Raw genomic sequence first — 57,671 nt, 5'->3', positions numbered from 1 at the left:
TGCAACATCCAAGCAAATCATTGATATTCTAGAGGAATATGTTAAACCTGCAGTGGCCAGTGATGGCGGAAACATCCTTTTCCAGTCCTACGAAGAGGAAAGTAAAACGGTGAACGTAATCCTTCAAGGAGCATGCAGTGGTTGTCCATCTTCAACATATACGTTAAAAAATGGCATTGAAACCATGCTCAAAAATATGATGGGTGACAAAGTGAATGAGGTAGTGGCCATCAATGGTTGATTTTTCATACATCTAGCATCCTGTTCTCCTCAATTTTTGTTACATTGAGTAAATTTAAAAATCAACATCATGGCAGTATTAAAAGTGATAGAAGTATTGGCAAATTCTGATGAAAGCTGGGAGCAAGCAGCTAAAAACGCATTGGACCAAGCCTCTAAATCGGTAAAGAATATCCGCTCCGTTTATATTAATGAGCAGAGTGCATCAGTAAAAGATGGAAAAATAGACAGCTACAGGGTTAATGTAAAAATTACCTTTGAGGTCAAATAACAAAAGGACAAAAACGAAAGTGCGTCCTTTTAGGGCGCTTTTTTTATGTTCAAAATGTTGAAAATGATCAGAAATATTGTTCAGATTTTGCTGCTTATCTTTCTTTTGCAGAGCTGCAATCAAAACAACAACAAAGTGACCCATAAGCACACTAACGACCTAATCCACGAAACCAGTCCTTACCTATTACAGCATGCGCACAATCCGGTAAATTGGCAAGCGTGGAAACCCGAAGTTCTTGAGCGTGCCCAAAAAGAGGACAAACCACTTCTTATAAGTATCGGTTACGCGGCGTGCCATTGGTGCCATGTGATGGAAAGGGAATGCTTTGAGGATGAAGAAGTGGCCCAAATGATGAACGAGAATTTCATCAACATTAAGATTGACAGGGAAGAAAGACCTGATGTGGACCAAATTTATATGGATGCCATACAACTGATGTCAGGCAACGGCGGATGGCCACTGAACATTGTAGCCCTACCAGATGGCAGGCCTTTTTGGGGAGCCACCTACGTTCCCAAGGATAATTGGATTAAATCACTGGAACAATTGACCAAATTATACAAAGAGGACAAAAACAGGGTTGTACAGTATGCCAATGACCTCTCCAATGGTATAAATGCGATCAACTTGGTGGAAAACAATACCGATTCAGGGGTTTACTCCCTGGACCAACTAGAGGCTGCAGTTACTAAATGGTCCCAATATTTCGACAACTTCTTGGGAGGTTACAAGCGTGCCCCAAAGTTCATGATGCCCAATAATTGGGATTTTTTGCTCCACTATGCCACAACCCAGTCCAAACCTGAACTCATGAAGCAGGTGAATACCACTCTCACCCGTATGGCCTACGGAGGTATTTATGATCATGTGGGAGGAGGGTTTTCCCGATATGCCGTGGACACTACCTGGCATGTGCCTCACTTCGAAAAAATGTTATACGACAATGGTCAGCTTACCAGCCTTTATGCCAAAACCTATGCGGTTACCAAAAATGAGCTTTATAAAAAAGTAGTTGAAGAGACGATTGGATTTGTTAAGGAGGAACTTTTAGATGAAAGCGGGGGCTTTTATTCTTCTTTGGACGCAGATAGTTTGAATGAAAATGGCGAATTGGAAGAGGGTGCTTACTATGTATGGACCAAAGAAGAATTGACACGGTTATTGGGTGTCGATTTTAATGTTTTCCAAGATTATTACAACATTAACTCCTATGGATTCTGGGAATCAGACAATTACGTGCTCATCCGTGATAAAGGGGAGACAGAGATTGCCCAAAAACATGGAATTTCCATTACCGAACTCCATGACAAAATGAAAAAAGCCCTTCAAGTCCTTGAAAAGGAAAGGAGCAAACGTGCCAAGCCCAGATTGGACGACAAAATTCTTACCTCATGGAACGGGCTCATGCTCAAGGGCCTTGTAGACGCTTACCGGTATCTGGGCAAGGAAGAATATCTAACCTTGGCCTTAGATAATGCTAGGTTTCTTGAAGAGGAAATGATAAAAAAAGACCATTCCCTGTTCCGAAACCACAAGGAAGGAAAAAGCAATATCAATGCGTTTTTGGAGGATTATGCCACGGTCATTGAAGCCTATTTGGCACTGTACGAGGTGACATTTGAGGATAAATGGCTAGAGCATTCAAAATCCCTTTTGGACTATGCACAAATCCATTTTTTGGATGACAGTTCCGGTATGTTTTTCTATACCTCGGATGAAGATGCCTCGTTGATTCGAAGAAGTATCGAGACCAACGACAATGTGATTTCCGCATCCAACTCCATAATGGCCAAAAATCTGTTGAAATTCCATAAACTATATCCAGAAGAAGGTTATGGCGACATTGCTGTTCGAATGCTTAAAAATGTTCAGCTCAACTTTGATACTTCGGCGCAAGGTTATGCCAACTGGCTTCATGTGGTACTCTATGAAAACCAAAATTTTTATGAGGTAGCGGTAGTAGGAGAGAATTACAAAGCAATGGGAAAGGAAATCGGTAAAAGCTACATGCCCAACAGCATTTTGGTCGGCAGCAAAAAGGAAGGCCCCATTGAATTATTGAAAAACAGAGATGTTGAAGGCGAAACCTTAGTCTATGTCTGTATTGAAGGAACTTGCAAGCTTCCGGTAACAACAAGCAAAGGGGCCCTTGAACAAATTAAGTCATTTAGCGAATAGACTTTTGTTTCTTAAAATAAATTATTGTTTAATTCAAAAATCGATTAAGTCAAAATGTCATCAATAACAGAGACCACCGTGGAGGAATTACAAAATTATCAAGAGTATATCGATAAGGGCATTGACTGGGCCTTGAGCATATTGCCTAATCTTATAATGGCCATAATTATATTTGTAGTTGGCTTTTGGGTTATTAGTTTTATAAACAGAATGGTCCGCAGGTTTTTCGACAAAAAGGACTATGACGAAACCTTGGAGACCTTCCTACAAAGTTTTATCAGTATTGCACTCAAAGCTATATTGGCTGTATTGGTAGTAACGCAGTTGGGAGTGAAAACCTCCTCTTTGGTAGCCATACTTGGTGCGGCGGGTCTGGCTATTGGCTTGGCCCTTCAGGGTTCTTTGGCCAATTTTGCCGGGGGCGTGCTCATACTCATTTTTAAGCCCTTCAAGGTGGGGGATTGGATTTCTGCCCAAGGTGTTGATGGTACGGTAAAGGAAATTTCCATTTTCAACACCAAATTGACCACCTTTGGAAATCAAGTTGCTATAATTCCCAATGGACAACTTTCCAATGGAAATATTGTAAACTTCAATATGGAAAACACAAGGAGGGGCAAGTTTGATGTGGGAATTGGATACGGGTCTAACATCAAAAAAGCCAAAGACATCCTTTTACAAATGTGTGCTGAGTGTCCCGACATACTCACCGAACCGGCGCCGGAAGTATATGTGGGAGGGCTTGGCGATAGTTCGGTAAACCTTACTTTACGTTTCTGGGCCAACAACGAGGTGTTTTGGCCAGCCCACTTTTTCGTGATTGAGCAGACAAAACTTCGATTTGACAAAGCAGATATTGAAATTCCATTCCCGCAAAGGGTCATACACGAAGCGGACTAGTCCTTTTTCTTGCCTTGAAGCACAAAATCCTTAAGGTAAAAAGGTTCAAAATAAGCTACGTCCTCAAATATTTTAGCTTGGTATTTTGCGAAAGCTATCTTCGCCATTTCCCGAGCAGACGGCACTATGCCTTTATCAAAATAAAAATTGGAATGCGCTAGGATTTCGCTGCATTTTTGGGCCCCACTTCCTACTATATGCACTTTAGTTCTTGAAGAATACTCTCCGAAAGATGACTCATCAATAACTTCCGCCCTAGTCTCCCGGATTTCTTCATAGTCCCCATTGAAAACAGCGGAATATACCTCCATGCGCCGGGCATCAAGCACAGGAATAATAATTTCGCCCTCCAAAGCTTTCACTTGATGGGCCATACTCTCTAAGGTCGGTACCGAAATCAAGGGCAGGTCCAATGAAAAGCTGAGGCCTTTTGCTGAGGAAACCCCAATTCGGAGCCCGGTATAGGAACCAGGGCCCTTGCTTACGGCAATGGCGTCCAAATCTGAAAAAGACAGCGAAGCTTCTTCAACCGCCTCTTTTATAAAAATGTGCAATTGCTCGGAATGCGAGTAATTGACCGCATTGTTCTCTTTTAAAGAAAGTACTTTATCTCCATCGGAAACGCACACCGAACAGTTGGTGGTAGCAGTTTCTAAATTAAGTATTCTGCCCATAATGGGCACAAAGATACTAGTTTAAGGAAATGGGAATACCAAAATAGAACTCCAAAATCTTCAACCTAAAAATGTAATCATATTTGGTTCGGATCACATCGGCTTCAGCATTGTCAACCCTGGCCTGTGCCTGACTGAAATCAAAGGCATTCATAAGGCCAACATCATATCGTTCTTTCGCATAATCATAGGCCAATCTGCGGGCTTCCAAGGTTTTCTGAGCAGCTTCATAGGCTTTTTCAAACGTACCAACATCCACATAGGCCTGTTGAATGGTGGATTCCAAATCGAGCTTGTCCTGCTCAAACTGTATTTTGGCCTGTGCCAAGCTTATTTTGGACCGCTTTACGTTGTTCCTTGTATTCCAGCCATTAAAAATGGGAACATTCAACTGTGCACCGTAGGAGATACCATCAAAAATCCAAAGCTGATCCGTAAAATTCGGAGTAAAGGGCACCCCATTAGCGTCAGGTATTTGGGTCACATCTGAATATCGGGTTCCATATTGGAAAAATGCGGACAACGTGGGCAAGTAGCCTCCCTTGGAAATTTTCAAATCCTCCTCGGCCAATTCTACATTGCTCTTGGATAATTTAATGTCGTTCCTAAACGATAGTGCCTTGTCAAAAATCACCTTAGCCGAGTTACTTAAAATATCTGATGGAGGAATATCAAATTCTTCATCGGCTATATCAAAATTCTCATAATCGGTTATTTGAAGTAGCTGGGCCAAATTCACTCGGGATATCAATACCAGACTCTCTCCATTAACGATTTGTTGTTCTTGATTGGCGGCGGTTGCCTCAATTTCCAACAAGTCCCCTCTTGGTAACACCCCAGATTCGACCAGTTCCTTGGTTCGCTTTAGATCCTGTTCAGTTACAGCATATTGCGCCCTAAAGGTTTTCAATTGCTCCTTATTTGAAAGCACCTGTAAATAGGCATTCGCTACATTCAATCGAATATCATCCTTAAGGTCATCCAATCTATATTGGTTGGCAATGGCGTTTATTTTTGCCCGGTTCAATTGTCTTATGTTGCGAAGGCCATCAAACAGGGTAAGACTGGAGCTGAGGCCCAAGTTAACGTTAAGTGCTGTCTGGTTTGTGGGTAGGTTGTTTGTGGGGTTAATCGAAAAACCCGTGTTGCTCGATACACTTGAGGTACCGTTCAAATTGGGTATCAAATTTCCCAAGGCATCGGATTTGTCAATTTTGGCATTCTCCAAATCCAGTTCGAACCGTTCTACGGTCAAATTGTTATCTACGGCATACTCCACACATTCTTGCAATGTCCATTTCCGCATTTGTGCCTGTGATGCAACTGTAATGAAAAGCAAGAGTATGGTTGTCGTTAATCTATTTCTCATTCGTTTTTTGATTTTAATTGATATTTGGTTGGTCTATGAGTCTTCGTCCTCGTCATCTTTCTTCTCGAGCTTGTTCCAAACTTTTATTTTGGCATTTTCGTCAAGTCCTGAGAGTACTTCTACATCAATTCCATCACTAACACCCAATTCCAGTTCCCTTTTTTCAAATTCATTCTCCCCAACTTCCACTTCAACATAAGGCTCCTCGGTTTCCTTATCGAATTGGAGCAGTGCCTCTTTTATGGCCAAAACATCCTTCTTTTCCTCCAACACTATAGAAGCATTGGCACTATATCCTGCCCTTACATAGATACTATCGTTCATTTCCAAATCTCCCTCAATCTTAAACTGCACTGCTCCTTCTTCCTCTACGCCTTTTGGGGCTATGAAGTTAAGCTTGGCCTGAAACTTATTCTTCTCCAAGGCTCCCAAGCTTATTTCCAATGGCATGCCCTCATGCAACTTCCCAACCTCGGCTTCATCAACTTCACCTTCAAAAATCATTTTGGTCATATCGGCAATGGTAGCTATGGTAGTGCCATCATTGAAATTGTTACTTTGGATTACTTGGTCTCCTTCTTCAACGGGGATTTCAAGAATTGTTCCGGAAACAGTTGCCCTTATATTGGTATTGGCACTAGATGAGCCTCCAACTGAACCTCTTTTTATTATTTGATAATCGGCCCTCGCGTTTTTAAGCTCTTGCAGTGCTTGATCATAGGTCAACTGTTGGTTGTTGAATTCTTGGTTTGAGATTACACCCCTGTCGAACAAGGCTTTGTTTCTTTGGTATTCTATTTTGGCGTTGTTCAGAGCCAATTCTGCATTTCTTACCCTACCTGCTGCCTGGTTCAACGATTGTTCGTTGGGCACGACTTTAATTACGGCAATGAGGTCACCTGCCTTGACGTCCACTCCCTCTTCCAAATAAATTTTGTCGATAATGCCAGAAATTTGTGGCTTAATGTTGATTTCATCCTCTGGGATAACCTTACCGGTAACGATAACCTTATTGGTGATATCCTTTCGCTCAACGGTTTCGGTTTTATAGAGCTGTTCGGGTGTGCTGTTTTGTTTTAAGAAATAGACAATAGCCGCCAAAATACCTATTACGACTACTGTTATCAACCCGTACTTCACATATTTGTTCATTGTTTTTCTAGTTTATTGTTTGATCCCTTATTCTTCTCTTAATGCTTCTATCGGCCTTACCTTGATGGCCCTGTTTGCCGGCAACATTCCAATCAACACGCTTAGACCTACCATAAGCAAAAATGAAATTCCAAATTGGGGAATGTTCACCATGGGATTTACAAATGGAAAATCTTCACCACTGCCCCATACGTTGTTCAAAATGGCTAAAATACCTACAGATATGGCAAAACCTATCAACCCTGCAAAAGCTGTCAATACAATGGCCTCAACCACTATTTGACGTTTTACCACCTTTGGAGTGGCCCCCAAGGCTCTTCGAACCCCAATTTCTTTGGTTCGTTCTTTTACAGTTATCAAAAGAATATTGCTAATGGCAATGACCCCCGCCAGCAGGGTAAAAATTCCGATGAAAAAGGAAAATCCTTTCAGCACATTGGTAAATGCCGTGATGTTGTTGAAAATCTCCGACATATCAAAACTCCCTATAGCTCTTTCATCATCAGGATGGATATCGTATTTGGCTTTGAGAATGGTCTTGATCTGATTTTCAACCACGGCCACTTTTGTGCCCGGTTCCACCGCTATGGCCATCCAACCCATTCGATCTCCTGAATTAAATGCTTTTTGAAAGGTGGTAAAGGGAATAAAAACAGCGTTTTCTCCATCAATATTGATATTGTTGTTGGGCTTGTATATGCCCACAACTGCAAAGAAAACCCCATTGATTCGTATATCCTCTCCAATGGCATTCTCTCCTTTTTCAAAAAGGAGTTTATAGGTTTCTTCTCCTATGACACAAACTTTTTTCGAATGCTCAATATCATTGTTGTTGAGGAACCTACCCTCGACCAATTTCTTTTTGGTAATGTTATCTATCTCGGGAAAATCACCATAAACCGAAGAACCGCTGGTCTGCCCCTTTCTATATACTGTGGTAACATCGCGATGGCTGCCCAACTCAATTCTTGGTGCCAAAACCTCAATTTCGGGAATCTGTTTTTTAAGTGTCTCCGCATCTTCAAGCTTGTATCGGATTCTGCGTCCCCGTTCAAAGCCTTTGTAGGGTTCTGAGGTACTTTGCCCCCACACAAATAGGCTATTGGAGGCGGTTCCTGCAAAGAGCTTGTCAAAACCGTTGCTCATACCATTGGCCGAACCCAATAAAAGGACCAATATGATCATGGCAAAAATGACACCTAGCATGGTCAAAAATGTGCGGAACATATTTTTGCCCAGCGTGTGGAAGATTTCAGACCATAAATCTTTGTCAAATAGCCACATAATCATTTATCACTTAATGCCACAATAGGTTTAACGCTTGCTGCCTTTATCGCAGGTATCAATCCGGCCATTACACCTGCTATAATCAATACAATGGTCGCAGTAATAACCGTAGAGGCGCTCACACTGGGGTTGCTAAACGCTGGTGTTTCAATATTGGGACCGATCAGGGCAAGAATTATCCACGCAAACACCAACCCTATAAATCCCGAAAGCGCCGTAATAAAAATGGATTCCAAAAGCACAAGGTTTATAATTTGTCTTGGTCTGGCACCCAAGGCTTTTCTCACTCCAATTTCTTTTGTCCGTTCTTTGATCGTGAAAACCATGATATTGCCGATACCCACTATACCTGCAATCAAAATAAGAAAGCCCACTCCAATTCCTATTGCCTTGAGCACTGCTGAAAAACTGCTGATGTCATCGAACGCCTCAGCGTAGTTCCAAACAAACAATCCAGATTGATCTTCGGGCGATACTTTATGTCTTCTTTTCATTAAATCTTCCAAACGGCCTGAAAACTCTAATGCCTTGGTAAGATCATACGTCGGGTTATAAGTAAGGGCAATTATATTGATGTCATTGGTATTTCCGTATATTCTTTGATAAGTGCTTACGGGAGCATATATTCTTCGCTCTGCATTGTCGTCTCCTTCATCTATAAAAACCCCGATTACTTTGAACGGTAAATTGTTGAACTCCACAAATTTCCCCAAAGGGTCTTCGGTATCGAACAGATCTTCGGCCACTTTTCTCCCAATAACGGCTACTTTGGTTTTATTTATATAATCTGCCTCATTGATGTACCTTCCTTTTGTTACAATTGTTTTCTCAATGATTTGATGATCAGGGTGAACCCCTTGTACCGGATATGAACCTGTCTCGCTCTTATATCTTGCTGAAACGTTGGCGTAGTATCTGGCACTGATGTACTCTATATCTTCTGGAAAACTCTTCCTTATGTATTCAAGATCTTCATTCTTGAACTGGATACGCCTCCCTGCTTCGAAACCAGCATAGGCCTTTGCTGTGGTTCCAGGGCGTATAAAAATGGAATTCGTGGCGTCGTCATTGAATTGACTCACAAATCCGTTTTGCATCCCATTTACGGAGGCCAATAACATTACCAGAATGAAGATGGCCCAGCCAACAGAAAATCCTGTTAAAAAGGTCCGAAGCTTATTCTTCTTGATGGTGTTGAATATTTCTTGCCAAATATCCCGATCAAACATAATGGTCAGCCCTTACTTGTTTTACTTTTTTATCTTCCACAATCACGCCATCTTTTAAGTAAACAATTCGTTTGCACATGTGGGCGATATCTTCCTCGTGGGTCACCACCAAAATGGTATTCCCATCATCATTGATTTTTTGAATCAGGTCCATCACCTCATAGGATGTAGTACTATCCAAAGCCCCTGTAGGCTCATCTGCCAAAAGCACCTTGGGCTCGGCAGCCATTGCCCTTGCTATGGCGACACGCTGTTTTTGTCCCCCGGAGAGTTCACTGGGCAGATGGGTGGCCCACTCCTTTAATCCTACCCGCTCTAAATATTTAAGTGCTTTTTCTTGTCGCTCCTTTCTAGGTACGCCTTGGTAATAAAGTGGTAATGCTACATTTTCTAGAGCACTCTTGTAGTTAATTAAGTTGAATGACTGGAAAACAAAGCCCAAAAATTTGTTTCTATATTGTGCGGCTTTTGTCTCACTCAAATCCTTAATGGGAACTCCATCCAACGTATACTCACCGCTATCGGCCCCATCAAGCATACCCAAAATATTGAGCAAGGTTGACTTTCCAGAGCCCGAAGAGCCCATAATGGCTACTAATTCACCTTCTTCAGCCCTGAAGTTGATTCCTTTTAATACATGAAGGGAATTACTGCCCATTTTATAGGACTTGTGAAGATCTTTGATTTCTATCATGATAATGCTTTTGAATGCATAACCTCTAACATATGTAATATGACTTACAAATCGTTAAAATGTTACAACATTTATCTATTTTTTCTTAAAACCTAGTTGCTATTTTCTTCTTCCTCAATGGCATTCCAAACCTTAATCCTGTCCTCCATTTCCAGACCTGATTTTACTTCAACATAAATTCCGTCACTCACACCCAATTCAATGTCCCTTCTTTCAAATTGCTGTTCAGCAGTTTCAATCTCAACAAAAGGTTTTTTGGTCTCATCATCAAATTGGATCAAAGCTTCTTTTAAGGCCAACACACTATCAGCCCGAGCCAAGATTATGGAGGCGTTGGCACTTAGCCCTGCTCTTATGAAAGTTGTATCCTGTTTTTTTAGGGTTCCCTTGATTTCAAATTGAATGGCTCCATTTTCCTCTTTTCCCTTGGGGGCAATATAGTCCAAAACAGCATCAAAAACTTGGTTTTCAATGGCTCCAACGGTGATTTCCAGAGGAAGGTCTTCCATGATTTTTCCGACCTCGGATTCGTCTACTTTGCCTTCAAAAATCATTTTTTCCACATCGGCAATTGCTGCAATGGTGGTTCCTTCATTAAAGTTGTTACTCTCTATTACCTGATTGCCAACTTCCACGGGAACTTCCAATACCATACCACTGACGGTAGCGCGGATAAGTGTGTTCGCAGCGTTTCTCAATCCGCTGGTAGTACCTGTTTTGACAATATCATACCGTTTGGTAGCAGCACTATACGATTGTTTTGCTTGATCGTAAGCCACTTGGGCTCGCTCCAAATCGGCCTGTGAAATAACACCCTTGTTAAAAATAGATAGCTGCCTTTCGTAATTTCTTTTCTGGTCGTTCAAGTTAATCTTGGCCTCATCAATGGCATTCCTTGCATCGTTCAAAGCATTGAGATTAGGGACCACCTTGATTTTTGCCAACAGATCACCCGATTTTACGTAATCTCCACCCTCGACATAGATTTCTTCAATAACCCCAGAAATATTTGGCTTGATCAAAACTTCTTCCAAAGGAAGTATGCTCCCTGTGGCAACAGCTTTTTTTACAATACTTTGCTTGGAAGGTGTCTCTACTTGATACACCACGGGATCTTCTGCATTCTTTTGGTACAGATAATACATGGAGGCGGTGAACACTACTACTATTAGTACTAGGATTATAATGGTTACTGATTTTTTCATTGTGTTTTAATACTATGGTTTTTGATTGATTCTATTCTGTCCGAAGTGCTTCAATGGGTCTTACTTTAATAGCACTATTGGCTGGAATAAACCCGGCCAGCAGACCTGCTATTGTTAATATCAGCATGGCCCCACTTACGACTCCAATACTTACACTAGGGCTTAGGAACATATCCACTGGTCCTATGCTGTCCAACAATGAGTTGATTCCATAAATGACCAAAGACCCAAAAATTATTCCGACCATGCCAGAAACTACGGTCAAAAATATGGATTCCATCAATATCTGTTTTTTGATGGACCAGGGCTGTTCGCCCAGTGCTCTTCGTATTCCAATTTCCTTGGTGCGCTCCTTGACCACGATAAGCATAATATTGCTTACCCCAATAATACCAGAAAGCAAAACCATTACTCCTACTATATAGGCTACTGCTTTTAGGGCCCCAAAAAGACTTTCAACACGGTTGAATTCTTGATAAAGGTCAAAATGACCTATGGCACGGTTGTCTTCCGGATGCACCTTATGTCTTTTGCGCATCAATTCTATAATATCTTCCTTCAGCACCGATATGGAACTTCCATCGTGGGCGGTAATGGCCATCCAACCTACATCTTCACCTTGGTTAAATGCTTGGGAAAAAGAAGTAAAAGGCACATATATTTCCTTTTGGGCCTCTTCTCCATCACCATCACTGCTATTCTTTTTATAGGTGCCGATGACCATGAAATTCACCCCTTGAATTTTTATGTAGGTACCCACGGGGTCTTCTCCTTTTTTATACAAGTCGTTTTTCACCCCCTGTCCAATAACCGCTACTTTTCTTTTTGCGTTGATATCATTTACATTTATAAAACGCCCCGAAGTGACGGTCATGGGGTCTTGATTAATGATTTCGGGATAGTCGCCATAAATATTGTAGGCCCCAGTGCGTATACCTCTAACTACATTACCGCCACCCCGAAAACCTCCCAACTGATTTCTTGGAGAAACAAATCTTAGATTGGGCACATTGTCACGTATGGACTGAACATCGGATATTTTGAATTCGAAGCTTCGTCCTTTGGGAAGGCCCTCATAGGCTTTTGTAGTACTTCGGGTCCACATAAACATGGTGTTGGTGGCAATATCACCAAAATCCTTACGGATACCATTTTCCAAACCCTTGCCGGCCGCCAACAGAACTATTAGAATAAAGATGCCCCAGCTTACCCCAAATGAGGTCAGAAGGGTACGCCATACATTGCTGGTCAGTACCTCCAAAATTTCACGCCATCTATCTCTATTAAACATTCCCTATTTTATTAAGCCCAGTTCTCTATTCATCCTTCAAAGATTCTACAACTTGTACTTTTGCAGCCCTCCAAGCAGGAACAAATCCAGCTAAGGTTCCCGCAAGTATCAAAACCAATACTGTGGAAAAGGCCACGTTAAAGCTAACTGAAGGATTGACCACATAGTCTACCTCCACATTTGGACCCACAATCTCGAGCAGTCCCATGCTTAGTATCAATCCTGTAAAACCAGAAATTGCGGTTACAAATATGGATTCTTGGAGAATCATTCCCACAATGGACCATGGTTTGGCGCCCAAGGCTTTTCTAATGCCAATCTCCCGGGTTCGTTCCCGAACTACAATAAGCATAATGTTGCTTACCCCGACCACCCCAGCAATAATTGTACAGATACCCACAAACCAAAAGAATATTTTGATGTTTCCTGTAAGCCCGTAATAGCGTTTAGCCTCCTCCATAGCGCTCCAAACCTCCATGGCGCCATTGTCATCTGGAGCCACAGTATGGGCCTGTTGTAGATATGTTTTAAGGTTATTTTTGAAATCCACGGCCTGAGCGACGGCTTCATCAAAATTTTCAACGGGAGGCAAAGTAAATGACATGTTGTTTATGCGGTTGCCTCCATTGAATACACGCTGGGCAGTAGTTATCGGTATATATATACGCTCCTCTTCACGATCTCGCATCTCCCCAAAAACACCTACAATCTTAAATGGTATTCCAGAAATGTCTATGAATTCGCCCAAAGGTGAATCCACATCGGTGAAGACATCTTTTTTGATCTTATTCCCAATTATCGCCACTTTACCCGTTGAGGCTTCGTCTTGGTAATTGATGAAACGACCTTCCCTCATTTTGGGTCCTTCAATAAATTGAAAATCGGAAGAAACACCCTGAATGCTGTAGACCAAGGCCTCCTTGCCATAGTTCACGCTGACGTTCCTAACAAATATTCTTGAAGACTCGTACTCGATAACGTCATTGAACATGGAACTTGCCGTCTCAAAGTTTTCATTGATGAATTGGATTCTTCTACCTGGATTAAGTCCCTTATATTCTTTTGAAGTAATCCCGGGCCAAGCCCATACACTGGTGGTAGCGTCCTGCTTGAACTCATGCTCAACACCATTCTGCATGCCCTGCCCAAATCCCAATAGTATGACAAGGATAAATATCCCCGATGCTACGGAGAGACCCGTTAAAAAAGTACGGAGTTTGTTCTTTCTTATGGTGTCAAATATCTCTTGCCACCTTTCAATATCGAACATAGGTCAGTGTTTGTTGATTGATGAAATTAGAAAACCTATGCTTATAAGATAAAGATTCTAGCGTATTGTTACACTTTTTTCCAAAGAAAATTGCTGGCAAAGATTTTCTACCCGCGCATTCTTTTATAGATGAAGTAAAACAAGACCCCTACCAGTATATAAGGTATGGCCATTAAATACACAATACCGTTATTGATACCCTCGGCTGTACTTCCGTCCACCTCGCTTTCCACGACCGCCCTGCACATGGCGCATTGGGCTTCGGCAACTTGTGGAAGTGCAACGAGCACTAGGAGTAGTACTATGAAAAATCTGGTTTTCATAAAATGCTAATAGGGATAATAGGGTGAAATCATGATATAGACCAGCACACCAGTAATTGCAACGTACAACCAAATGGGAAACGTAAACTTGGCCCACAATCGGTGCATAACAAAATCTCCCAAATAGGCCTTTGAATAGGTTATCAAAACCAAAGGTATCACTGAGATCGAAAGGACAATGTGTGTAAGCAGTATGAAATAGTAAACATATTTCATTGGACCTTCTCCTCCGTAGATTGTTGATTCCGAGGTCATGTGGTAGGCCACGTACATCACCAAAAACAGCACAGACAAAACTATGCAAGTGTTTATTAACCTTTGATGAACACGTCGCTTGCCTTTTTTAATGGCCACAAGGGCCATAACCAACAAAATGGCTGTCAATCCGTTGGTTCCAGCATAAATAGGGGGTAAAAACGATAAAGGTTTGGCATTGGGTATCTTATAGGCGAAAAGTACCACCACCACCAAAGGAACGGCAACGGACACAACAGTGATCCATTTGTTCAAACTCTTTGCTTTTTGGGAAGTTTCCTCCATTATTCTTCTAAAAGTTTTTTAATGTCTTCTTTCAGTATAGTAATTTGTTGCTCCTCACCTTCCGAGTTTTCTCCTTGCTTCTCGGTTATAGTGCCCCGATAATAAATCAAAGGGTTGCCAAATTCGTCTTTGCGGGACCGAATATACCCATTTTTGTCAACCAAGGCGAACATCCCAGAGTGTTCAAAACCACCGGGGGCATCCTCTACTTCATTGGCCACAATGTAAAAACCTTCTTGGGCCAGCTTATAGATTTTATCTTGGTCTCCAGTCAATAAATTCCAATCTTTATCAGTAATCCCATACCGTTCGGCGTATTGTTTCAAAACAGAAGGGGTATCGTACCTTGGGTTTATGGTAAAGGAGGCCACTCCAAAATCCGATTGGTCTTCAAAAGTGTGCTGTAGTTCCACCAAGTTTTTGGTCATAATGGGACAAATGGTGGGGCATGTTGTAAAGAAAAATTCCACGATATAGACTTTTCCCAAATAATCCCTATCCGTAACCAGAGTGCTGTCCTGATTCAAAAAGGCGAAAGATGGAACACTTCGTTTTTGTCCATTGTTCAGGATAAAACCAACTTCATTTTGCCGGGCCACTGAACTCATACGATCATGTTCAACAACTTCACCGCCCTTTATTTTCTTAGTGATCTCGTAGACCGCAAAAATTCCAAAAATTAGAATTATTGCCGAAACCCATACATAGGTATACTTCCTTTTCTTATTTGCTCCTGTCGGCATTGTTCTTTTTTAAAGCCAAACGATATTCTGCCAGGATGATTTTTACATCATCTTCCATCTTGTTGTTTAATTCTGCCACCGAGGTGGTATTAAAACCGTATTTGACACCCTCATCCTCATCGTCTTTTCTTCCTCTAAGATTTCTTTCTTTGTCTATAATGAAGACATATGGGGTAGACAAATCTTCACCCAATTCCAAATTGGTCTTTAATCCCTTATAAAAAGATTTTATCTCTTCCTCTGAGCCATAGGCAAACCGCCATTTATCAACTTCTGAGAGTTTGCCCAATTCTTTTTTTAAACTTTCCGCTTCTTTTTGATAACCTTTGGGAACAACCATCACTACCTGAAAATCTTTAAAATCGCTGAAGCGCTTGTATATTTTTTGATTGAGGTTAAAGGCATTTCCCTTTCTCAATGCTATTTGGTTTCCCAAGAACCCCAAGATTGTGATTTTATCATCCACCCTGACATTTTCATCAATGTCAGACAAATTGGGGACTTGCTCGGTAAGCACAGGAAGTCTACCAAAATTGTTAACCCCTGAGGCAAAAAATAAATACGCCACCAACGGAAGCACAAAAAGAACCACTAAAACAAAAACCTTTTTCATTGACCAGAAAGTGGATTGCAAAAATAAAAAAGACGGTTGGGAAACCGTCTTTTTATCTTGTTAATACTTTTCTAGAAGTTCCATGCTAGATATCCTTCTTTGAACACATTGTAGATATAATCCGCTTCAAACAACAAGATAAATATCAGATAGCAGACCAAGAATATCGGAGTCCATACAATTGCCCTTCTTAGAGCGCTTTTTTCATCCCGCAAATGCATAAAATCCCATGCGATGTAATAGGCCTTTACCAAGGTCAGGACAATGAAGATCCAATTGAGCAATTTCATGCCAACCAAATAATTAGCGGTCAAAAACTCTGGCTTGGTAATTCCCAAGGCTACCTCAACTGCGGTCACAATAGAAAGGAAAATCAAAACACCCCAAATTTTTTGGGTGTTCGACTTAAATTTTAAAAGTCCTCTAAAAATTTCGAGTTTATGTTCGTGTGCCATTTAAACGTGAATGTTTTATACCAAATAAAAGAATGTAAATACGAATACCCAGACCAAGTCCACAAAGTGCCAGTACAGTCCCACTTTTTCAACCATTTCATAATGTCCACGGCGCTCGTAAGTGCCCAAGATAATATTGAAAAAGATAATGATATTGATAACCACTCCGGAGAACACGTGAAATCCGTGAAAACCTGTGATAAAGAAGAAAAAATCCGCAAAGAGACGACTTCCATATTCGTTGTGGATGAGGTTGGCTCCTTCCACCACTTGCGTAGCTTGTGCTATTCGCGAAAGCGATTCTTGCCTGTTCAAAACTGTTTTCTCACCTTCTTCGTTGATGGTTTCTGTTCGAACTAAAATATTTGGGGTTGCTTTAAAACCTGCCACCACCTCATTCAAAGAAAAGGAGGTTTTATAGCCTTCTTCCTGATACCAAATTCCTTGGTTTTTTTCGTGCTTTACCCTTGCCTCTGGTAAAGTTTTGGCAAAATCGGCCAATGCCGCCCGTTCTCCTGTTTCCGCATTCACAAACTGAAGAATCCTTCCTCCTTTAGTCTCAAGTGCTCCGTAATCTCCTTTAATAAATGTGGCCCATTCCCAAGCTTGTGAACCAACGAAAATAGCTCCTCCAATAATGGTAAGGAACATATAGAGGATGACTTTTTTCTGCATCATTCTATGTCCAGCATCTACGGCAAGTACCATAGTAACCGAAGACATAATAAGGATAAATGTCATGAATGCCACATAATACATGGGATAGTTTCCATGAAAAAATGGTACGTGGGTAAAAACCTCATCCGCAATGGGCCAGGTTTCAATAAACTTAAATCTTGAAAAGCCATAAGACACCAAAAAGCCAGAGAAGGTCAAGGCATCAGAGACTATAAAAAACCACATCATCAATTTTCCATAGCTAGCGCCCAAAGGTCGATTTCCTCCTCCCCAAACGCTGCCTTCTGTACCGGTTGTTACCGTTGCATCCATATATTAAAGCCGTTTTAATAAAACTTTCACAAATTTACACCTTTTGACGTATTCAAAAAGATATTCTTTAATGAAAAGTGTTTCTTACCTTTTTTATTTTACGAAATACATAAACAGTATTAAATATACCCAGAGAAAATCCAGAAAATGCCAGAAAGTGGCGCCCAGCTCCAATCCCAACATATTTCCAGGCGCATATTTTCTTTTTATTTGCTGCACCAATACCACCAACAAAGAAATAAGGCCTGCCACCAAGTGGACAATATGCACAGCAGCAATTAAAAACACATAAGACATTTTAATATTGCTGGTGGGTCCTGTAAAATAGTATCCATTCTCCAACATTTGGGAGAAACCCGTAAACTGCAATACTACAAAAGCTATTCCCAGAAGCAGTGTTGCCAGTAAAAAAATGGTTCCCTTTTTTTGTTCGTTCCGGGCAACGGTTCGTTTGGCCATAACGTACGTCATACTACTCAAAACTAAAATGGCCGTGCTGATAAAGAAAGCTTGGGGCAATTCTAAATCACTTACCCAATCTTCACGCTTGCTACTCACAATATAAGCACTGGTCCAGCCAGCAAATCCCATAATCAAGCTGGCAATGCCGAACCACAACATCATTTTTTTGGCTCTCCTGTTCTTTTCTTCTGCGGTACCTTGGGTTAAATCCATAATTTAACTGATAAACTTATCAACAACATATATTATCTGAATCAATGAAATATAGGTTACGCTTGCCAACATCAATCTTCTGGCAGAAGCATTGTCCCTGTTCTCATAAAGCTTTAATGCGAAAAACAACATAACCAATCCGGCCAACAACACCAATATCGCCGCCGGAATAGATAGATGGAGTCTTCCCGTAATGCCAAATGCAGGCACCACAGATATGACAATCATCCAAATGGTATACAATATAATCTGAAAGGCTGTTCCAGCATCCCTTTTTCCCGTGGGAAGCATCTTGAAGCCTCCTTTTTTATAATCCTCGTGCAACATCCACCCCAATGCCCAAAAATGGGGAAATTGCCAAAAAAACTGAATCATGAACAGGGTTCCAGGCTCAATTCCAAAATCGTCCGTGGCGGCCACCCAGCCCAACATAAAGGGTATGGCTCCCGGAAACGCACCGACAAAAACTGAAAGAGGGGTTTTAGTTTTTAGAGGGGTGTATACGCTGGTATAAAGAAAAATGGAAATAGCACCAAACATGGCCGTTTTGGGGCTTAAAATGTACAATGCTACCACACCTAGTACGGTCAATGTGATAGCAATGCCAATCGCTGTTTTTACACTCATGCGTCCCGATGGAATGGGGCGGTTTTTAGTACGCTTCATCAATGCGTCCAAATCCCTCTCGATAACCTGATTATAGGCGTTGGAGGCACCCACCATACAATAGCCTCCAAAAGCCAACAGCGCAATGGAAGCCACATTCAACTGGTACGCTCCCAAAAAATAGCCCGCAATGGATGAAAAAACCACACTGACCGCGAGCTTGGCTTTGGTGATTTCCTTGAATTCGGAAAAAATCAGGGAAAGAGAGTTATTTTTTACGGAACCTACAGCAGATTTCATGCATGCTTTTATTGGCTGGCAAAGATAACGCCAGATGGTTTGTTTTCCAACCATTAACAACTTTTAATGCATTTGATTGGAAGCAGAGGGCCTAGGCAATCCCTCTTTTAACTTTTAATCTCTAGAAAACAAAGAAGCCCAAATGGATTCATCTGGGCTTTTGACATTCTTGCTGAACAAGAGTGTATATCTTTTACTGTAGTTTAAAGGTAATCGGAATACTAAAAGGAACTTTTACCGCCCTACCTCGCTGCTTTCCAGGAGTCATTTTAGGCAGTTTTTGGATAATTCGCAACGCTTCCGCTTCCAAGTTTTTATCCGGTCCGCGCATTCTAATATTTCCTATGCTCCCATCTCTTTGGATTACAAAGATTACGTTTACCCTTCCTTGCACACCCATTTCCTGGGCAATCTCAGGATAACGGAAGTTTTTACGGATATGCTTCTGCATCATTTCCTGGAAACAAGCTTTTTTGTTGCTTGCTCCTTCACATCCTGGAAATATCGGAACGTCTTCAATTACGGCGAAAGGCACTGAGATATCCTCATCCATTTCTTCCACCTCAACGTCCTCTACTTCGACCACTTCCTCTTCCTGACTAGTTTCTGTGGATTCTATAACGGTTTCCTCCACTTCTTCTTCATCCTCAACAACCTCTATAACTTCGGGGGCCGCTGGTGGTGGTGGTGGTGGTGGTGTCTTTATTTGTTCCGTCATGGGTACTTCTTCGTCCAATTGGTCTTCAACATTCAAGGCAATATCGTAGTCGTTCGCCTTGTCGTATTTTTTCCATTCCATGGCTCCATAAACAACGCCCATGACCGCGGCCAATCCTATAACGAAATAGAGGGTGCTGTTTTTTCCAACATCTGCTTTTGGATTCTTTTTTAGTTCCATTTCTTAATTTTTAGTATTTGCTAATTTAATTATTAATTGCTTAAATAAACAATTAAATTTTCCATTTTAACGGCCTTTCTTTGGAAAAATACCATCTAATAAACCCAATTCCTGCAATTGCGCCAATGGCGTTTGCCAGGACATCGCCCATTTCGGCCATACGATCTTCAGTAATTGTGTACTGTAATACCTCAATTAGTATGCCATATACTATGGCCATTATCACAACATATTTCATGGTAACGGAGCGTGACCAATTTCCTTGGGTTCGTTCTCTTATGAAGAGACATCCCAAAATTGCAAAAACCATATAGAAGATTAAATGGGTAAGTTTATCGGCATAAGGAATGTCCAGTTTCCCGGCATCCAATTCCATCCCAGAAAAAGAAAATAAGCTGAGCGCAGTAATGAGCAATACCCAGCTTACGAATAAAATGGTAAAGACATAGTTTTTAAGCACCTATCAATGCCTTGTAATCTTCATCGCTCATTAAATCATCTACCTCAGTGGTGTCATTGATTTTTATTTTAATCATCCAACCTTCGCCATAAGGATCGGAATTCACTTTTTCCGGTTCGTCCTCCAATGCTTCATTGAATTCGATAATTTCCCCACTTAAGGGCAAGAAAAGGTCAGAGACCGTTTTTACCGCTTCAACGGTACCGAAAACCTCTTCTTTATCCAAGGTTTCGTCCAAGGTCTCCACTTCTACATACACAATGTCACCGAGTTCTCCCTGGGCAAAATCCGTAATGCCCACCGTGGCGACATCACCGTCAATTTTCACCCACTCGTGGTCCTTAGTGTACTTTAATTCTGCTGGTATGTTCATTCCATTAAGTTTGAATTAGTCAATAGACAAATGTAACGGATTGTAAAAAGGTTTTCAAACAAACCTGACAACAAAATTTATCAAAGGAAGACACGGCCCAAGTACACTTCAGGAATTAGTTGCCAAAGTTGTACCTCAACGTAAATCCAGTATTAATGGTGGTTTGTGGAAAAGCAGTGGAAACTGCAAATTCTGAGAAGGAATAATCGAAGAAGAAAAGGGCATTCAAGTTCTTGCTCAAAGCATAGTCTGCGGTGAATTTAGTCGACAACAATTTTTGACCCGATGTGATTTGGTTATTGTCAATATCCAAGTTACGGATAATGGTAATGTTATCTCGAAGCGACAGGTCGGCCTTAAGGTTCAGATCACCTTTCAGACGCGTCTTTTCCCCGCCAATATTGGTAACAAATTTCACATCCTTAAATCGATAGCCCAGTCCCAACGTATATTCTTGACCGTTTATTTCCGTCAGTAGATTGTTGTCAAAACTTAACGAGAGCGTTCTATCGGTACGCACCTCGGCCAAGAAACTGAAAGAATTGGTCATCTCAAAGTCGACACGTAACAGGGGATTGAACTGGTCAGTAAGCACCACGTTGTTTATGATATTCTCCGGTAGGCGGTCTTCCGTCTCGGAATCGAAAAGACCATTTTCACGTTCCAGATTGGTTTGAAATGAGTTGATACTGTAAGCCGCTCGATAGCCATGACTCAATGAGAAACGGTTGAACTTTTTCCGGAACCATTTGTTCTTCATCAACCCCGTGTACTTTATGTTCCAGTTAGGAATGGGAATATCCCGGAAAGCATCCAGATTAACCCGATTCACATCCTGACCTGTGTAAGCGGCAAAAAAGGCGGGCAACAATACTTCTTGCTGTGTTTTTCCATAGCGCTGCGGAAATCCATCTTCATCCAAGGTGCCGGGACTTTCTCCCCGGTCGGAAACCAATCTGTTGGCAATCGTGATTCGGTTTTGTTTGAATGTTTCAAAAGTTTCTGAATCAAACTCATCACTTTTGTTGAACACGGTTCCAATCATCACGGTAGAGATGCTAAAGTTCCCAAAGTTATTGCCCAATAGATTGATATATTCCAATTGTCCGTTACCGATGTCCTCAACTCTAAAATTTTCTTGATAGCTATTGGAAATTTGTCTGTCCGCCGTTAAATCAATTGTCAAATCTGGGGTGGGCTGCGCAGTGGCCGTAATGTTCAATTGCTTGTTGGAGGTTTGCATATACTGCGTGTTGAACTCTTCAAAGGTTGTTAGCCATCCATTTCTGGCTGCTTCAAATCGCACATCGGCCTGACTTCCAAAAACAAAACCCAACGTAGGACGTGTTGTCCCAATGAATCCTATGGATTGTGTGTACCCTGGCAACACTTTACCGTTGTTTTCACTGTAGTTCACGTTGACCCGTTTCACCATAGTTACAATATCCACCAATGTATTGAAGGCCTTGCTGGTCTTTTTGGGTGCCTTTTCGTCAGAATCGCTGGCTGGATTTCCTGCTTTGTCCCTTCGCACTGCAGCTTGGGTTGCCGTAACTTTGCCACTACGTTTTTTCAACCCCAAAAAGTCATAAAAACGCTGCATGCCCAAGTTTGCCGTCAAATTATGGGTATTGGCATTTTGAATGGTATTGATATCCTCACGGGCTACCTCAATCAAGGCATCACCACCCCGTTGCCAATCAAAATTGCTGGTGTAGGTATATTGCGCATTGATAAAGTTGAGGAATGGGAACTTGCTAAAGGGCAGTTCATAGTTCAATTGCATTTGTTGCGAATGTCGATTGGGCTCCCCAATATCAAAAAAACCATCCCACAAATCCAACGCTTGATCGATACCCGAGTCTGGGTCATCATCCACATTGAAATAATTACGGACAATATTGTTGTTTGAAGCCGTCAAATTCAACCTAAGTGATTTGCTTAAGCTATAATTTAAGGCATATTGCCAATTAAAGAGATAGTTGCGTTGTTGTAACAGCGGTAACTCCAGAGCCTCGACCCCTGGTTCCAAAACATCCCTGAATCGTTGCTGGTTAAACGAACGATTGTAGTTGGCATTGAACGATAAGCTTGTAGGCAATACATTAAAATTCAAATCCTTCAACCATTGCCAGTACCTACTCATAAATAATGAATCCTTTTTAGCGAAAGGAGCAACCGAAGCGGGTTTAAAGTTATGGTTGTACACAAAACCTGTGGTGACATTCTGATCTCGAAGGTCGGCCACCTCAAAATCCCTATGATTCGTTTCGTTATAGGAATAATTGAAGGTGAAATTTTCTACGTCGAAAAAGTTCTCCTTGGCTTCTTCTCCTCGATTTTTTCTTACCCCAATTAGGTTGATACTGGTCCGTTTCGTATAATCTTCTGCTTGCTCTTTAATGGTTTCTGCATCCTCTGGTGTTGTCGCCGCCGCGATTCGATCATCCAATTTTAAATCGTCGTACACCGGGTCAAACTCAGGGGTGATCAAAGTTTCAGAAATTCCATAATTGAAGGGCAATTGCAGGTTCCATTTTTTGGGGAACAACTGCCCCACGTTCACGTTGGTAACCACATCGTAAGAGATGGCATCTTCCCGAGAACGCTCGTTGGGCATCTGATCTATGGAACCGAAACCTGAGGTACTCTTGCTTCCCGTGGCCGTCACATTGGCAAAATCGGCCATGTTGGCATCCAATGCGGCAATGGCGGCCCAGCCTCCCTTGTTATCCAATCCCGCCAACCGAAGCTCATTGAACCATACTTCGCCACGTGCTGGTAGATCATCGATGTTCTTTATCCCGACCATCATTCCCCGGATACTTCCCAAGGAGGGGTTTCCTCGAATCCCAATTCGAATCCTGCCCAATGTTCGTGGTGCAAATTCATCAATTTGAACAGCCTCACCGTCGATAATTTCGTAATAATTAACAGTGTTCAAGGTCTGCTCTGCAATTCCACGTGATTTAACCTTGTTCAAATCGCTTAGGGCAATATCAATCTCGTTGACATCGGGCCATATTTGTTGCGCTGAAGTAACATTGAATGGTGTGAATTGTAGCGGTAGTTCTATTTGATAAAAGTTCTCGGAAAAATCCGTACCGATACGAAGAAATCCGACCAAAGGCGTATCATCATCGGAATAGTCCCCATTTAAAATCTTTTCGGCGTGCATGAACATTTTAATGCGTTCATATTGCCGTACATCTATATTCACATTTTTGAAAACACCCCTAGAATCTTCTGACTCTAGATTCTCAATTACGAAAGATAGGGATTGTTCATTCTGACGGATAATGGTGTTGTTATTGTTCAATTGCTCTCGAACCACTCCTGGGGGCAATACATAGGGTATGGGCTGCCTTCCAAAATTCTCTTCAATGTTTACCGTATTCACATCGGTCACGGTACCATCATCAGAGGGGTCGTTATCCACGTCAGGTTGTAAGGAATTGGTATAGGTACGCCAATCTCCTCGAACCAAATCCAAGGTAGCAAAACGAAGTACAATATCATCCGTAAAACCAGTAAGGTACATCCGCATAAAACTTATAGACCTGAAGTCAGTGATTCCGCCCACTGCATCGGTAAAGTCACTTAATGGTATTTTGTACTGAATCCACCTACGGTTAAGTTGCGTACCGTTGGGCAAAGTCGGGGTAAGCCCTTCTCGAATGTCAGTTACGTATTGATCATCAATAGTAGTGTTGGGCCTTATTTGGATGCGATATTCATAATAACTGTTTACCGTGTTCATGGTTAAGTCCCGATCAATGTCCTCCACATCGGGCAAAGTTGTGGACCCCCGGTTGGTATTAGTTACGGTTACGGGTGAGTTACCATCAGGGTTATTGAAGTCAAAGTACCGCTCCAAAATGCTCCCATCCCTGTTCAAATAGTATTGATAGTTATCCAAAGCAGGGTCCTCAGCTGGGCCATTGTAGATTGCTTGTTCCTCGGTATCATCCAACCCATCAAAACCAATATCCTGTAGGGTTCGGTTTGTTTCATCAGCATCAAAAGCGTAAACCAAGGATTGCGTGGAAGGCACTTGTCCCCAAATAGTGGTTCTGGGAACCTCATTGTTGGTACTCGCTGGCAATCCATTTTCGTATTGCTTCCTTCCGTCCTTTAAGATATCTTCGGATATATTTCCCAGGTTCAACACCAATTCTCCAGCATTGGCATCGGTGGTTTGCCCATCAATATACGGGTCCAATACCCAAAACTGGACAAACTCCACATTGGATTGTTCAAAATTGGTACTACTAATAGGACGCATTATTCCAGCCCACTTATCATCGGGTGTCTCTGTTTCAAAACTTGGATTGGCATTGTAAGGTCCTTTTGTATTGGGATAATACACCACATCCAACGTACTTTGCACTTGGGTCTGCCCTTGAGCAATATCGGTTTCGGTAAACACCTCATCGATAAATACCCTTCGTGTGGCGTTCAAGGAAATATCATTATCTGAAAGTCCCGTGGGACGTTGGTTGGTGTAGAATATGGGGTCAATGGTGTACCAGGACATCTTGGCCCGTTCGAAGCCCACATCAATATCCGTGCGGTCTTCCAAAAATTCAACAGGTGGACTGGCCAATGTCCAACCCAAGGAAGAGCGAATATCTATGAGGGCCTGAGCTCCTTCAAAATCATCCAAATAGGTTGTGGTCTCTCCTTGGAAATCGGCATTCTTTGGTGAATTGGGCTTTAAGAAAGCAACTTCACCACGCAGCGAAAGATTGGAGGGCACATCGGTATCAATATTGGGCAGTTTGTTAACCAAACGGGTCAGAAAGGGAACCTCGGTGCTAAAGTTGCCATTCAAACCGAAAATCGTATTGTTCACAGGCTCCACCCCAAAGTTTGATTTTTGGGTCAGTGGTCTTTCGTTCAAGTTCAGGACTGTTCCTCCCAGCACAAAATTCTCGTTGAAACGATGCTCGACGTTAACTCCTGTGAATCGACGGGTCTGTTGTCCGAAAACGGCATTGTTCTCCACAGAAATATTGATCGGGGTATTGGAAGCGGCCAGGCTAGGGTCCAAAATCTGGACAGTACCCGCCTGATAGTTTACCGTATAGTCAATCCCTTCCTGCAGTTGTCTTCCGCCGGCAGTAACACGAACAGATCCTCTTGGCACATTGAACGCCCCAATCGGGATGCCATTGTTCCCTGTTGACTTGTAACGGCCTTTTATTTGGAATCGGTTTTTTTCAGCATCTTGTAATGAGGCCGCCTTGGTTTTGGAATACATGTTACGGAACACGTAGCGCTGTTGGTTGACATTATACCCTTGGTCATTCTCAACATCATACACGCCGCCTCCAAGTTCATCAAAAAGAAACTCCCCGAAGGGCTCCACTTTGGTGAAGATGATTCTTCCAGATTGCGTATCTACAGTGATTCCGGGTACGTAGTCAAAAAAGCCATCACCCCCTGGTTGTATATCGTTATAAATATTTAACCTGTCCAGATTAAATACGTTGAGTAATATTCTATCCTCAAGGCCATCTGGCCATCCGGCATTGGGGTCAACCGGAGTAATATAGTTTCGAGGCGTAGGATCTGAATACAAAATATTCAGCTTGAAATCTTCTTGGTCCAATTGAAAGGCCCCTGTGGAATAGATGTTCTTCATCATCAAATCCCAAATAGGATCTTCCACATTGGTGATGTTACTCTTCAACATCTTCAAAATAAGCGTGTTGTTCTCAACTATGGGATTCACACCACCAGTAACCGTAGTGGCATCTACACCTCCATTGGCAAATTCTCCTACTTGATACACTTCGCCGTTGAACGTATATTGAAAGGCCACACCCAATACTTCATCGTTGCTTAAACGTTGGTTAAGGGAAATATATCCCAATTGGGTATTGAACTGGTAATCTCTTCCTTGCTCCAATTTTCTGGCATTTTCCAAAATGGCATAATCAAACCCTTGGTTTACCGGATATCCAGGAATATTGAATCCAGATTCCACTGTGGCAATATCCCTTATGGATTGGGTAAGTGCTCCTGTACCAATTTGATTGGGGTCATAGGCATTTGCTTCGTTCTGGGGAAGTTCAGTGACTATGGCCGTCGGATTGAAAAATCCCGCCGGATCTCCATTGTTTCTTCCTATTCGTGTTTTATCTTCCAAAGATTCTCCCAAATCTTGAATGGCCACCACATTCCGCACATTCAGGGTCTGCTGGTTTCGGTTGGTCACCCAAACCTCCAATCTTGTAATCTGTATCTGGCTTCGTATAAAGGGATAGTCAGCTAAGGCCCTGTCGTAATTGTCCCTGAAATATTGTGCGAGAAAAAAGTGTTTGTCTTCATCATAGTCCAGTGCCGTCAATGAAAACTCGTTCAAAGTACCTCCACCCTGTGCCACTACAGTATTGTTTTGTGAACGCTGTTCTGAAAATACAGCGGTAACCGATGTTTTACCAAATTGAAGCTGGGTTTTTATACCGAAAAGACTTTGGGCTCCTGTGATCAAAGAACTGTTCAAAGGCATGTTCACGTTACCAATTTCAATTTTTTGAAGGATATCATCTTCCGTTGGGGTGTAGTCCAATTTTACCAAGTTCTGGAAATCGAAGGTAGCCTCCGTGTCATAATTGGCCGTCACTTGAAGCCGTTCCCCTACTTTTCCCAATAAACTTAGACTGATCCGTTGGTCAAAATCGAAGGATAGATTGGTTCTGTTTCTTGGTGAAAGTGCTGGATTGTCATTCTTTTGCCAAAGCACACCAAGATCCATTGCCACTGAGCCTTGTGGAATGACCTCGATGGTATTCCCTCCGAAAATGGATTCAAAGAAGTTGCTATTGACATAAAAATTGGGCAGTAGATTCTTTCTGGCTTCTTCGCTTCCTTCCTTTCTTCCAGTGAAAGCATCAATTTTGTTTTTGAAATAAGATTTCATTTGCTCCTTACGGACCAATTCAAAGTATTGATCGGGAGTAAGGATTACTGGATAGTTGATGTTGAAATCCCCTATGCTTTCTGTATAAACATAGCGGTCCGTTTTGGGGTCGTAGGTGTATTTGGCAATAATGCTATCTGGGTTCTCCAAAATGAGGCGACCAAGCTCTACTCCAGTCTTTATAGAGTCTTGAACCTGTTCATTGGTTTCCTGTCCCATCAAAATGGTGGTGAACAGAAAACATATGAAAAAGAAAAAGTGCCTAAATCTTGAAGATCTAAGTATTGGTTTTGCCCCTCTTTTCAAACTTGTTACAAATTTTTCAGCGCCAATTTTATAATGTCCTCTGCGCTTAAAGATGAGTCTTGGGAAAGCACCTTGTCAACAATCTTTTCAGATTGCCTCCTGGCGAAACCAAGAACCTCTAATGCAGATAACGCTTCTTCTTTGTTTGTATTGTTTGTTTGCAGTGAAACTTCACCAATGTCGTGGACTTTCAAAATCTTGTCTTTGAGGTCCAAAATTATACGTTGCGCGGTCTTCGCACCAATTCCCTTTACGGCCTGTATAGACGGCACGTCGCCATTGGCGATGGCGTTCTTTACTTCCAACGGCGACAAGGACGACAACATGGTCCTGGCAGTACTTGAACCCACTCCTGAAACGGACAACAACAACCGGAACACATCGCGTTCTGACTTTTCGGCAAAACCAAATAGGGTATGGGAATCTTCCTTGATCAATAAATGCGTAAACAGGTGTATGTTTTCCTGATCTTTCAGCAGGGAAAAAGTATGCAATGAGATGTTCAAAAAATATCCAACTCCATTACATTCCACAATCACATGGGTTGGATTCTTTTCGACCAGTTTTCCTCTTAGGTGGGTAATCATTATTATTATTTTGGATAGATGTGATGCAAATTGCTACTCGCCCATTCTTACTTTTCTTCTTTTCTCACGCTCCTGGGCATCGATAACGGCTACGGCAGCCATATTTACCATTTCATCCACACTGGCACCCAATTGTAATATGTGCGCAGACCTTCGAAGTCCCACCATAATGGGTCCAATAGAATCGGCATTATTGAGACCCTTCAGTAATTTATAAGTGATATTGGCAGCCTCCAGATTTGGAAAAATAAGTGTATTCACCTTTTTCCCGGCCAACTTGGAAAACGGGAAATTGTTATTGCACAGCTCCTGACTTAAGGCGAAATCCGTTTGAATTTCACCATCAACCACCAATTCCGGATTGTTTTCGTGTAGAATCCTTACCGCCTCTTTCACCTTTTGTGCATTGGGATGACTGGAAGACCCAAAATTGGCATAAGAAAGCAAGGCCATTACCGGATTGAATCCAAAAGTTGAAGCTACATTGGCCGTCATTCGGGCAATTTCCGCCAATTCTTCTGCATCTGGATCAACGTTGATAGATGTATCCGCCAAAAACAGTGGTCCTCTACTAGTAATCATGATGTTTACCGTTGAGGCATTTTTAACGCCTTTGGACCGACCCAAAACTTCGAACACAGGTTTAAGTACCTTCGGATACGATCTTGAATAACCTGAAATCATTCCATCGGCATCACCCTCCAACAACATCATGGCTCCGAAGTAATTGCGTTTTCCCATATTTACTCTAGCACTGTATTTGGTCTCCCCCTTTCGTTTTCGGGATTCCCAAAGTTTGACTGCGTAACGCGTTCGCATATCACTGCATTCATCTGAACGTGGGTCAATGATGGGTACATCGGCATCAAAATCCAATTCTTCCTTGAGATTTTCGATAGTTTCCTTGTTCCCCAACAAAATGGGATGTGCAATCCCTTCCTCATAAACAATTTGGGCAGCCTTCATAACATCCAATAGCTCGGCTTCAGCAAAAACAATACGCTTTGGGTTTACTTTGGCCCGATTGTGAAGCATTCGAACTACCTTATTATCATTCCCCGACCTTAAGTAGAGCTCTTCTTCATATTTTTTCCAATCTTGAATTGGTTCTTTGGCGACGCCACTTTCCATGGCAGCCTTGGCAACTGCAGGAGGTATTTTTGTTATCAGACGTGGATCAAATGGTTTTGGAATGATATACTCCTTGCCAAAAGTTAGTCTGGTGGTATCGTATGCAATATTTACCTGCTCTGGCACAGGTTCCCGGGTCAAATCGGCCAAAGCCCTTACCGCTGCCATCTTCATTTCTTCATTTATCTTGGTAGCTCTTACATCCAAAGCACCCCTAAAAATAAAAGGGAAACCCAATACATTGTTCACTTGATTGGGATGATCGGACCTACCCGTGGCCATGACGATGTCCTTTCTGGTGTTGCAGGCCAAGTTATAGTCAATTTCCGGGTCTGGATTCGCCATGGCAAAGACTATGGGGTCTTTGGCCATAGATTTGAGCATTGCGGGTGTAAGAATATCGGCAATGGAAAGACCAATGAACACATCGGCATTCTTCATGGCCTCTTCAAGTGTGTCTATTTTTCGGTCAGTGGCAAATTCCTTTTTTTCATGGGATAGGCTTTCACGATCACTTCTTATCACCCCCTTACTATCCAGCATCACAATGTTTTCTGCCTTGGCTCCAAAGGCTTTGTAAAGCCGAGTACAAGAAACAGCCGCAGCCCCTGCTCCACTTACCACAATTTTCACCTCCTCCATCTTTTTATGAGTCAGTTCAAGGGCATTCAACAAAGCTGCCGCAGAGATAATGGCTGTTCCGTGTTGGTCGTCATGCATTACCGGAATATCCAACTCTTCCTTCAATCTGGTTTCTATCTCGAAGGCTTCAGGGGCTTTGATATCTTCTAAATTTATTCCACCAAAGGTGGGAGCAATGATTTTGACCGTATCTATAAACTTATCCACATCCTTGGTATCCAGCTCAATATCGATTCCATCGATGTCGGCAAAAATCTTAAACAACAGGCTTTTACCTTCCATAACCGGTTTAGCTGCTTCCGGTCCAATATCCCCAAGTCCCAATACTGCAGTTCCATTGGAAATAACTGCCACTAAATTTCCCTTAGCGGTGTATTTATAAACATCATCCTTGTTCTTTTTGATTTCTAAACAGGGTTCTGCAACTCCCGGGGAATAGGCCAATGCCAAATCGCGCTGGGTGGAATAGGGCTTGGTTGGGACCACCTTTATTTTTCCGGGTTGAGGTTTTGCATGATAGATTAAAGCCTCGCGTCTATGTTTCTTCTTGCTCATATAGTGAACTATGAAGGGCCAAAGTTAGGAGTTTCGCCATAATTGGTATGGCGTTTCGGCAATATTTTCCTAGTAGGTGTTATTTCCCAATTTCAGTAATGCCTACAGATGTATTATTGCCTATGGGATTTCCACATCCATTGCTGAATCCAATTTGTCCTTGGGTAAGTTGAGGCGCATCGCCAAGACCCCTGCTATTACGAAGAATACGCCGCCAAACAATATGGCATTTACCGCATTGTTATCCAACACATTCTTAATGATAGGACCAAAACTTACCGTTTGAATAAGCATGGGGATTACAATCATCATATTGACAATTCCCATATAAACCCCTCGTCGTTCTTCTGGAATAACTTTGGAAACCATGGCATACGGAATTCCCATCATGGCAGCCCAACCGATACCAAACAACACCATGGGGGCCAACAACAGCCATTTATCAGTAATGAAAGGCATGCTTAACATGGCAATTCCTGTAAGGAACAAACAAACTACATATACAAGTTTAGAACCAATTCGTGCCGCCATGGGTACTAAAGCGAGTGCCACAATCATGGTCACAAAATTGTACGTTCCATTCATTAGACCGGCATGCCCTAAAGCTTGTTCTGCCAAAGATTGTATATTCTGAGCAAAGGACTGGTCTTGAGCACTGATTTCAGCACCTTCCCTAAAAGATGTCATTATGGACTCAAATTTCTCGTTGTCCTCGTTGGAAATACCGAACAAGCTGGTGCGGAGCATGGGCGGCATAAATTGCCAGTATACAAAAAGTGCATACCACTGAAATAGATATACCGCGGCCAATTTCCAAAGGAAACCGGGCATTACTCCGATGGCCTCTGCTGCTTCCAATAGGGGATCCAAGGTGTCCCCAAGCTTCTTAATGCTTCGGTTGCTTGTATTGTTTTTGATGATTCGATAGAGCATGAAAAGCCAAGCGAAGGCAAATACCAGCACGATAATTACCCAAAGATTGACGTTGTCCCATAATTGAGGGAACAGTTCACCGACCAAATAACCCAACAAAAGTGGCACAGAAAAAATTACCAGAAGTACGCTTAATATTTGGATGATGGGAGCCGGTGTACCATCATTATGTTTTTTGATTTCTTCCAACTCTTTGTCAGTTGGTGGAATTTCAGGTGTTTTCCATACCGACCACATAACCGTTCCAATGGATGCCAGCGCTCCTAAGAAGAAAGAATAGTATACCCAAGTTGGGATGGATGATACTGTTTCGGCAGCAGCATCAAAAATGCCTCCACCTTCAACTGGGGTGCTAAACCAATGCTGGAACATAAAAAGAGACAAGTTGGCCAGCGTTATTCCGGCCCCTACAAATAAACTCTGCATTTGATAACCAAAGGTCAACTGGCTATCGGGCAATTTATCTCCAACAAATGCTCTATAGGGTTCCATGGCAGTATTATTACCTGCATCCAAAATCCAAAGGAGTCCCACTGCAAACCACAACTCAGGACTAAAAGGAAAGGCGAAAAGACACAAACTTGCCAAAATGGCCCCAATCAAGAAGAAAGGTTTTCGCCGCCCTCCCCATTTTGGTGACCACGTTTTATCGGAAATGGCTCCGATAATGGGCTGTATCAACAAACCGGTCACAGGGCCTGCCAAGTTCAACAAAGGCAGCTCGTCATGATGGGCGCCCAAAAATGAAAAAATTGGACTTACCGCGGTCTGTTGAAGGCCAAAGCTAAATTGGATTCCGAAGAATCCAACGTTCATATTCCAAATTTGCCAAAAATTAAGTCTTGGTTTAGTGATCTTAGTCATCCCTTGAGTTTAGTTAGTTATCGGAACAGCTCCAAACCGTGTTTTGATTCCTTCAAAAATCCCTCGGTATTTTTGCGAATATCACAGCTGGATTGCCAAACAAGATAGCATTTTTAATCTTTTGGTTAAAAAAACTTAACATCTAATGCCTCGAAAATGACAACGAAATCGTTGTAGTTATTTTTGCGATTTTAAGAAATTGATGTTCCGCTGCAAACCGGTGAATTTGGTTCGCTTGACCGCCGATTTTTTAAACACCTTTTTGAAAACATCCTCAGTAATCTCTTCCCAATCTTTTTTGGTCATGGACAATAAATCTGGGTGTGGGTCGAAGAGTGGTTCTTGATGGGGTTTTGAAAAACGGTTCCACGGGCAAACGTCTTGGCATATATCGCAACCAAACATCCAATCGTCAAATTTTCCGCTATATTCAGAAGGGATTTCATTCTTCAATTCAATGGTGAAATACGAGATGCACTTGCTGCCATCTACAACATACGGTTCCACAATGGCCTCTGTGGGGCACGCATCGATACAAGCGGTGCATGTTCCGCAATGGTCGGTCGCCGGGGTATCATATTCCAATTCGAGGTCGACAATCAATTCAGCAATGAAGTAGAAAGAACCAACCTGTTGGGTCAATAAATTGCTGTGCTTGCCCATCCATCCCAGACCGCTCTTAGCCGCCCATGCCTTATCCAAAACAGGAGCCGAATCCACAAAAGCACGGCCATGCACTTCTCCTATTTCTTCATGTATAAAATGCAATAAGCTTTTAAGCTTGTCCTTTATCACAAAGTGATAATCGGTTCCATAAGCATATTTGGAAATTTTATAAGATTCAGGATTTTGCACTTCGGACGGGAAGTAATTCAACAGGAGCGAGATGACCGATTTGGAACCCTGAACCAATTTGGTCGGGTCTAACCGTTTATCAAAATGGTTTTCCATGTACGACATTTCCCCGTGCATATTTTGGTTGAGCCATTTTTCCAGTCTTGGAGCTTCTTCTTCCAAAAACTTAGCTTTTGAAATACCACATGACAAAAAACCGAGGCGCTTGGCTTCGGTTTTGATTAAACTGGTATGTTGTGCTTTTACATGCAAACTAAAATAATCCTCCTTGGGTTCCCCCTTTTAGCTTTCCCAAATGGGTATAGGCCAATTCGGTCACTTCCCTACCCCGTGGTGTGCGCATGATAAAACCCTGTTGAATCAAAAAGGGCTCATAAACTTCTTCAATTGTCTCGGCACTTTCTGATACGGCTGTGGCCAAGGTGGTAATTCCGACCGGGCCCCCTTTAAATTTATCAATAATGGTGGAAAGAATTTTATTGTCCATTTCATCCAAACCGTGGGTATCAACGTTCAAGGCCTTTAGTCCAAATCTAGATATATCAAGATCAATGTTGCCATCTCCCTTAATTTGGGCAAAATCACGGACCCTGCGCAGCAGTGCGTTACATATTCGAGGTGTGCCCCTACTCCGCCCGGCAATCTCTATGGCGGCATCATTGGTTATGGGAACTTTTAAAATGTCGGCACTACGCTGGACAATGGTGGAAAGCAGTTCGGTGTCGTAGTATTGCAAACGGCTTGATATTCCAAAGCGGGCCCGCATCGGTGCCGTCAAAAGACCTGAACGTGTGGTAGCACCAATCAAGGTAAATGGAGCCAAGTTTATCTGAACGGAACGGGCATTGGGCCCCGTCTCTATCATAATGTCAATTTTATAATCCTCCATGGCGGAATACAGGTACTCTTCCACAATAGGGCTAAGACGATGGATTTCATCAATAAAAAGTACGTCCCGTTCTTCTAGATTGGTCAAAAGTCCAGCCAAATCACCCGGTTTGTCCAACACAGGACCAGAAGTCACCTTGATTCCGACTCCCAATTCGTTGGCCAAAATATGGGCAAGTGTGGTCTTGCCCAATCCGGGCGGGCCATGAAAAAGTGTATGATCTAAAGCTTCATCGCGTAGATTGGCCGCCTGAACAAACACCTTTAAATTTTCCAATACTTGCTGCTGACCTGTGAAATCATCAAAAGTGATTGGCCGTAATGCTCTTTCTATGTCCAACTCCTCTTGGGAAAAGTTGTCGCTTGTTGGATCTAGGTTTTCATTCATCTACAAACAAATATAGTTGAAAACACAACGTGGACCGTAAAATGACCTGTGCATCTTAACAATCTAAGCCTTAACTTAGTTACATAGAAAATCAGCATCGCCTCAATCTAAAATTCTATGGTCACTACAGCTTATTCCCTGGGAATTTTACAATATATCCCCTTTTTCTACGTGATTTGGTCGGACGACCTCCTTTCCGCTTCTGAAATCTCCGTGGTCAAAAAAACCATTGAGCAGGATGCCTCACTAAATCCGGAGGAAAAGCAGCAACTCATGCTTTGGCTCAACAGGGAGAATCCGCCAAAAGATGAAGAAATCAAAAGTTGGAAACAGACCATATCCCATTCGCAAATCAAACTTATTGAAAATGACACCTATCCTTTGACCTCTTTTAGCCAACGCTTGGGCAATGCTCATTGTGCAGGATGCGAGTTCAATGACCATTTGAAGCACATTGAAATTAATTTGGGCATACAGCCCAATCACTACAACCACCTTTTTGATGTGGAAGTCATTCACGAAAGGACCTCCAAACAATATGATGCCGAGGTACTGGATAACCTATTAAAAGGCTCCCATGGTGCTTTAGTGGATTCGTTTCGCAAATTCATTGATCAACCCATTTTTGAATGGGATATTGATAGGGATAAAGAGGTGTTCAGAAATCGTGTACTGGAACAAGTTTTCCTTTTAGGTGAAAAAGGATACGGGGCCATGGCATACCCAAAAGATTTTGGCGGCATTGAAAATATGCCGGCCTATGCCGCCATTTTTGAGCATTTAATGTATGTGGATGGGAGTTTGGCCGTGAAGTTTGGAGTACAATTCGGTTTATTTGGCGGTAGTATTCAAAAGTTGGGAACGGCAAAACATCATGATCAATACCTAAAAAATGCTGGAAGGTCCAAACTGTTAGGCTGTTTCGCCATGACAGAAACAGGGCATGGTTCCAACGTAAGAGGGATTAAAACCACCGCTACCTACGATGCATCCTCAGACCGAATTATAATCAACACTCCTGGCCAAAATGACAACAAAGAATATATTGGCAATGCGCTCCACTCTAAAATAGCCACCGTATTTGCCCAATTGATCGTCAATGGAAAAAATGAAGGGGTTCACGCCATTTTGGTTCCCTTGCGTAATGAAAAACATGAGGTTCTTGAAGGAATCACTATTGAAGACAATGGCTATAAGCTAGGTCTAAATGGGGTAGACAATGGAAAAATTTGGTTCAATCAAGTTAAGGTGCCACGAGAAAACCTGTTGGACAAATATGGGGAAATCCGAAAGGATGGTTCTTATTTTTCAGCCATCAAAAATCCCAATAAGCGCTTTTTTACCATGTTGGGCACATTAGTGGGAGGACGCATTTGTGTGGCCCGAGGGGCCTTGGGTGGAGCCAAAATGGCGTTGACAATTGCAGTTAAATATGCATTGGGACGGAGACAGTTCAACGATAGCATAAAAATGCAGGAAGACCTGATTATGGACTACCCCACCCATCAGTTACGCTTAACCCCTCTCGTCGCCAGTGCCTATGTGTATCATTTTGCCCTTGAGGAACTGATGAAACAATATAGCGACAATTCAAAATCAGACAAAAGAATGATTGAAACACAAGTGGCGGGATTAAAATCGGTCATCACTTGGTTTGCCAGCGATACGATACAAGAATGCCGAGAAGCCTGTGGTGGAAAAGGGTACTTATTGGAGAACAGATTAGCCGATTTACGGGCCGATGTTGACATATTCACCACTTTTGAGGGAGATAACACCGTACTGTTGCAATTAGCGGCCAAAGGAATTTTATCCGATTTTAAGGCTGAGTTCAACAGTGCAGGGTTTTCCTCTGTGCTGAAATTACTTCAAAGTCAGTTGTCTGATAAGCTAACGGCAATCAATCCTTTATACTCCAACAAGGTGGATGCGGAACACTTGTACAATCCCAAATTTCATCAACATGCCTTTAATTATAGAACCCGCCGATTGACCTATACTTTGGCGATGCGTATCCGAAGTTATATTAAGAAGGGAGTGCCTGCTTATCAGGCTTTTTTGAAGGTGCAGACACATTTGCTGGCATTGGGAAAGGCTTACAGCGTTGAGCTTGCGTATAAGGAATACCTCAAAGTGTATGATGGCATCGAAGATACAGAGTATAAAGACCTGATGAAAAAATTGGGCTCGCTCTATGCACTATATCAAATTCGATTGGATGCACAGTGGTATTTGGAACAAGGATATATTGGCAGCAGCAAGTCAAAGGCCATAAGACAGCGTGTAGAAAGATTGTCTTCAGAACTGCGACCCCATATTGAAGTACTGGTGGAAGGTTTTGGCATTCCCGATCATTGTGTTACCGCACCTATTGCCCAATGATCACTCTTCCTTCTTGATTAATTGGGCGGAATCTGTGAATTCATTTATGATGATACCCGAATTGCCGTATAAGTTGATTCTGGCCCTGTCCTTTGCAGTCAATTCCAACTGTTGATACACGTTTATTTTGGCGTCTGCCTCTTTATCGGCCATTAGCTTTAATGTCCCGGTCTCCATGTTTTCTGCTTTGTATTTAGAATAACCCGTCAACCTTGCTTCTACATGTTGTGAAGTTCCCTCAAATGTTATGGAACTCTGTCCTTCCAAGTCTAACAAGCTTACCTCATTGACAGCATAGACATAAGCTTGTGCCCTTTTGTTGAGACTTATGTTCAAAGAGTCGGCATCCACATTAAAATCTCCTCTGCTCATATCTTCCAAATTAATGTCCAAAATCTCGGCCCTAGCCTTGATGTCCAATCTTGAGTTTCCAAAGCCATCCACAAACAATTCGTCGCTCTCCACCCTATCCATGGTTAAAATACTACCTTCTTTAAGAGTAATGGATTTTAATTCCGTGTAGTTGACGGTAATGTCGAATTGTTTTTTTGCAGTAACCTCATAATAGGAACTGATTACTAAGGTACTGTCCTCGACGTTGAATTTAAGTATGTCAATCAGGTTGTCATCAGCAATAATCTCATACCCTGGACCAAAGGATTTCTTCAAAACTATATCCAAATCATCATTAAGTAAGATAGCATTGAAGGCAGGTAATTCTTCGTTAACCTGAGAAACAACCCGACTTCCTTTGATCTTAGGTTTTCGTTGGGCAGTCAATACTATGGGACCGACCAAAAATAGCAGCATCAATATTTTTTTCATGGCATTGTTCAGTTGGGGCGTTTAGGTTAAAGATATGTATTTCATGTAAACCATTCTTTGAGCAAAAAAAAGCCCATTTATGTAAATGGGCTTTATGTTTTTAAGTTTAAATCATCAATGATTCAATTCCTCTTCATTTTCTTGCAGCGGAACATCTTGAGGGACAAAATCCTGTCCGGGAATAATATATTCACCATTCTCATAGGTCTTGCTATAATCATAGGCCCAACGATGGACATGGGGAATTTCACCCGGCCAGTTGCCGTGCATGTGCTCCTGCGGTGCAGTCCACTCCAAAGTATTGGAACTCCATGGGTTTTGTGGACCTCTTTTTCCATAGAAAATGCTAACAATAAAATTGTAAACGAAAACCAATTGTGCCAAACCGGCAATAAGTGCAAACACAGTCATCAATACCTGCACGTTTGTCAATTCATCAAACATAGGGAATGCCGTATTCTCATAGTAACGTCTTGGAACACCTGCCATACCCACGAAGTGCATTGGGAAAAACACTCCATAGGCACAAATTGCAGTTATCCAAAAATGGACATATCCCAAATTCTTGTTCATCATCCTACCCTGGAACATTTTGGGGAACCAATGGTAGACCCCTGCAAAAAGTCCATATAAAGCAGAGATACCCATCACTAAGTGGAAGTGTGCAACAACAAAATAGGTGTCGTGCACATTAATGTCCAAGGTGCTGTCTCCTAAAATAATTCCTGTTAAGCCACCAGTAATGAAAGTAGATACCAAACCGATTGAAAACAACATCGCGGGATTCAACTGCAAGTTACCCTTCCATAAAGTAGTTATGTAATTAAATGCCTTTACCGCAGACGGAATAGCAATCAGCAAGGTGGTGAATGTAAATACGGAGCCCAAAAATGGGTTCATACCAGAGATGAACATATGGTGTCCCCATACGATAGTGGATAGAAACGCAATGGCCAAAATGGATGCCACCATTGCCCGATATCCAAAAATTGGTTTTCTTGCATTAGTGGACATAACCTCGGATGTGATACCCAAAGCTGGCAACAATACGATATAAACTTCTGGGTGACCCAAGAACCAAAACAAATGCTCAAAAAGAACTGGTGAACCTCCCTGATAATGCAGTACTTCTCCTTGAATAAAGATATCAGAAAGGAAGAAGGAAGTACCAAAACTTCTATCCATAATCAACAGCAGGGCCGCAGAAAGAAGAACCGGAAAGGAAATAACACCAATAATTGCAGTAACAAAAAATGCCCAAATGGTCAAAGGCAATCGAGTCATCGACATTCCTTTGGTCCTAAGATTTATTACAGTCACGATGTAGTTCAAAGAACCTAAAAGTGAGGAAGCAATGAATATGGCCATGGATACCAACCAAAGTGTCATACCTGCACCAGATCCTGGCTGAGCCATTGGCAAAGCACTCAAAGGAGGATAAATGGTCCAACCTGCAGCGGCAGGGCCTGCCTCCACAAACAATGAGATAACCATGATTACTGAAGATAGGAAGAACATCCAGTAGGAAAGCATGTTCAAAAAGCCAGATGCCATATCCCTTGCTCCAATCTGAAGCGGAATCAACAGGTTACTAAAAGTACCACTTAATCCTGCAGTCAATACGAAAAACACCATGATGGTCCCGTGAATGGTGATCAAGGCTAGATAAATGTCCGCATCCATGACACCGTCAGGAGCCCATTTACCCAACAAGGCCTCAAAAATGGGGAACGATTCCCCGGGCCAAGCCAATTGCATTCTAAAAAGCAAGGACATTGCTATGCCGATGAATCCCATAATGAGTCCTGTAATCAGGTACTGCTTGGAAATCATCTTATGATCTTGACTGAAAATATATTTTGTTACAAAAGTCTCTTTATGGTGATGTCCATGATCATCGTGTGCATGATCGTCAACATGTGCATTGGCTACTACAGACATATTCCAAATTATTTTTTAAGTTATTTCTTCTTTTTCAGCAATTAGTTCGTGGCTTCCGCTTCTGGTTCTACGGCAACTCCGTCATTGGTGTTGAACGCTTGTTCTTGGTCATCAACCATTACGGTTTCCTTAAAGGTTTTTTGTTCAGCCAACCATTTATTGAACTCCTCTTCGGATTCCACGATAATTTTCATTTGCATATTGTAGTGGGACTTACCACATATTTTATTGCACAGCAGGACGTAATCAAACTCCCACGGTTCGGAATTTGGTCTACCTTCAGCCGCCCATTCGGCCCGCAATGCATTGGTTCTTTTCACTTTGTCGACAACATCTGGGTTCAAACGTATTTCTTCCGTCGTTACTGTAGGTGTGAACGAAAACTGGGTAATCATACCGGGAACGCAGTTCATCTGAGCTCGAAAGTGTGGCATATATGCCGAATGCAAGACGTCTTGTGAACGCATCATAAAGTTCACTTTTCTGCCCACTGGTAAGTGAAGTTCCTTTACAATAACGTCATCTTCCCCATTGGGATCCGCCTCATCCAGACCAAGCACATTGGCCCTGTTAATATCAATCAAGCGCACACTTGCCTCTCCCAGCACATTGTCTTGACCACCATAACGGGCGGTCCAGTTAAATTGTTGGGCATATAATTCAACAATCAATGGATCATCTTCATCATTGATATCCATAATATTTGTCCATGTGTATAGTCCCCAAAGAATCAAACCAGCCAATACAATAACGGGGATGATGGTCCAAATGAACTCCAGTCGATCATTATCCGCGAAGAAAAGTGCTTTTTTGCCTTTTTCACCACGGTACTTATATCCAAAATAGTGCAACAAGGCCTGGGTAATGGTCTGCACAAAAAAGATGATTCCGAAAGAAACCCACATAAGTTGATCATATTCACCACCATGGGCAGAGGAAGCTTCGGGAAGAAGTACCTTAGAGTACTTGGCAAAACTGAATATGGTAATCCCGTAGATGAAAATCAAGAATGCAAAAAGCAAATAGCCGTTATATTTGTTATCGGTATCGTTTGCGATCTCTGTGTTCTCAGCTGTTTTAACCTGTGACAATTCAAATATTTTGGTCATTTGCCAAATGGCAATTCCCACCAGTACTAAAACAGTCAATGTCAATAATGCAGTCATTGTATAATTATCTAAGACTTAATCGTATTAATAATGAAATTGTCTACTTTCCTCAATAAAAGGATTACGTTTCGGTTGTAACGGTACTTTCGTCAATGCATTGAACACCCAGAATGTAAACAATCCTCCAAAGAACAATATACCTCCCATTTCTGGTAGTCCAAAGCTCCACTGGTCGCCCACCGTTGCTGGCATTACCATATTGAAAACATCCAAATAGTGGCCTAAAAGCAACACTATACCGGTCATCACCACAAACCAATTTATGCGCTTGTAGTCACTGTTCATCAAAAGCAATAATGGAAAAATAAAGTTCATGGCCAACATAGTAAAGAAAGGCAGCTTATAATCCTGAAAGCGCGCGACGAAATAGGTCACTTCCTCTGGAATGTTGGCATACCAAATCAACATAAACTGGGAAAACCATAAATAGGTCCAAAAAATGCTAATGCCGAACATAAATTTGGCCAAGTCATGAATGTGACTATCATTTACATCTTCTAGGTATCCTTTGGATTTAAGGTAGATAGTAATCATTGCAATCACTGTTATTCCCGAAACAAACATACTGGCAAAAATATACCATCCAAAGAGGGTACTGAACCAATGCGGATCCAAACTCATAATCCAATCCCAAGACATCATGGATTCGGTAATTAAGTAAAATACCAAGAACCCAGCTGACCACCTAAAGTTTTTCACAAAGTTGGTATTGTCATCCGATTGGTCCTGGGCCAATGAAAGTTTTCTTGAATACTCGCGGTAAAAAATCCATCCTCCCAAGAAAATTGCAGCTCTCACCAAGAAGAAAGTAGGATTCAAATATCCAGCCTTCCCTTGTAATAATTTGTCGTGGGCCACTGTATCAGCATCCATCCAAACAAACATATGGTTCATGTGCAGTACAGAAAGTACCAAAATCACAAATACAATGATTCCTCCAGGAACCAGATAGGCGGTAATTCCTTCCATGACCCTAAACAACAGCGGTGACCAACCAGCCTGCGAAGCACGTTGTACGGCATAAAATGCCAATACCCCCAAGGCAATCATAAAGAAAAAGAATGCGGCAACATACAAAGCAGCCCATGGCTTGTTTTGTAATTGATGCAACAAGTGCTCGTCGTGAGAGTCGTCGTGACCCTCATCAGAACCATGTGCAGTACTTTTACCATGGCTTTGGTCTCCATCATGGCTTGCTGCTTCTTCGGCATGACCTCCGCCATGTCCATCGTCATGTGCAGATACCACCATGGCTTTTGCCTCTTCCACGGTTGAAGGAGCGGAAACAAAACCTATTGCCAAAAAAATCAGCCCAAGGCCCATGGCAATAAAAGATCCTATTTTTAGTCTGTTTGAAAAGGTGTACATAGTTTACTCTTATCCAATTATTTTGTTAGGTCCTCCTTTAATTTCATAACATATTCAGAGACTTGCCACATTTCTTTCTCATTGGCAAACTGGGCCGCATATGATCCCATGGAGTTCAATCCATAATATATGGTGTGGTATGTGGTACCCACGGTAATATTTCTCGCTGCATCAGCATAGCTGGGAACACCGAGTATTTTCTCTCTTTTGACCAACGTACCTTGTCCAGCACCTTTGGCACCATGACAAATGGCACAATAAATATCGTAGAGCTCCTTACCTACGGCCAAATTTTCCTCAATTTTAAGTGAGTCCAAAGGACTTGGATTCGATCGTGCCAATTCTTTTCCCTCAGGAGTGTTTTCAAATCCATAGGGCATCCATTCTTTGGGAATGGTCCCCTCAACTGGTAACATGGCTTCCGTTCCCTGTGGAAACAAGCCATTGTCCACCGCTTCATAGGTTTCGTATCCCACAGATTCATACATATTGGGCATGTATTGGTAGTTGGGGCTGTTTTTATCAGCACACGCAGCAACGGACACTATCAAAACCAATACAACAATTATTTTACCTAAGTGCTTCATATTTTTAAGAGTCCTTTTCTGTAACATTTATTTCCACAGCTCCGGTTTCCCATAGCAAATCGGTGAGTTCCTTTTCATTGTCATGCAGCCCAATTTCCATTAGAAAATGATCATCCGTGGTTCTTTTATCTGGATTCTCCGCTTTTTTAAATGGCCACATTCTGCTTCTTAAATAAAACGTGATTACCATAAGGTGTGCCGCGAAGAAAACCGTCATCTCAAACATGATCGGTACAAAGGCCGGCATATTTTCCAGGTAGCTAAAGCTTGGTTTTCCACCAATATCCTGGGGCCAATCTTCAATCATGATGTAATTCATCATAACTATAGCCACTGCAAGACCCAAACAACCGTACATGAAGGATGTTATCGCAATACGAGTATCTTCCAGTCCCATGGCCTTGTCCAGACCGTGAACCGGAAAGGGGGTGTATACTTCCTCTATGTGATGATGTGCTGCCCTAACTTTTTTTACGGCATGCATCAAAACATCGTCATCGGTATAAAGTGCCTGAATAACTTTTGACGCCATACTTATTTTTTATTGTTTAATATCCTTGCTTGACCCGCCCAATCGTCACGTTGTGCACGACCAGGAAATCTTCCTGTGATTGAATCCAACAAGTCATATTCCTTTTCCGTCATTCGACCTACCTGTGCATAGGTGAAAATGCCTATTTCATTTAAAATGCGTTCCATTTCGGGGCCAATTCCTTTGATTTTCTTCAAATCGTCAGCAGTTTCCTTAGTAGCATCAAAAGTCCCCACGGAACCCAACAATTCCGAAACACCCACTTTATCGCCAACTGTAGGTTTGGCTTCCCCCATCAATTCGTCATCTGTGATGATTTCTTGTTTAGGAGTATTTTTATGTGCAGGTTTCTCATACAATGGTTTTCCTGCATCCCTCAATTTTTTATAGCGTTCCCCTGAAGATTTTAGAATCGACTTTACTTCAGCCTGCGCAATTACTGGGAATGTTCTAGAATACAAAAGGAATAGCACAAAGAAGAATCCGATAGTTCCAATGAATATCCCAATGTCCACAAAGGTGGGTGAAAACATGGTCCAAGATGATGGTAGGTAATCCCTGTGCAAAGAGGTTACGATAATCACGAAACGCTCAAACCACATTCCTATGTTCACGACAATGGAAATAAAGAACGAGAACATGATACTGGTTCTCAATTTTTTGAACCACATGAATTGTGGGGAGAACACATTACAGGTCATCATGGACCAATAGGCCCACCAGTAGGGTCCCGTAGCTCTGTTCAAGAAAGCATATTGTTCATATTCCACTCCAGAGTACCATGCTATGAACAACTCTGTGATATAGGCACATCCAACGATAGAACCTGTAATCATTATTACTATGTTCATCAACTCGATATGCTGAACGGTGATATACGCTTCAAGGCTACATACTTTTCTCATGATGATTAGAAGCGTCTGCACCATGGCAAATCCAGAAAAAATCGCCCCAGCAACAAAATAAGGTGGAAAAATGGTGGTATGCCATCCTGGAATCACCGAAGTAGCAAAGTCAAAGGATACTATGGTATGTACTGAAAGCACCAAAGGTGTGGCCAAACCAGCAAGGACCAAGGATACTTCCTCAAAACGTTGCCAATCTTTGGCGCGTCCTGTCCATCCAAAGCTCAACAGACTATATATTTTCTTTTGGAAAGGTTTTACGGCTCTGTCGCGAATCATAGCAAAATCAGGCAATAAGCCCGTCCACCAGAAAACCAGGGAAACAGATAAATAGGTAGAAATAGCAAATACGTCCCAAAGCAGTGGGGAATTGAAATTGACCCAAAGTGAACCAAATTGGTTGGGAATTGGAAGGACCCAATAGGCCAACCAAGGACGTCCCATGTGAATAATAGGAAATAATCCTGCTTGAATAACGGAGAAAATCGTCATCGCCTCAGCAGACCGGTTAATCGCCATTCTCCATTTTTGTCTGAAGAGCAGTAATACCGCCGAAATAAGTGTTCCTGCGTGACCAATACCCACCCACCAAACGAAATTGGTAATATCCCAGGCCCAGTTAACGGTTCGGTTAAGACCCCAAACCCCAACACCGGTGGAAATGGTATAAATGATACATCCTAAACCCCAAAGGAATGCGACTAAAGCTATGGTAAAAACAATCCACCATTGTTTGTTCGCCTTTCCCTCAACTGGACGGGCAATATCCACAGATACATCGTGGTATCCTTTGTCTCCAAGTACTAAGGGCTTTCGAATAGGTGCTTCGTAATGCGACGCCATAATTTATCTTCTTGTTACTTCTTTTTTATTGATTAAGCCTCATCGGTGTTTCTTACTTTCACATGATAGAAGACATTCGGTTTTGTGCCGACATGCTCTAACAAGTGATACATTCTATCATCCTCCTTCAATTTCGCCACCTGGCTATCTTTATCATTAATGTCTCCAAATACCATGGCTCCACTGTTACACGCTGCTGAGCAAGCGGTTTGGAATTCCCCATCTTTGATGGTTCTGCCTTCGCGCTTGGCATCCAAAATGGTCTTTTGGGTCATTTGTATACACATAGAACATTTTTCCATGACCCCTCTGGAGCGTACATTAACATCTGGATTAAGTACCATCTTGCCTAAGTCATTGTTCATATTGAAATCGAACTCATCATTGTCATGGTACAAGAACCAATTGAACCTACGTACTTTGTAAGGACAGTTGTTTGCACAGTACCTGGTTCCAACACAACGGTTATAAGCCATATGATTTTGCCCCTGTCTACTGTGCGAGGTTGCGGCTACTGGGCAAACGGTTTCGCAAGGAGCATGGTTACAGTGCTGGCACATAACCGGCTGGAAAGCCACTTCAGGGTTTGCCGAAGGATCTTCCATTTCACGTAACCCGCCCAACGAGCCATTTTCTCCCCAAAGACCATCCAAATTATCTTTTCGCTCATTGTCCTGCTCAAAAGTTTCTTCGGAAGAATAATACCTATCAATACGTAACCAGTGCATATCGCGTGAGCGACGGATTTCTTCTTTACCGACAACTGGTACATTATTTTCAGCATGACAAGCGATAACACAGGCACCACATCCAGTACACGCATTTAGATCTATGGATAGATTGAAATGATGCCCAATGGAACGATCAAACTCATCCCACAGATCGGCATCTGGAGAGGTTACTGGTATTTCTTGGTGATTCAATGTCACCTGGGGCATGTGGTTCCACTCATGGTGATCCTTGGTGTTGAAAATCTCCAAAGTGGTCTCCTTGATAATGTCTCCTCGACCCATTAAGGTTTTATGCTGCTGAACGCAAGCAAACTCATGTTCGCCATCCGCCTTTTCAACAGTAACCGATTGTACGTCAGAAAAGTCCTTATATAAGGTATATGCATTTACTCCTGTTGCCATTTCGGCTTTCATTCCAGCTTTCTTTCCATACCCGAAAGACAAACCTAACGTTCCAGGAGCCTGCCCTGGTTGAACAATTACCGGAACTTTGTCCAATACGTTGCCATCCACAGTTAACTTTGCATAGTTTCCATTTACGCCACCGTTGGCCACAGTGAAGTTCTCAAAACCCCATTCTTCCGCATCGGCCTTGGACACTGTTACATAGTTGTCCCATGAAACTCTTGAAATAGGATCTGGGAATTCTTGCAACCAAGGATTATTGGCCTGGCGACCATCTCCCATGCCTACTTTGGAATACAATACCAACTCAGTATCACCTCCAGTGGAATTCACCAAAGAACGAATGGCAGAAGCAATGGGAACGATACCTGCTTCAACAGGATTCTCTTCATTTTCTCCGGATAAAGAGACAGCTTGCTCTTCGTCCAAGACAACCATTTCTTCAAAAACACCATCTTGTAGTGCCGTATTCCAAGAACCTCCATTGAGGATTACCGTTTCCCAGTTTTCTTTTATGTAGTCGTAATAGGTTTTATCGCTACCCATCCAAATCAACAAAGCGGTCTGCAACTGTCTTGTATCGAACAATTCGCGAATAACAGGCTGCATCAAGCTGAATTGTCCTTTTTTGAATTGGGCATCTCCCCAAGATTCCAAGTAGTGCGAAGCTGCAGCCACGTATTTGGATGACTGGGCGGTTTCATCATTATTGAAGGCAAAAGAAACAGAAACATCTACTTTTTCCAATCCAGAAACAAATTCATCGGCATTGGGCAAGGTGTAGGCAGGATTAACCCCGTCCATAATCAAAGCTCCCACTCGACCTGCATTCATATCAGCAATCAACTTGTTGACTTTTGCAGTATTACCTTGACGAACGTATCTTGGGTTTTCCGTATCAAGCGCCTCACTGGCCAAAAGTTTGTTGATCGCCAACACTACGGTCTGGGCGTGTATATCATTTAGTCCGGTCACCACGACCGCTTTACTTCCTGCTTTTTTGATTTGAGCCGCTACTTTATCAACAGCCTCATCCACATCTGAAGTGCCACCGCCAACATTGCTGCCATTCAACTTTCCATAAAGCTTGGCAAGCGCGACTTTTTGCTGGGTGGGCGTCATGGGATATCGCTTATCCGCATTCGCCCCCGTTAAGGACATGTTGGATTCCAATTGGATATGCTTGGACATTTTTCCATTTTTGGGAACCCGTCCCTTGGCATATCCACCATCGAAACCTCCACCTTGCCAATCGCCCAAGAAATCGGCACCAAAAGAAACGATCAAATCCGCTTTGCCAAAGTCGTAATCCGCTAATGCACGTTCACCATAAGCAGCGTTGAAAGCATTCAGAGCAGCGTCTTCGGAAATGGCATCATACATCACATGATTCACATTCTCACCATACATTTCCTTAAACTCGGCAATCAATTTGTCGGTTGAAGGACTTGCGTATGTTTGGGTCAACAGTACAATTTGCCTGTTGCTTCCTTTAAGACTGTTGAGTTTGGCCCTTACAGTGGCATCCAGGAATTTCCACTCAACGGGTTCACCGTTTGCAGAAGGTCCCTGCACCCTTTTGCTGTCATATAGTGTCAATACCGAAGCTTGCACACGGGCATTGGCCCCTCCGTTCACCTTGGCATCGATATTGTTTTCAATTTTTATCGGCCTGCCCTCACGTGTTTTCACAAGGATACTGGCAAAATCAAAACCATCTGCTATGGTGGTAGCGTAATAATTGGCAACGCCGGGTACAATTCGGTCCGGCTGCACCACATAGGGTATTGATTTGTGAACAGGTCCCTCACAAGCTGCAACAGTGGCAGCTGCAGTACTGAAACCTACATATTTTAAGAAATCCCTTCTACTGGTATTGGAGCTTGACAAATTTTCCTTGTCTCCCAAAAAATCATCCACCGGAATTTGCTCGGTAAACTCGTTCTGTCTTAGCGTCTCAACAATGGAATCGTTCGGGTTTAGTTCCGCTTCGCTCTTCCAGTATTTCTTGTTTGATGCCATACGATATATCTGAGATTATCTTCTTCTTTTTATTATTAATAGTGACACTTACCACATTCCAGACCCCCCATCATGGCTGCGGTCAGCTTGTCAACCCCGTACTTCTTGGAAAGTTCGGCATGGATAGCTTCATAGTATGCATTACCTTCTACCTGTATATTGGTTTCGCGGTGGCAATTTATACACCAGCCCATAGTCAAGGGAGCATATTGGTACATGATTTCCATCTCCTCAACTGGACCGTGACAGGTTTGACACTCAATTCCAGCAACCGATACGTGTTGCGAGTGGTTGAAATAGGCAAAATCGGGCAGGTTATGAATTCTAACCCATTCCACAGGCTGGGTCTCGCCAGTGTATCTTTGGTTCTCTTCATCCCAACCTACCGCTTTATATAGCTTTTTGATTTCCCCAGTATAAAATTCATTGGTGTAGCCATTTGCCAAATCTTCTGCACTTGGTCCTTCTGGATTCCCTTTGTATTCATAAATGGATTTATGACAGTTCATACATACATTTAAGGAAGGTATGCCTGAATGCTTGGAAACCCTAGCAGATGAATGACAATACTTGCATTCAATTTTATTGTCCCCGGCATGTATCTTATGGGAATAGTGAATAGGCTGTACAGGGGCATAACCCTGGTCAACCCCTATTTGCATCATCCAACCATAAGCAAAATAGGCACTGGCCAAGAGCAAAAAGATAACGCTCACCAAAACCAAAAACTGATTTCGGGCGAAGGCCTTCCAAATGGGAACTCTTTTTTCGGCTTTCTCCTTTTCAAGAACAACACCGTTCGCTTCCGCTATGCGGCGCAGTGTTTTGTTCACTAAAATCAGCATCACCACCAACAGGCCAAAAATCATTGCCAAGGCTCCCAAAAGAATCTCATTGGAGATGCCACTTGAATCCGTGGAGCCTGTAGCAGCCGTATCAGCCGCTGTTGCTGCTGCCGGTGCTGGCGGAGGTGCAGCTGTGTATGCTAAAATATCATCTATATCTTGATTGGAAAGCGTAGGAAAAGCAGTCATTGCCGCTTGGTTGTACTCGGCATATATTTTATTGGCATAAGGATCACCGGCACTGATCATCCCGGGGCTATTCTTAATCCAAGCATAGAGCCATTCCTTATCCAAACCTTCATCTTCCATCAACCTGGTTTCTACGTTGGCCAAGGCAGGTCCGGTCATTTTTCGGTTCAATGCATGACAGGCAGCACAGTTTTGATTAAAAAGTTGTTTTCCCTTAACTGGGTCACCACCCGATGTATCAGCACTTTCCTCGGCAACCACTTCTTCTGTGGGAGCTGCCTCTTCTTGTGCATAAAATGAAATGGAAAAAAGTAAAAGAGAAAAACCTAAAACTTTAGATAATAGATGGCGGTATAAAACCTTTTTCATATTCACGAAATTTCTATCGAAATCTTTGGCATGATAATTACTATTGATACTGAGAACAATAGCTTTTAGCTTGTCCAAAATTGGAAACAAAAGTACGACATAGAGTCTTTTTTTGAAATGTTAAGGTATCTATAACATATAATTTATAATTGTTCTAAATAAAGATGGTCCACACTGTTTAAAACAGAATAATTTACATTTGTATGGATACAAAATCTGATTGAAGTCATTGCCTATGAAAACCTTTGTATTTACCGCATTTTTTATGGCCTCTTTATTCGGGGCCTCTGCGCAAGAGGGCACAGTAAACATTAAACAAGATGAAAAAATCGACAGATTGTTGGCCCTGTACGCAGAGGTCAATTCCAAGGCGAATTTTTATCAGATCCAAGTTGGTTTTGGAAACTATCAAAAAGCACAAAACCTAAAGTCGCAAGTAGAAGTTGATTTCCCCGGATGGTACTCCAAAATAGAATTTGAATCGCCCACGTATCGTGTTCGTTTAGGAAAATTTAAAACAAAATTGGAAGCCGAACGTAAGTATTTGGAAGTTCGTAAAAAATATCCCGATGCCATGCTATTGAAACCTGAGAGCGACTCCCGATAAAAAAAATCCCGCCATAAGTGGGATTTTAATTTTCATTTTTTTTACCAACGTTTTACAACTTTTTCTTTACAGCCACTTCTTGGAAAGCTTCCACAATGTCCCCTTCCCTAATGTCGTTGTAATTTTTGATTTGAAGACCACAATCGTATCCTTTGGACACTTCTTTTACATCGTCTTTAAATCGCTTTAAAGAAGTCAACTCTCCGGTAAAAATAACCACCCCATCTCGAATAAGACGTATCTGGGAGCTTCTAAAAATCTTGCCGCTTGTGACCATACAACCTGCAATGGTACCGACCTTGGATATCTTGAACGTTTCCCGAATCTCCGCATTACCTGTGATCTCTTCCTTCATTTCTGGAGAAAGCATTCCCTCCATGGCATCCTTTAGATCATTGATGGCATCGTATATAATGGAGTAGGTCCTAATGTCGATTTCTTCCTTATCAGCTATGCTGCGGGCATTGCCCATAGGTCTTACATTAAATCCTATGATAATCGCATCGGAGGCACTGGCCAGAAGCACATCGGATTCCGTAATGGCCCCAACTGCTTTATGTATAATGTTTACCTGTATTTCATCCGTGGACAACTTTTGGAAGGAATCTGTCAAGGCTTCCACCGATCCGTCCACATCTCCTTTCAATATAATGTTCAGCTCCTTGAAATCTCCCAGAGCGATTCGTCGGCCAATCTCATCCAAAGTAATATGCCTTTGGGTCCTGACAGATTGTTCTCTTTGTAGCTGTGAACGTTTGGCAGCAATCTGCTTAGCTTCCCGTTCATCCTCCAACACATTGAATCGATCTCCTGCCTGAGGAGCACCATCCAAACCAAGTATGGAAATTGGCGTAGCCGGACCAGCGCGCTCAATATCTTTGCCACGCTCATCTTGCATGGCTTTTACTTTTCCGCTGCATGTTCCTGCAAGTACGTAGTCTCCTATACTAAGTGTTCCAGCTTGGACCAAAACGGTGGCCACATATCCTCGTCCTTTGTCCAAAAACGCTTCCACTACGGTACCGGTAGCCAAACGCTCCGGATTGGCCTTCAGCTCCAATAACTCAGCCTCCAACAAAACCTTCTCCAAAAGTTCTTTAACACCTTGCCCGGTTTTAGCAGAAATATCGTGCGATTGAATCTTTCCTCCCCAATCTTCCACCAATAAATTCATTGAAGCAAGTCCTTCTTTGATTTTATCCGGATTGGCTGTTGGTTTATCCACCTTATTGATGGCAAATACTATAGGAACTCCAGCCGCTTGTGCATGACTGATTGCCTCTTTGGTCTGCGGCATTATATCGTCATCCGCGGCAATAACAATTATTGCAATATCCGTTACTTGGGCTCCTCTTGCACGCATGGCCGTAAAGGCTTCGTGACCAGGTGTATCCAAGAAAGTAATTTTTTGTCCGTCTTCCAACATTACTCCATAAGCACCGATATGCTGCGTAATACCGCCACTTTCACCTGCAATCACGTTTTCTTCACGAATGTAATCCAACAGGGATGTTTTTCCGTGGTCCACATGTCCCATTACCGTAACAATGGGTGCCCTTGGCTTTAAGTCTTCTGGGGCATCTACCTCCTCTTCAATGGCCTCCTCGATTTCGGCAGTGACAAATTCCACTTCGTACCCAAACTCATCGGCAACTATGGAAAGTGTTTCCGCATCCAAACGTTGGTTCATGGTCACCATGATACCTAAAGACATGCATGCAGATATAATCTGTGTTGTTGACACATCCATCATGGTCGCAACCTCATTCACCGTTACGAACTCTGTAACCTTGAGGATTTTGCTCTCCAATTCCTGCTGTTCCAGATCTTTTTCAGTCTGCTGACGGTGTTGATCTCTTTTTTCCCTTCTATATTTGGCTCCTTTGCCCTTGCTGGATTTACCTTGAAGTTTCTCCAAGGTCTCACGCACCTGCTTTTGTACTTCTTCCTCCGTGGGCTCCACTTTTGGTGCAACACCTCTTTGTCCTCTTCTTCCCTGACCTTGCCCACTTTTGCCGGGACGTCCACCTCCTGGTTGGGCATTTTTGCTGATGATACGTTTTCTCCGCTTTCTCCTATCGGAACTATCCTCTTTGGAGGCTGCATCGGTTTTTTTGGAATCTTCCTTTTTCTTTTTTGGTTTTTGAAATTTGGAAAGGTCGATTTTATCCCCGGTAATTTTAGGCCCACTCAATTTTTTATATTGTGTTTGAATGGTTTCCGGTTCCTTTGGCTGTTCTGTCTGCTCTTGCTCGGATTTAACCTCTGGCTTCTCTAAAGTCTCCGTCTTGGGCGCAGCTTCTTTTTTTGCTGCTGGTGCCGGTTTCTCCTCAACCACTTTAACCGGTTCCTTTGCTTTTGGAGCCTCAGGCTTTTTGTCCAAGTCTATTTTACCGACCGTTTTGGGACCGGAAAGCTCTGCTTTGGCCTTGATGACCTTGTCAGCATCTCTTTTCTCCCTGGCAAGTCGTCTTTCTTCTTGCTCCTGTTCCATTTGAATTCTGAGCGCCTCTTTTTCCTTCCTCTTTTCTTCTCCTACCTCCTTGGAAGCTACTTTTTTGCTCTTATCCGTCTGGAATTCATCCAACAGTACTTGATACACTTCATCAGATATTTTAGTGGTAGGCCTAGCCTCTACTTCATGACCTTGTGCGGTCAAGTAGTCCACCGCCCTATCCAGGGAAATGTTCAATTCTCTGAGAACTTTGTTAAGTCGTATTGTTGGGTTTCCTGCCATAAATTGATTTTGCTTGCCCTAAAATTCGCTGCTAATATATAGTTTAATCTTCAAATTCTTCTTTAAGAATGCGGACTACCTCTTGGATTGTCTCCTCTTCAAGGTCAGTTCTTTTGATAAGGTCATCCACATCTTGTTCTAGAACACTTCGTGCCGTATCCAAACCTATTTTCTTGAACTCATCAATCACCCATCCTTCTATCTCATCGGAAAACTCGGTCAACTCCACGTCTTCTTCTACTCCTTCTCGGAAAACATCTATCTCATAACCAGTCAATTGTCCTGCCAGCCGGATGTTGTGCCCTCCTCGTCCAATGGCCTTGGAAACCTCTTCTGGCTTCAAATACACTTGAGCAGTTTTCTTTTCGTCATTCAATTTCACGGATGAAACCCTAGCGGGGCTCAATGCACGGGTAACCATCAATTGTGGATTGTTGGTCCAATTGATGACATCGATATTTTCGTTGCCCAATTCACGCACAATGCCATGGATTCGAGATCCCTTCATACCCACACAGGCACCTACGGGATCTATTCTATCATCATAGGAATCTACGGCTACTTTTGCTTTCTCTCCTGGGATACGAACCGCCTTTTTTATGGTGATAAGACCATCAAACACCTCCGGTATTTCTTGGAAGAACAGTTGTTCCAAGAAAACTGGTGAAGTTCTTGACATTATGATTGCGGGTTTGTTGCCCTTGAGCTCTACACTTTCAATGATGCCTCTTACATTGTCTCCCTTTCGGAAAAAATCCGAAGGAATCTGTTTTTCTTTTGGAAGAATAATCTCATTGCCCTCATCATCCAGCAAAATAATGGCCTTATGACGAATATGGTGTACCTCAGCGGTATATATTTCGCCTTCTAAGTCCTTAAACTGCTTATAAATGGTAGTGTTGTCGTGCTCGTGGATTTTGGAAATTAGATTTTGTCGAAGTGCTAAAATCGCCCTTCTTCCCAAGTCCATCAATTTAACTTCCTCTGAAACATCCTCGCCGACTTCAAAATCCGGTTCAATCTTTCGGGCTTCTGAAAGGGAAATCTCCTCATTGGGCTCTTCCACTTCCCCGTCTTGTACAACCACTCGGTTTCTCCATATCTCCAAATCTCCCTTATCCGGGTTGATGATGATATCGAAGTTATCATCCGAGCCAAATTTTTTCTTTAGCGCATTTCGGAATACGTCTTCCAAAATAGCCATAAGGGTCACCCTGTCAATAAACTTATCGTCCTTAAACTCTGAAAAAGATTCGATGAGCGCTAGGTTTTCCATTTTTTGATCTTCAATTAAATTTTAAAACAACTTTTGCTTCTTTAATATCAGAAAAGGCAATCTCTTGCTTCTTCTGTACAGTCACTTTCCCTTTACCTACGGGTTTTGGCTCACGGGCCTTCCATTCCAAGGTAATGTTATCTTGGGTTACTTGGGTCAAGGTTCCTTCCATTTCTTCTTCAGCAGTCTTGACCTTCAGTTTTCTTCCTATATTCTTTTTGTACTGACGAGGTAGTTCCAAAGTGGCGGTTGCTCCGGCTGACGTCACCTCCAAGGAAAAATCCTCTTCTTCACGGTCCAAATTGTGCTCAATGGCCCGGCTTATCTCCATACAATCTTGAAGATTGACCCCTTCATCACCATCCAAAACAATCCGAACCATATTGTTCCCTCCCACAGTAAAATCAATCAAAAACAAGTCCGGGCGTTGCTCCAAAGCTTTGTTCAACAAAGATTCCACTTTCTCCTTTAACATAATTTCAAGTAATAAAAGAGGGGACTCGAAGTCCCCTCATGAATACTTTTATATCCGTTCAGTGGCGCAAATATAAGACATTTTTAATACTGTAACAAAACGAAAGAGGCACTTTAACCCGCTTTACCCCATCCGGTGTTTTTTTTTCGCACTCCATGAAGTTTCTTACTAAAAAACAGCAATGTATGTGAGGGCCGCCTTTATTCGACAAAAAATTACATGATCATATTCCTTGTTCCTCAATCTTTTCCCGCTACCACACGATTTCATCTTGTGGTAATCAAAGTCAAGTAACCCCAAAAACCTATTTCATCAATTTCCAAAACGGCAGCTTCTGCACAAAAGTTTCCCGCATTGCTGCATTTCGAATCTTCATGTCAGGTCCCTGAAGGCTTCTAGATGCTATGATTGCGATCAATAAGAACACCTTTTACCACTTTGATAAGGGATTTGTCCATACCGAAACCGTTTTTATTGCATTCTATCAAAAAAATTGGAGTAATAACCGATTAATTGTAGGGATTAGCACTATTTCTGTTTTCTTGTGGCTCTACAACCAACTGAAAAACAACAGTAATGGCGGAAAAACTGATCATCAACTTCACCCCTACCGGGATGATCCCAACCAAACAAATGACCCCGCATGTCCCTGTTGATGTTCCGGAAATCATAGAGGACGTACACCGCGTATCCGAAATTGGGATAACCATGGTACACCTCCATGCCCGGGAAGCCGATACCGGAACCCCAACATACAAGAAAGAAATCTATGGTAGCATCATAGAAGGTATTAGAAAACACACCCCTGATTTGGTGATTTGTGTTTCCTTGAGTGGTCGAAATTTTTCTGAGTTTGAAAAACGTTCAGAGCCCTTGTTTTTGGAAGGTGCCTTGAAACCAGATATGGGAAGTCTCACCCTAAGTTCGCTTAACTTCAATGCAACGGCCAGTTCCAATTCACCCCAGATGATTAAGGATTTGTCCAGAACCATGCTGGAAAATGGAATCGTACCCGAGCTAGAGGCGTTTGATATCGGAATGATCAACTATGCCAAATATCTAGAGAAGAAGGGTCTCGTGGAACCTCCCTATTATTTCAACCTTATACTTGGGAATATTGCCTGTGCCCAAGCCAATCTACTTAACGCGGGCATCATGATCAACGATCTCCCCGACCAATCCTTATGGAGTCTTGCCGGAATTGGAAACTCCCAATTGAAAATGAACTCGATTGGAATAGCCATGGGTGGTGGAGTGCGTGTTGGCATAGAAGATAACATTTGGTACGACGCCAATAGGACCCAACTGGCTTCCAACGAAGCATTGATCAAAAGAATACATACCATTGCCAAAGCCAATGAAAGAGTGGTTATGTCCCCTATGGAATTCAGGGCCAAAATGAAACTTCAAACCGAAAAGGGCAGTTACGGTCGACTTAAAAAACAAGTGTCATGAAAAGTAAGGAAGAAGGACGATTTTATAAACTCCAACTACTTTTCATCAGAATCAAACACGGTTTATTTCTATTTACGCTTCGTAGCTTTTTTTCCAAAGTTGGATTGGATTTCATGTTGTTCTATTGGGAGTTGGAAGGTACTGCCGACCTTCCGGAACCAGGTATCCGGGAGGATGGTGGAAACTATAAAGTGGTTCCTTTGTCCCGGGAAGATTTGAAAATGCTCAAGGGGCTCTCCTTTATCAACTATGAGAAATTGTTGGAGAGGTATGATTTGGGCTTAAGGGTTATTTCCCTAAAATGGAAAGACAAATTGGCTGCCTTTACTTGTATTGAGTACCAAGATTTCATATTTCGAAAAAAGAACTTTCCCTTGGCGGAGGATGAGGCCTATCTCCTAAATATGTATACTTACCAGTCTTTTAGGGGAAAGAATTTAGCGCCATACCTAAGATATCAGGTTTACAAAATGCTCAGGAGCGAAGGAATCGAGAATATTTATAGCGTTACGGATTATTTGAATAAGTCATCCATAAAATTCAAAAGAAAGTTAGGGGCAAAACCGCTTGTGTTATACGGTTCGGCAATTTTTCTGAAAAAATTTCACCGGACTTTTAAACTGAAACAATACAAAACGAACAGTCCCTACCCTTATCCGAGATAGCCTTCCCCAACATATTTAGGTTGAAAGTTCGAATTCAATTCTTTATTCCGTTTTACCAAAGAATCATTTACCCTATTTATTATTGAAAGCTCTTTCTTATCAAAATCATTCGAAGGATTAAAATCATCAATTTCCTAATAATCCCTGTTTCAAAAGAACCAAGGTCAAAAGGAATACGTTCCTCTGAAATCAAAACTTTAGCATTTGTCTTTTTTAACAGAGATTTTGAGGGTGGATTGTTTTGAACCCAAAGAAAACCCAAATAGGGTAAAAATCGCATACTGTTAAGCAGGTTAATTCTTTGGGACCGTGCGAGCAAAATATTAGAGCGACTACTAAGTCACTCCGAAGATATGAAGTTTTTTAATGGTGCAATTGACTGTCAAAATCTAAAAAGCAAAGCTTATTACTTGATAGGGAAAACTAAACCAGTATTGAAGGACCCGTCCCTATTTTTGACCCCATAAAATAAAAACCCCTATATTCAGGGGCTTTAAAGAGGTTTAATGTTGGCCTACAAGGACTCG

General features: G+C 42.2%; 46 protein-coding genes and 1 tRNA gene (2 of these 47 only partly in view). 8 read left to right on the top strand and 39 right to left on the bottom strand.

The window, feature by feature from the left end; genetic code table 11:
* From GTQ34_RS12960 to GTQ34_RS12945, 4 genes are all read left to right on the top strand, one after another.
* Positions 1 to 241 carry the 3' portion of a NifU family protein gene (locus tag GTQ34_RS12960; protein ID WP_166524231.1) on the top strand. 659 nt of this gene lie to the left of the window's left edge, so the window shows 241 of its 900 coding nt (coding positions 660-900); the start codon falls outside the window, past its left edge; it ends in the stop codon at positions 239 to 241.
* A 69-nt stretch (positions 242 to 310) separates the two neighbouring features.
* Positions 311 to 511, top strand: a complete 201-nt coding sequence (locus GTQ34_RS12955) for a dodecin family protein (RefSeq protein ID WP_166524230.1) — start codon at positions 311 to 313, stop codon at positions 509 to 511.
* A 63-nt stretch (positions 512 to 574) separates the two neighbouring features.
* Entirely contained in the window at positions 575 to 2,692 is a 2,118-nt protein-coding gene (locus tag GTQ34_RS12950; RefSeq protein WP_166524229.1) for a thioredoxin domain-containing protein, read from the top strand.
* A 54-nt stretch (positions 2,693 to 2,746) separates the two neighbouring features.
* Positions 2,747 to 3,592 carry a mechanosensitive ion channel family protein gene (locus GTQ34_RS12945; RefSeq protein ID WP_208103893.1) on the top strand — a complete coding sequence of 282 codons (846 nt, stop codon included), beginning with the start codon at positions 2,747 to 2,749 and terminating at the stop codon, positions 3,590 to 3,592.
* On the opposite strand, the gene tsaB is transcribed toward GTQ34_RS12945, so the two are convergent.
* The 26 genes from tsaB to ruvB form a co-directional block, all read right to left on the bottom strand.
* Positions 3,589 to 4,266, bottom strand: coding sequence for a tRNA (adenosine(37)-N6)-threonylcarbamoyltransferase complex dimerization subunit type 1 TsaB (tsaB, locus tag GTQ34_RS12940; RefSeq protein ID WP_166524228.1), 678 nt, complete (start codon positions 4,264 to 4,266; stop codon positions 3,589 to 3,591). The genes GTQ34_RS12945 and tsaB overlap by 4 nt on opposite strands.
* Before the next feature lie 16 nt (positions 4,267 to 4,282).
* Positions 4,283 to 5,635, bottom strand: coding sequence for a TolC family protein (locus GTQ34_RS12935; RefSeq protein WP_166524227.1), 1,353 nt, complete (start codon positions 5,633 to 5,635; stop codon positions 4,283 to 4,285).
* A 33-nt stretch (positions 5,636 to 5,668) separates the two neighbouring features.
* Positions 5,669 to 6,787 (bottom strand): efflux RND transporter periplasmic adaptor subunit, encoded by a 1,119-nt coding sequence (locus GTQ34_RS12930; protein WP_166524226.1) that lies wholly within the window; start codon positions 6,785 to 6,787, stop codon positions 5,669 to 5,671.
* Between the two features lie 27 nt (positions 6,788 to 6,814).
* A complete protein-coding gene (locus GTQ34_RS12925; protein ID WP_235915039.1) occupies positions 6,815 to 8,014 on the bottom strand; it encodes an ABC transporter permease in 1,200 nt (399 codons plus the stop codon).
* Between the two features lie 59 nt (positions 8,015 to 8,073).
* Positions 8,074 to 9,303 (bottom strand): ABC transporter permease, encoded by a 1,230-nt coding sequence (locus GTQ34_RS12920; protein WP_166524224.1) that lies wholly within the window; start codon positions 9,301 to 9,303, stop codon positions 8,074 to 8,076.
* Positions 9,296 to 9,997 carry an ABC transporter ATP-binding protein gene (locus GTQ34_RS12915; protein WP_166524223.1) on the bottom strand — a complete coding sequence of 234 codons (702 nt, stop codon included), beginning with the start codon at positions 9,995 to 9,997 and terminating at the stop codon, positions 9,296 to 9,298. The genes GTQ34_RS12920 and GTQ34_RS12915 overlap by 8 nt, the downstream gene beginning before the upstream one ends.
* A gap of 92 nt (positions 9,998 to 10,089) precedes the next feature.
* The gene (locus GTQ34_RS12910) at positions 10,090 to 11,202 is read right to left on the bottom strand and encodes an efflux RND transporter periplasmic adaptor subunit (protein WP_166524222.1); all 1,113 of its coding nucleotides are present in this window, start codon (positions 11,200 to 11,202) and stop codon (positions 10,090 to 10,092) included.
* Between the two features lie 31 nt (positions 11,203 to 11,233).
* Positions 11,234 to 12,493, bottom strand: a complete 1,260-nt coding sequence (locus tag GTQ34_RS12905) for an ABC transporter permease (RefSeq protein ID WP_166524221.1) — start codon at positions 12,491 to 12,493, stop codon at positions 11,234 to 11,236.
* A 25-nt stretch (positions 12,494 to 12,518) separates the two neighbouring features.
* Positions 12,519 to 13,763, bottom strand: a complete 1,245-nt coding sequence (locus tag GTQ34_RS12900; protein WP_166524220.1) for an ABC transporter permease — start codon at positions 13,761 to 13,763, stop codon at positions 12,519 to 12,521.
* Between the two features lie 107 nt (positions 13,764 to 13,870).
* Positions 13,871 to 14,086 (bottom strand): hypothetical protein, encoded by a 216-nt coding sequence (locus GTQ34_RS12895; RefSeq protein WP_166524219.1) that lies wholly within the window; start codon positions 14,084 to 14,086, stop codon positions 13,871 to 13,873.
* 6 nt (positions 14,087 to 14,092) lie between these two features.
* Complete coding sequence (locus GTQ34_RS12890; protein ID WP_166524218.1) at positions 14,093 to 14,626, bottom strand: DUF420 domain-containing protein; 534 nt, start codon at positions 14,624 to 14,626, stop codon at positions 14,093 to 14,095.
* Positions 14,626 to 15,369 (bottom strand): SCO family protein, encoded by a 744-nt coding sequence (locus GTQ34_RS12885; protein WP_166524217.1) that lies wholly within the window; start codon positions 15,367 to 15,369, stop codon positions 14,626 to 14,628. The genes GTQ34_RS12890 and GTQ34_RS12885 overlap by 1 nt, the downstream gene beginning before the upstream one ends.
* On the bottom strand, positions 15,350 to 15,982 hold the full coding sequence (locus GTQ34_RS12880) for a hypothetical protein (RefSeq protein WP_166524216.1): 633 nt from the start codon (positions 15,980 to 15,982) through the stop codon (positions 15,350 to 15,352). The genes GTQ34_RS12885 and GTQ34_RS12880 overlap by 20 nt, the downstream gene beginning before the upstream one ends.
* A 71-nt stretch (positions 15,983 to 16,053) precedes the next feature.
* Positions 16,054 to 16,437, bottom strand: coding sequence for a cytochrome C oxidase subunit IV family protein (locus GTQ34_RS12875; RefSeq protein ID WP_166524215.1), 384 nt, complete (start codon positions 16,435 to 16,437; stop codon positions 16,054 to 16,056).
* 15 nt (positions 16,438 to 16,452) lie between these two features.
* On the bottom strand, positions 16,453 to 17,427 hold the full coding sequence (locus GTQ34_RS12870) for a cytochrome c oxidase subunit 3 (RefSeq protein ID WP_166524214.1): 975 nt from the start codon (positions 17,425 to 17,427) through the stop codon (positions 16,453 to 16,455).
* 93 nt (positions 17,428 to 17,520) lie between these two features.
* Positions 17,521 to 18,102, bottom strand: coding sequence for a cytochrome c oxidase subunit 3 (locus GTQ34_RS12865; RefSeq protein ID WP_166524213.1), 582 nt, complete (start codon positions 18,100 to 18,102; stop codon positions 17,521 to 17,523).
* Positions 18,103 to 18,105: 3 nt separating this feature from the next.
* Positions 18,106 to 19,008: a heme o synthase gene (gene cyoE / locus GTQ34_RS12860; RefSeq protein ID WP_166524212.1), complete on the bottom strand. Its 903-nt coding sequence runs from the start codon at positions 19,006 to 19,008 to the stop codon at positions 18,106 to 18,108.
* 193 nt (positions 19,009 to 19,201) lie between these two features.
* Entirely contained in the window at positions 19,202 to 19,906 is a 705-nt protein-coding gene (locus tag GTQ34_RS12855; protein WP_166524211.1) for an energy transducer TonB, read from the bottom strand.
* A 52-nt stretch (positions 19,907 to 19,958) separates the two neighbouring features.
* Positions 19,959 to 20,366, bottom strand: a complete 408-nt coding sequence (locus tag GTQ34_RS16820) for a VanZ family protein (RefSeq protein WP_166524210.1) — start codon at positions 20,364 to 20,366, stop codon at positions 19,959 to 19,961.
* Complete coding sequence (gcvH, locus tag GTQ34_RS12845) at positions 20,359 to 20,739, bottom strand: glycine cleavage system protein GcvH (protein WP_166524209.1); 381 nt, start codon at positions 20,737 to 20,739, stop codon at positions 20,359 to 20,361. Before gcvH ends, GTQ34_RS16820 begins: the two co-directional genes overlap by 8 nt.
* Positions 20,740 to 20,854: 115 nt before the next feature.
* Positions 20,855 to 27,913, bottom strand: coding sequence for a T9SS outer membrane translocon Sov/SprA (sov, locus tag GTQ34_RS12840; RefSeq protein WP_470299678.1), 7,059 nt, complete (start codon positions 27,911 to 27,913; stop codon positions 20,855 to 20,857).
* Between the two features lie 65 nt (positions 27,914 to 27,978).
* On the bottom strand, positions 27,979 to 28,560 hold the full coding sequence (ruvA, locus tag GTQ34_RS12835) for a Holliday junction branch migration protein RuvA (RefSeq protein WP_166524207.1): 582 nt from the start codon (positions 28,558 to 28,560) through the stop codon (positions 27,979 to 27,981).
* 33 nt (positions 28,561 to 28,593) lie between these two features.
* Complete coding sequence (locus GTQ34_RS12830) at positions 28,594 to 30,888, bottom strand: NADP-dependent malic enzyme (RefSeq protein ID WP_166524206.1); 2,295 nt, start codon at positions 30,886 to 30,888, stop codon at positions 28,594 to 28,596.
* A 120-nt stretch (positions 30,889 to 31,008) separates the two neighbouring features.
* On the bottom strand, positions 31,009 to 32,685 hold the full coding sequence (locus tag GTQ34_RS16815; RefSeq protein WP_166524205.1) for an MFS transporter: 1,677 nt from the start codon (positions 32,683 to 32,685) through the stop codon (positions 31,009 to 31,011).
* 177 nt (positions 32,686 to 32,862) lie between these two features.
* Entirely contained in the window at positions 32,863 to 33,792 is a 930-nt protein-coding gene (queG, locus tag GTQ34_RS12820; protein WP_166524204.1) for a tRNA epoxyqueuosine(34) reductase QueG, read from the bottom strand.
* A 1-nt stretch (position 33,793) separates the two neighbouring features.
* On the bottom strand, positions 33,794 to 34,816 hold the full coding sequence (gene ruvB / locus GTQ34_RS12815) for a Holliday junction branch migration DNA helicase RuvB (protein ID WP_166524203.1): 1,023 nt from the start codon (positions 34,814 to 34,816) through the stop codon (positions 33,794 to 33,796).
* A gap of 117 nt (positions 34,817 to 34,933) precedes the next feature.
* Between ruvB and GTQ34_RS12810 the strand changes: the two genes are divergently transcribed.
* Entirely contained in the window at positions 34,934 to 37,198 is a 2,265-nt protein-coding gene (locus tag GTQ34_RS12810; RefSeq protein WP_166524202.1) for an acyl-CoA dehydrogenase family protein, read from the top strand.
* On the opposite strand, the gene GTQ34_RS12805 is transcribed toward GTQ34_RS12810, so the two are convergent.
* The 9 genes from GTQ34_RS12805 to GTQ34_RS12765 all read right to left on the bottom strand — a co-directional run bounded on the left by GTQ34_RS12805 (position 37,199) and on the right by GTQ34_RS12765 (position 49,929).
* The gene (locus GTQ34_RS12805; RefSeq protein ID WP_166524201.1) at positions 37,199 to 38,023 is read right to left on the bottom strand and encodes a GIN domain-containing protein; all 825 of its coding nucleotides are present in this window, start codon (positions 38,021 to 38,023) and stop codon (positions 37,199 to 37,201) included.
* Positions 38,024 to 38,137: 114 nt separating this feature from the next.
* Positions 38,138 to 39,964 (bottom strand): cytochrome c oxidase subunit I, encoded by a 1,827-nt coding sequence (locus GTQ34_RS12800; RefSeq protein WP_166524200.1) that lies wholly within the window; start codon positions 39,962 to 39,964, stop codon positions 38,138 to 38,140.
* 41 nt (positions 39,965 to 40,005) lie between these two features.
* On the bottom strand, positions 40,006 to 41,130 hold the full coding sequence (locus GTQ34_RS12795; protein ID WP_166524199.1) for a cytochrome c oxidase subunit II: 1,125 nt from the start codon (positions 41,128 to 41,130) through the stop codon (positions 40,006 to 40,008).
* Between the two features lie 27 nt (positions 41,131 to 41,157).
* On the bottom strand, positions 41,158 to 42,501 hold the full coding sequence (locus GTQ34_RS12790) for a quinol:cytochrome C oxidoreductase (protein ID WP_166524198.1): 1,344 nt from the start codon (positions 42,499 to 42,501) through the stop codon (positions 41,158 to 41,160).
* Positions 42,502 to 42,518: 17 nt separating this feature from the next.
* Positions 42,519 to 43,088, bottom strand: a complete 570-nt coding sequence (locus tag GTQ34_RS12785) for a c-type cytochrome (RefSeq protein WP_166524197.1) — start codon at positions 43,086 to 43,088, stop codon at positions 42,519 to 42,521.
* A gap of 4 nt (positions 43,089 to 43,092) precedes the next feature.
* Complete coding sequence (locus GTQ34_RS12780) at positions 43,093 to 43,620, bottom strand: DUF3341 domain-containing protein (protein WP_166524196.1); 528 nt, start codon at positions 43,618 to 43,620, stop codon at positions 43,093 to 43,095.
* 2 nt (positions 43,621 to 43,622) lie between these two features.
* Positions 43,623 to 45,368 carry an NrfD/PsrC family molybdoenzyme membrane anchor subunit gene (nrfD, locus tag GTQ34_RS12775; RefSeq protein WP_166524195.1) on the bottom strand — a complete coding sequence of 582 codons (1,746 nt, stop codon included), beginning with the start codon at positions 45,366 to 45,368 and terminating at the stop codon, positions 43,623 to 43,625.
* Between the two features lie 32 nt (positions 45,369 to 45,400).
* Positions 45,401 to 48,526: a TAT-variant-translocated molybdopterin oxidoreductase gene (locus tag GTQ34_RS12770; RefSeq protein WP_166524194.1), complete on the bottom strand. Its 3,126-nt coding sequence runs from the start codon at positions 48,524 to 48,526 to the stop codon at positions 45,401 to 45,403.
* A gap of 35 nt (positions 48,527 to 48,561) precedes the next feature.
* A complete protein-coding gene (locus tag GTQ34_RS12765) occupies positions 48,562 to 49,929 on the bottom strand; it encodes a c-type cytochrome (RefSeq protein WP_166524193.1) in 1,368 nt (455 codons plus the stop codon).
* Between the two features lie 235 nt (positions 49,930 to 50,164).
* On the opposite strand from GTQ34_RS12765, the gene GTQ34_RS12760 reads away from it, so the two are divergent.
* The gene (locus GTQ34_RS12760) at positions 50,165 to 50,536 is read left to right on the top strand and encodes an SPOR domain-containing protein (protein WP_166524192.1); all 372 of its coding nucleotides are present in this window, start codon (positions 50,165 to 50,167) and stop codon (positions 50,534 to 50,536) included.
* A gap of 52 nt (positions 50,537 to 50,588) precedes the next feature.
* Here GTQ34_RS12760 and infB read toward each other — a convergent pair whose 3' ends face one another.
* From infB to rimP, 3 genes are read right to left on the bottom strand one after another with little or no spacing between them, the layout of a single operon-like run.
* Entirely contained in the window at positions 50,589 to 53,273 is a 2,685-nt protein-coding gene (gene infB, locus GTQ34_RS12755) for a translation initiation factor IF-2 (protein ID WP_166524191.1), read from the bottom strand.
* 43 nt (positions 53,274 to 53,316) lie between these two features.
* A complete protein-coding gene (gene nusA / locus GTQ34_RS12750; protein ID WP_166524190.1) occupies positions 53,317 to 54,549 on the bottom strand; it encodes a transcription termination factor NusA in 1,233 nt (410 codons plus the stop codon).
* A 10-nt stretch (positions 54,550 to 54,559) separates the two neighbouring features.
* Entirely contained in the window at positions 54,560 to 55,024 is a 465-nt protein-coding gene (gene rimP, locus GTQ34_RS12745) for a ribosome assembly cofactor RimP (protein ID WP_166524189.1), read from the bottom strand.
* A gap of 576 nt (positions 55,025 to 55,600) precedes the next feature.
* Here rimP and GTQ34_RS12740 point away from each other — a divergent pair.
* Together GTQ34_RS12740 and GTQ34_RS12735 are read left to right on the top strand one after the other, a co-directional pair.
* Positions 55,601 to 56,479, top strand: a complete 879-nt coding sequence (locus GTQ34_RS12740; protein ID WP_166524188.1) for a beta-keto acid cleavage family enzyme — start codon at positions 55,601 to 55,603, stop codon at positions 56,477 to 56,479.
* Entirely contained in the window at positions 56,476 to 57,144 is a 669-nt protein-coding gene (locus GTQ34_RS12735; RefSeq protein WP_166524187.1) for a GNAT family N-acetyltransferase, read from the top strand. The genes GTQ34_RS12740 and GTQ34_RS12735 overlap by 4 nt, the downstream gene beginning before the upstream one ends.
* 509 nt (positions 57,145 to 57,653) lie before the next feature.
* Here GTQ34_RS12735 and GTQ34_RS12730 read toward each other — a convergent pair.
* Positions 57,654 to 57,671 (bottom strand) — tRNA-Gln (locus GTQ34_RS12730); it runs 54 nt beyond the window's last position.

The organism is Flagellimonas ochracea, assembly GCF_009903685.1.
Lineage (GTDB): Bacteria > Bacteroidota > Bacteroidia > Flavobacteriales > Flavobacteriaceae > Flagellimonas > Flagellimonas ochracea.
This window is presented reverse-complemented; position numbering and strand designations above follow the sequence as displayed.

Coding starts and splice junctions, on each gene's coding strand:
- GTQ34_RS12955 (WP_166524230.1), top strand. CDS start 311: ATGGCAGTATTAAAAGTGATAGAAGTATTGGCAAATTCTGATGAAAGC.
- GTQ34_RS12950 (WP_166524229.1), top strand. CDS start 575: ATGATCAGAAATATTGTTCAGATTTTGCTGCTTATCTTTCTTTTGCAG.
- GTQ34_RS12945 (WP_208103893.1), top strand. CDS start 2,747: ATGTCATCAATAACAGAGACCACCGTGGAGGAATTACAAAATTATCAA.
- tsaB (WP_166524228.1), bottom strand. CDS start 4,266: ATGGGCAGAATACTTAATTTAGAAACTGCTACCACCAACTGTTCGGTG.
- GTQ34_RS12935 (WP_166524227.1), bottom strand. CDS start 5,635: ATGAGAAATAGATTAACGACAACCATACTCTTGCTTTTCATTACAGTT.
- GTQ34_RS12930 (WP_166524226.1), bottom strand. CDS start 6,787: ATGAACAAATATGTGAAGTACGGGTTGATAACAGTAGTCGTAATAGGT.
- GTQ34_RS12925 (WP_235915039.1), bottom strand. CDS start 8,014: ATGTTCCGCACATTTTTGACCATGCTAGGTGTCATTTTTGCCATGATC.
- GTQ34_RS12920 (WP_166524224.1), bottom strand. CDS start 9,303: ATGTTTGATCGGGATATTTGGCAAGAAATATTCAACACCATCAAGAAG.
- GTQ34_RS12915 (WP_166524223.1), bottom strand. CDS start 9,997: ATGATAGAAATCAAAGATCTTCACAAGTCCTATAAAATGGGCAGTAAT.
- GTQ34_RS12910 (WP_166524222.1), bottom strand. CDS start 11,202: ATGAAAAAATCAGTAACCATTATAATCCTAGTACTAATAGTAGTAGTG.
- GTQ34_RS12905 (WP_166524221.1), bottom strand. CDS start 12,493: ATGTTTAATAGAGATAGATGGCGTGAAATTTTGGAGGTACTGACCAGC.
- GTQ34_RS12900 (WP_166524220.1), bottom strand. CDS start 13,763: ATGTTCGATATTGAAAGGTGGCAAGAGATATTTGACACCATAAGAAAG.
- GTQ34_RS12895 (WP_166524219.1), bottom strand. CDS start 14,086: ATGAAAACCAGATTTTTCATAGTACTACTCCTAGTGCTCGTTGCACTT.
- GTQ34_RS12890 (WP_166524218.1), bottom strand. CDS start 14,626: ATGGAGGAAACTTCCCAAAAAGCAAAGAGTTTGAACAAATGGATCACT.
- GTQ34_RS12885 (WP_166524217.1), bottom strand. CDS start 15,369: ATGCCGACAGGAGCAAATAAGAAAAGGAAGTATACCTATGTATGGGTT.
- GTQ34_RS12880 (WP_166524216.1), bottom strand. CDS start 15,982: ATGAAAAAGGTTTTTGTTTTAGTGGTTCTTTTTGTGCTTCCGTTGGTG.
- GTQ34_RS12875 (WP_166524215.1), bottom strand. CDS start 16,437: ATGGCACACGAACATAAACTCGAAATTTTTAGAGGACTTTTAAAATTT.
- GTQ34_RS12870 (WP_166524214.1), bottom strand. CDS start 17,427: ATGGATGCAACGGTAACAACCGGTACAGAAGGCAGCGTTTGGGGAGGA.
- GTQ34_RS12865 (WP_166524213.1), bottom strand. CDS start 18,102: ATGGATTTAACCCAAGGTACCGCAGAAGAAAAGAACAGGAGAGCCAAA.
- cyoE (WP_166524212.1), bottom strand. CDS start 19,008: ATGAAATCTGCTGTAGGTTCCGTAAAAAATAACTCTCTTTCCCTGATT.
- GTQ34_RS12855 (WP_166524211.1), bottom strand. CDS start 19,906: ATGGAACTAAAAAAGAATCCAAAAGCAGATGTTGGAAAAAACAGCACC.
- gcvH (WP_166524209.1), bottom strand. CDS start 20,739: ATGAACATACCAGCAGAATTAAAGTACACTAAGGACCACGAGTGGGTG.
- ruvA (WP_166524207.1), bottom strand. CDS start 28,560: ATGATTACCCACCTAAGAGGAAAACTGGTCGAAAAGAATCCAACCCAT.
- GTQ34_RS12830 (WP_166524206.1), bottom strand. CDS start 30,888: ATGAGCAAGAAGAAACATAGACGCGAGGCTTTAATCTATCATGCAAAA.
- GTQ34_RS16815 (WP_166524205.1), bottom strand. CDS start 32,685: ATGACTAAGATCACTAAACCAAGACTTAATTTTTGGCAAATTTGGAAT.
- ruvB (WP_166524203.1), bottom strand. CDS start 34,816: ATGAATGAAAACCTAGATCCAACAAGCGACAACTTTTCCCAAGAGGAG.
- GTQ34_RS12810 (WP_166524202.1), top strand. CDS start 34,934: ATGGTCACTACAGCTTATTCCCTGGGAATTTTACAATATATCCCCTTT.
- GTQ34_RS12805 (WP_166524201.1), bottom strand. CDS start 38,023: ATGAAAAAAATATTGATGCTGCTATTTTTGGTCGGTCCCATAGTATTG.
- GTQ34_RS12800 (WP_166524200.1), bottom strand. CDS start 39,964: ATGTCTGTAGTAGCCAATGCACATGTTGACGATCATGCACACGATGAT.
- GTQ34_RS12795 (WP_166524199.1), bottom strand. CDS start 41,130: ATGACTGCATTATTGACATTGACTGTTTTAGTACTGGTGGGAATTGCC.
- GTQ34_RS12790 (WP_166524198.1), bottom strand. CDS start 42,501: ATGTACACCTTTTCAAACAGACTAAAAATAGGATCTTTTATTGCCATG.
- GTQ34_RS12785 (WP_166524197.1), bottom strand. CDS start 43,088: ATGAAGCACTTAGGTAAAATAATTGTTGTATTGGTTTTGATAGTGTCC.
- GTQ34_RS12780 (WP_166524196.1), bottom strand. CDS start 43,620: ATGGCGTCAAAAGTTATTCAGGCACTTTATACCGATGACGATGTTTTG.
- nrfD (WP_166524195.1), bottom strand. CDS start 45,368: ATGGCGTCGCATTACGAAGCACCTATTCGAAAGCCCTTAGTACTTGGA.
- GTQ34_RS12770 (WP_166524194.1), bottom strand. CDS start 48,526: ATGGCATCAAACAAGAAATACTGGAAGAGCGAAGCGGAACTAAACCCG.
- GTQ34_RS12765 (WP_166524193.1), bottom strand. CDS start 49,929: ATGAAAAAGGTTTTATACCGCCATCTATTATCTAAAGTTTTAGGTTTT.
- GTQ34_RS12760 (WP_166524192.1), top strand. CDS start 50,165: ATGAAAACCTTTGTATTTACCGCATTTTTTATGGCCTCTTTATTCGGG.
- infB (WP_166524191.1), bottom strand. CDS start 53,273: ATGGCAGGAAACCCAACAATACGACTTAACAAAGTTCTCAGAGAATTG.
- nusA (WP_166524190.1), bottom strand. CDS start 54,549: ATGGAAAACCTAGCGCTCATCGAATCTTTTTCAGAGTTTAAGGACGAT.
- rimP (WP_166524189.1), bottom strand. CDS start 55,024: ATGTTAAAGGAGAAAGTGGAATCTTTGTTGAACAAAGCTTTGGAGCAA.
- GTQ34_RS12740 (WP_166524188.1), top strand. CDS start 55,601: ATGGCGGAAAAACTGATCATCAACTTCACCCCTACCGGGATGATCCCA.
- GTQ34_RS12735 (WP_166524187.1), top strand. CDS start 56,476: ATGAAAAGTAAGGAAGAAGGACGATTTTATAAACTCCAACTACTTTTC.